Source organism: Xanthomonas albilineans (assembly GCF_002939705.1).
In the GTDB taxonomy this organism is placed as follows: Bacteria; Pseudomonadota; Gammaproteobacteria; order Xanthomonadales; family Xanthomonadaceae; genus Xanthomonas_A; species Xanthomonas_A albilineans.
The window spans coordinates 1-57062 of sequence record NZ_MDCB01000007.1 but is presented as its reverse complement, the minus strand read 5'-3'; the positions used below and the strand labels follow the sequence as shown (position 1 = coordinate 57062).

General features: G+C 63.3%; 45 protein-coding genes, 2 other RNA genes and 1 riboswitch (1 of these 48 running past the window's edge). Of the genes, 21 read left to right on the top strand and 26 right to left on the bottom strand.

The annotated features are described in order from the left end of the window. Positions 1-1559: the 5' portion of an acyl-CoA dehydrogenase gene (locus tag XalbCFBP2523_RS08180; RefSeq protein ID WP_045766057.1), read on the bottom strand. 922 nt of this gene lie to the left of the window's left edge; only the first 1559 of its 2481 coding nucleotides appear in the window; its start codon is at positions 1557-1559; the stop codon falls past the left edge of the window. 399 nt (positions 1560-1958) lie between these two features. Here XalbCFBP2523_RS08180 and XalbCFBP2523_RS08170 point away from each other — a divergent pair, with 399 nt between their 5' ends. Beyond that, on the top strand, positions 1959-2573 hold the full coding sequence (locus XalbCFBP2523_RS08170; protein ID WP_045766056.1) for a TetR/AcrR family transcriptional regulator: 615 nt from the start codon (positions 1959-1961) through the stop codon (positions 2571-2573). A 389-nt stretch (positions 2574-2962) separates the two neighbouring features. On the opposite strand, the gene XalbCFBP2523_RS08165 is transcribed toward XalbCFBP2523_RS08170, so the two are convergent. The 3 genes from XalbCFBP2523_RS08165 to hslO form a co-directional block, all read right to left on the bottom strand. After that, positions 2963-5887 carry a TonB-dependent receptor domain-containing protein gene (locus XalbCFBP2523_RS08165; protein ID WP_045766055.1) on the bottom strand — a complete coding sequence of 975 codons (2925 nt, stop codon included), beginning with the start codon at positions 5885-5887 and terminating at the stop codon, positions 2963-2965. Between the two features lie 229 nt (positions 5888-6116). Continuing rightward, positions 6117-6977: an XOO1806 family protein gene (locus tag XalbCFBP2523_RS08160; RefSeq protein ID WP_045766780.1), complete on the bottom strand. Its 861-nt coding sequence runs from the start codon at positions 6975-6977 to the stop codon at positions 6117-6119. Between the two features lie 114 nt (positions 6978-7091). Continuing rightward, entirely contained in the window at positions 7092-7985 is an 894-nt protein-coding gene (gene hslO, locus XalbCFBP2523_RS08155; RefSeq protein WP_045766779.1) for an Hsp33 family molecular chaperone HslO, read from the bottom strand. An 81-nt stretch (positions 7986-8066) separates the two neighbouring features. On the opposite strand from hslO, the gene mtgA reads away from it, so the two are divergent. After that, positions 8067-8813, top strand: coding sequence for a monofunctional biosynthetic peptidoglycan transglycosylase (gene mtgA / locus XalbCFBP2523_RS08150; RefSeq protein WP_045766778.1), 747 nt, complete (start codon positions 8067-8069; stop codon positions 8811-8813). A gap of 3 nt (positions 8814-8816) precedes the next feature. Here mtgA and XalbCFBP2523_RS08145 read toward each other — a convergent pair. Continuing rightward, positions 8817-8892: non-coding RNA, sX9 sRNA (locus XalbCFBP2523_RS08145), on the bottom strand. Between the two features lie 202 nt (positions 8893-9094). Here XalbCFBP2523_RS08145 and XalbCFBP2523_RS08140 point away from each other — a divergent pair. Both XalbCFBP2523_RS08140 and XalbCFBP2523_RS08135 read left to right on the top strand, forming a co-directional pair. After that, positions 9095-10117 carry a glycosyltransferase family 2 protein gene (locus XalbCFBP2523_RS08140; RefSeq protein ID WP_045766054.1) on the top strand — a complete coding sequence of 341 codons (1023 nt, stop codon included), beginning with the start codon at positions 9095-9097 and terminating at the stop codon, positions 10115-10117. Continuing rightward, on the top strand, positions 10077-10505 hold the full coding sequence (locus XalbCFBP2523_RS08135) for a CBS domain-containing protein (RefSeq protein WP_045766053.1): 429 nt from the start codon (positions 10077-10079) through the stop codon (positions 10503-10505). The genes XalbCFBP2523_RS08140 and XalbCFBP2523_RS08135 overlap by 41 nt, the downstream gene beginning before the upstream one ends. 204 nt (positions 10506-10709) lie before the next feature. On the opposite strand, the gene trhA is transcribed toward XalbCFBP2523_RS08135, so the two are convergent. After that, positions 10710-11381 (bottom strand): PAQR family membrane homeostasis protein TrhA, encoded by a 672-nt coding sequence (gene trhA, locus XalbCFBP2523_RS08130; RefSeq protein WP_045766052.1) that lies wholly within the window; start codon positions 11379-11381, stop codon positions 10710-10712. A 179-nt stretch (positions 11382-11560) separates the two neighbouring features. On the opposite strand from trhA, the gene XalbCFBP2523_RS08125 reads away from it, so the two are divergent. After that, positions 11561-11635, top strand: a non-coding RNA gene (locus XalbCFBP2523_RS08125) — sX9 sRNA. 4 nt (positions 11636-11639) lie between these two features. On the opposite strand, the gene XalbCFBP2523_RS08120 is transcribed toward XalbCFBP2523_RS08125, so the two are convergent. After that, complete coding sequence (locus XalbCFBP2523_RS08120; protein WP_045766051.1) at positions 11640-13244, bottom strand: peptide chain release factor 3; 1605 nt, start codon at positions 13242-13244, stop codon at positions 11640-11642. A 73-nt stretch (positions 13245-13317) separates the two neighbouring features. After that, the gene (locus XalbCFBP2523_RS08115) at positions 13318-14169 is read right to left on the bottom strand and encodes a M23 family metallopeptidase (RefSeq protein ID WP_045766050.1); all 852 of its coding nucleotides are present in this window, start codon (positions 14167-14169) and stop codon (positions 13318-13320) included. Positions 14170-14321: 152 nt separating this feature from the next. After that, a riboswitch (SAM riboswitch) is annotated at positions 14322-14440 on the top strand. 16 nt (positions 14441-14456) lie between these two features. Here XalbCFBP2523_RS08115 and metX point away from each other — a divergent pair. The 3 genes from metX to XalbCFBP2523_RS08100 are packed head-to-tail and all read left to right on the top strand — an operon-like array spanning position 14457 to position 17874. Continuing rightward, complete coding sequence (gene metX / locus XalbCFBP2523_RS08110) at positions 14457-15557, top strand: homoserine O-succinyltransferase MetX (RefSeq protein WP_187388409.1); 1101 nt, start codon at positions 14457-14459, stop codon at positions 15555-15557. Then, complete coding sequence (locus tag XalbCFBP2523_RS08105; RefSeq protein ID WP_012916668.1) at positions 15554-16771, top strand: O-succinylhomoserine (thiol)-lyase; 1218 nt, start codon at positions 15554-15556, stop codon at positions 16769-16771. The genes metX and XalbCFBP2523_RS08105 overlap by 4 nt, the downstream gene beginning before the upstream one ends. Next, the gene (locus tag XalbCFBP2523_RS08100) at positions 16768-17874 is read left to right on the top strand and encodes a homoserine dehydrogenase family protein (RefSeq protein WP_045766049.1); all 1107 of its coding nucleotides are present in this window, start codon (positions 16768-16770) and stop codon (positions 17872-17874) included. Before XalbCFBP2523_RS08105 ends, XalbCFBP2523_RS08100 begins: the two co-directional genes overlap by 4 nt. A gap of 30 nt (positions 17875-17904) precedes the next feature. Here the strand turns inward: XalbCFBP2523_RS08100 and XalbCFBP2523_RS08095 are convergent, their stop codons facing one another. From XalbCFBP2523_RS08095 to XalbCFBP2523_RS08075, 5 genes are all read right to left on the bottom strand, one after another. Continuing rightward, positions 17905-19278 carry a glycoside hydrolase family 18 protein gene (locus XalbCFBP2523_RS08095; protein ID WP_343251074.1) on the bottom strand — a complete coding sequence of 458 codons (1374 nt, stop codon included), beginning with the start codon at positions 19276-19278 and terminating at the stop codon, positions 17905-17907. Between the two features lie 210 nt (positions 19279-19488). After that, the gene (locus tag XalbCFBP2523_RS16565; protein ID WP_158250777.1) at positions 19489-19629 is read right to left on the bottom strand and encodes a hypothetical protein; all 141 of its coding nucleotides are present in this window, start codon (positions 19627-19629) and stop codon (positions 19489-19491) included. A gap of 133 nt (positions 19630-19762) precedes the next feature. Continuing rightward, positions 19763-19987, bottom strand: coding sequence for a transposase (locus XalbCFBP2523_RS08085; RefSeq protein WP_230597176.1), 225 nt, complete (start codon positions 19985-19987; stop codon positions 19763-19765). A 108-nt stretch (positions 19988-20095) separates the two neighbouring features. After that, positions 20096-23305 carry a ligand-binding sensor domain-containing diguanylate cyclase gene (locus XalbCFBP2523_RS08080; RefSeq protein WP_230599106.1) on the bottom strand — a complete coding sequence of 1070 codons (3210 nt, stop codon included), beginning with the start codon at positions 23303-23305 and terminating at the stop codon, positions 20096-20098. Between the two features lie 4 nt (positions 23306-23309). Beyond that, on the bottom strand, positions 23310-24692 hold the full coding sequence (locus XalbCFBP2523_RS08075; protein ID WP_045758284.1) for an L-serine ammonia-lyase: 1383 nt from the start codon (positions 24690-24692) through the stop codon (positions 23310-23312). Positions 24693-24781: 89 nt separating this feature from the next. On the opposite strand from XalbCFBP2523_RS08075, the gene XalbCFBP2523_RS08070 reads away from it, so the two are divergent. Beyond that, positions 24782-25012: a glutaredoxin family protein gene (locus tag XalbCFBP2523_RS08070; protein ID WP_045756937.1), complete on the top strand. Its 231-nt coding sequence runs from the start codon at positions 24782-24784 to the stop codon at positions 25010-25012. Between the two features lie 90 nt (positions 25013-25102). On the opposite strand, the gene XalbCFBP2523_RS08065 is transcribed toward XalbCFBP2523_RS08070, so the two are convergent. From XalbCFBP2523_RS08065 to XalbCFBP2523_RS08055, 3 genes are read right to left on the bottom strand one after another with little or no spacing between them, the layout of a single operon-like run. Further along, positions 25103-25669, bottom strand: coding sequence for a YceI family protein (locus tag XalbCFBP2523_RS08065; RefSeq protein ID WP_045766048.1), 567 nt, complete (start codon positions 25667-25669; stop codon positions 25103-25105). An 11-nt stretch (positions 25670-25680) separates the two neighbouring features. Continuing rightward, positions 25681-26250 carry a cytochrome b gene (locus XalbCFBP2523_RS08060; protein WP_045758282.1) on the bottom strand — a complete coding sequence of 190 codons (570 nt, stop codon included), beginning with the start codon at positions 26248-26250 and terminating at the stop codon, positions 25681-25683. After that, positions 26247-26909 (bottom strand): YceI family protein, encoded by a 663-nt coding sequence (locus tag XalbCFBP2523_RS08055; RefSeq protein ID WP_045766047.1) that lies wholly within the window; start codon positions 26907-26909, stop codon positions 26247-26249. Before XalbCFBP2523_RS08055 ends, XalbCFBP2523_RS08060 begins: the two co-directional genes overlap by 4 nt. A gap of 220 nt (positions 26910-27129) precedes the next feature. Between XalbCFBP2523_RS08055 and XalbCFBP2523_RS08050 the strand changes: the two genes are divergently transcribed. Then, entirely contained in the window at positions 27130-30696 is a 3567-nt protein-coding gene (locus tag XalbCFBP2523_RS08050) for a sensor histidine kinase (RefSeq protein ID WP_045766046.1), read from the top strand. Positions 30697-30794: 98 nt separating this feature from the next. On the opposite strand, the gene mdtD is transcribed toward XalbCFBP2523_RS08050, so the two are convergent. The 4 genes from mdtD to XalbCFBP2523_RS08030 all read right to left on the bottom strand — a co-directional run bounded on the left by mdtD (position 30795) and on the right by XalbCFBP2523_RS08030 (position 35145). Next, positions 30795-32231, bottom strand: coding sequence for a multidrug transporter subunit MdtD (gene mdtD / locus XalbCFBP2523_RS08045; protein ID WP_045766045.1), 1437 nt, complete (start codon positions 32229-32231; stop codon positions 30795-30797). Between the two features lie 301 nt (positions 32232-32532). Next, positions 32533-33726 carry a serine hydrolase domain-containing protein gene (locus tag XalbCFBP2523_RS08040; RefSeq protein ID WP_045766044.1) on the bottom strand — a complete coding sequence of 398 codons (1194 nt, stop codon included), beginning with the start codon at positions 33724-33726 and terminating at the stop codon, positions 32533-32535. 88 nt (positions 33727-33814) lie between these two features. Further along, positions 33815-34879 carry a uroporphyrinogen decarboxylase gene (gene hemE, locus XalbCFBP2523_RS08035; protein ID WP_045766043.1) on the bottom strand — a complete coding sequence of 355 codons (1065 nt, stop codon included), beginning with the start codon at positions 34877-34879 and terminating at the stop codon, positions 33815-33817. Positions 34880-34890: 11 nt separating this feature from the next. Next, positions 34891-35145: a WGR domain-containing protein gene (locus XalbCFBP2523_RS08030; RefSeq protein WP_045766042.1), complete on the bottom strand. Its 255-nt coding sequence runs from the start codon at positions 35143-35145 to the stop codon at positions 34891-34893. 495 nt (positions 35146-35640) lie between these two features. Here XalbCFBP2523_RS08030 and XalbCFBP2523_RS08025 point away from each other — a divergent pair, with 495 nt between their 5' ends. The 3 genes from XalbCFBP2523_RS08025 to XalbCFBP2523_RS08015 are packed head-to-tail and all read left to right on the top strand — an operon-like array spanning position 35641 to position 41473. After that, positions 35641-36825, top strand: a complete 1185-nt coding sequence (locus XalbCFBP2523_RS08025) for an efflux RND transporter periplasmic adaptor subunit (RefSeq protein WP_230597174.1) — start codon at positions 35641-35643, stop codon at positions 36823-36825. Further along, complete coding sequence (locus XalbCFBP2523_RS08020) at positions 36822-40022, top strand: efflux RND transporter permease subunit (protein WP_045766040.1); 3201 nt, start codon at positions 36822-36824, stop codon at positions 40020-40022. Before XalbCFBP2523_RS08025 ends, XalbCFBP2523_RS08020 begins: the two co-directional genes overlap by 4 nt. Continuing rightward, positions 40022-41473, top strand: a complete 1452-nt coding sequence (locus XalbCFBP2523_RS08015; protein WP_104629939.1) for an efflux transporter outer membrane subunit — start codon at positions 40022-40024, stop codon at positions 41471-41473. Before XalbCFBP2523_RS08020 ends, XalbCFBP2523_RS08015 begins: the two co-directional genes overlap by 1 nt. A gap of 97 nt (positions 41474-41570) precedes the next feature. On the opposite strand, the gene aroB is transcribed toward XalbCFBP2523_RS08015, so the two are convergent. Continuing rightward, positions 41571-42680 (bottom strand): 3-dehydroquinate synthase, encoded by a 1110-nt coding sequence (aroB, locus tag XalbCFBP2523_RS08010; protein ID WP_012916649.1) that lies wholly within the window; start codon positions 42678-42680, stop codon positions 41571-41573. Further along, on the bottom strand, positions 42677-43219 hold the full coding sequence (locus tag XalbCFBP2523_RS08005) for a shikimate kinase (RefSeq protein WP_045766039.1): 543 nt from the start codon (positions 43217-43219) through the stop codon (positions 42677-42679). The genes aroB and XalbCFBP2523_RS08005 overlap by 4 nt, the downstream gene beginning before the upstream one ends. A gap of 121 nt (positions 43220-43340) precedes the next feature. Here XalbCFBP2523_RS08005 and pdxH point away from each other — a divergent pair, with 121 nt between their 5' ends. Continuing rightward, entirely contained in the window at positions 43341-43940 is a 600-nt protein-coding gene (gene pdxH / locus XalbCFBP2523_RS08000) for a pyridoxamine 5'-phosphate oxidase (protein WP_045766038.1), read from the top strand. 206 nt (positions 43941-44146) lie between these two features. Here pdxH and proC read toward each other — a convergent pair whose 3' ends face one another. The 3 genes from proC to XalbCFBP2523_RS07985 all read right to left on the bottom strand — a co-directional run bounded on the left by proC (position 44147) and on the right by XalbCFBP2523_RS07985 (position 47134). Then, positions 44147-44989, bottom strand: coding sequence for a pyrroline-5-carboxylate reductase (gene proC, locus XalbCFBP2523_RS07995; RefSeq protein WP_045766037.1), 843 nt, complete (start codon positions 44987-44989; stop codon positions 44147-44149). Positions 44990-45138: 149 nt separating this feature from the next. After that, positions 45139-46179, bottom strand: coding sequence for a hypothetical protein (locus XalbCFBP2523_RS07990; protein ID WP_249027719.1), 1041 nt, complete (start codon positions 46177-46179; stop codon positions 45139-45141). A 265-nt stretch (positions 46180-46444) separates the two neighbouring features. Beyond that, complete coding sequence (locus XalbCFBP2523_RS07985; RefSeq protein WP_012916644.1) at positions 46445-47134, bottom strand: YggS family pyridoxal phosphate-dependent enzyme; 690 nt, start codon at positions 47132-47134, stop codon at positions 46445-46447. Between the two features lie 87 nt (positions 47135-47221). Here XalbCFBP2523_RS07985 and XalbCFBP2523_RS07980 point away from each other — a divergent pair, with 87 nt between their 5' ends. Beyond that, entirely contained in the window at positions 47222-48259 is a 1038-nt protein-coding gene (locus tag XalbCFBP2523_RS07980; protein WP_012916643.1) for a type IV pilus twitching motility protein PilT, read from the top strand. Between the two features lie 124 nt (positions 48260-48383). Next, a complete protein-coding gene (locus tag XalbCFBP2523_RS07975) occupies positions 48384-49514 on the top strand; it encodes a PilT/PilU family type 4a pilus ATPase (protein WP_012916642.1) in 1131 nt (376 codons plus the stop codon). Between the two features lie 37 nt (positions 49515-49551). On the opposite strand, the gene XalbCFBP2523_RS07970 is transcribed toward XalbCFBP2523_RS07975, so the two are convergent. Continuing rightward, a complete protein-coding gene (locus XalbCFBP2523_RS07970) occupies positions 49552-50091 on the bottom strand; it encodes a DNA-3-methyladenine glycosylase I (RefSeq protein WP_045766036.1) in 540 nt (179 codons plus the stop codon). A gap of 315 nt (positions 50092-50406) precedes the next feature. On the opposite strand from XalbCFBP2523_RS07970, the gene XalbCFBP2523_RS07965 reads away from it, so the two are divergent. The 5 genes from XalbCFBP2523_RS07965 to XalbCFBP2523_RS07945 form a co-directional block, all read left to right on the top strand. Further along, positions 50407-50973 carry a YqgE/AlgH family protein gene (locus tag XalbCFBP2523_RS07965; RefSeq protein WP_012916640.1) on the top strand — a complete coding sequence of 189 codons (567 nt, stop codon included), beginning with the start codon at positions 50407-50409 and terminating at the stop codon, positions 50971-50973. Beyond that, positions 50966-51463, top strand: a complete 498-nt coding sequence (gene ruvX / locus XalbCFBP2523_RS07960) for a Holliday junction resolvase RuvX (protein WP_045766035.1) — start codon at positions 50966-50968, stop codon at positions 51461-51463. The genes XalbCFBP2523_RS07965 and ruvX overlap by 8 nt, the downstream gene beginning before the upstream one ends. 18 nt (positions 51464-51481) lie before the next feature. Further along, a complete protein-coding gene (locus tag XalbCFBP2523_RS07955; protein WP_012916638.1) occupies positions 51482-52429 on the top strand; it encodes an aspartate carbamoyltransferase catalytic subunit in 948 nt (315 codons plus the stop codon). A 112-nt stretch (positions 52430-52541) separates the two neighbouring features. Further along, a complete protein-coding gene (locus XalbCFBP2523_RS07950; RefSeq protein WP_045757347.1) occupies positions 52542-54530 on the top strand; it encodes a M1 family metallopeptidase in 1989 nt (662 codons plus the stop codon). An 833-nt stretch (positions 54531-55363) separates the two neighbouring features. Beyond that, positions 55364-57062, top strand: a 1699-nt coding sequence (locus XalbCFBP2523_RS07945; protein WP_104629935.1) for a methyl-accepting chemotaxis protein, incomplete at its 3' end; no start/stop codon positions are given.

Genomic DNA, 57062 nt, shown 5'->3' with positions numbered 1-57062 from the left:
CACAGGATTGCGCCCTGACCGAAGATCAGCAGGCTGCGGGTCATGATGTTGGCGCCCTCCACGGTGATCGCGATCGGCGCGCCCTGCCAGGCGCGCCCGGCGAAGTTGCGCGGGCCGAGGATGATGCCCTTGCCGCCAATCACATCCATCACGTCGCTGATTACCTCGCGGCTCATCGTGGTGCAGTGGTACTTGGCGATCGCCGACGGCACCGACGGTACGTCGCCGCGATCCACCGCCGCCGCGGTGGCCTGTGCCAATGCGCTGATCGCGTAGGCTTTGCCGCCGATCCGCGCCAGCGCCTCTTCCACGCCCTCGAAGCGGCCGACCGACAAGCCGAACTGCTTACGGATGCGCGCGTACGTGCCGGTGACCACCGCGCCGAATTTGACCCCGCCGCTGGCAGTGGAGGGCAGGGTGATCGAGCGGCCCACGGCTAGACACTCGTTGAGCATGTTCCAGCCCTTGCCGACCATGTCCACGCCGCCGATCAGTTGGCTCAGCGGGATGAAGACCTCGCGGCCGTGGATCGGGCCGTTCTGGAACGGTGAGTTCAGTGGGAAATGGCGGCGTCCGATCTCCACTCCCGGGGTCTCGCGCGGCAACAACGCCAAGGTGATGCCGACGTCCTGGGTATCGCCGATCAGGCCATCCGGGTCGTACAGGCGAAACGCCAGGCCGATCAGCGTCGCGACCGGTGCCAGAGTGATGTAGCGCTTGTCGAAGGTCAGCTTGACGCCGAGCACATTGGCGCCGCTCCACTCGCCCTTGCAGACGATGCCGTAGTCGGGAATCGACGTGGCGTCCGAGCCGGCGAATGGGCCGGTGAGGCCAAAACACGGTACTTCCTGGCCTACCGCCAGGCGTGGCAGGTAATAGTCCTTCTGTTCCTTGGAACCGTAATGCACCAGCAATTCGCCTGGGCCCAGCGAATTGGGCACGCCGACGGTCGAACTGACCACGCTTGATGCGGAAGTAATCTTCTGGATCACCTTGTGGTGGGCGAGTGCGGAGAAACCCAGGCCGCCGTAAGCCTTGGGAATGATCATGCCGAAGAACTTGTGTTCTTTGATGAAGTTCCACAACTCCGGTGGCAAATCGGCATGGACGTGGGTGATCTCCCAGTCGTTGATCATCCGGCACAGTTCTTCCACCGGGCCATCTAGGAACGCTTGCTCTTCTGCGCTGAGCTGCGGCTTGGGATAGTTGAGCAGCTTCTGCCAGTCCGGATCGCCGGTGAACAGTTCGCCTTCGAAACCGACCGAGCCGGTTTCCAGGGCGATGCGTTCGGTCTGCGACAGCGGCGGCAACACCTTGCGGAATACATTCAACAAGGGCGTGGTCAGCAGCGGTTTGCGTACGAACGGCAGCAGCAGCGGAACCGCCACCAGCCCCAGCAATACCGCCGCGACGATGGTGGCGACGTGACTGGCGCCGAGTAGCCAACAGGCGACCAGTAAGGTCGCACTCGATGCGGCCCAGAGCGCGAGCCGCATGCGGTGATAGGCGGCAAAGGCGCCTGCCAGCAACAACACGAGAAAGGGAGTGGCGATGCTCATGGATGTGCTCCGGTAATGGACTCGGTAACGGCGGACGGTGCGCCGGCGCTGGCTGGTGACAGGGCGTGGAGAAAGTGCAGCACAGCCGTGATCAAGCTGGTGTTGGTGGCCCGGCCATGGAGGGGCAGGTTGCGGCCGTGCGCAGACAGAGAGCTGCCCGCCTTGCCTGCGACCATGGTGATCGTGGTCAGTCCCCCGGACCTGGCGTCATCAAGCCTGCTGTGAGCGCGGTGCGGGAACGTGGCCGTCGATGAGTCCATACTTAATCGTATGGATTTCCCGTCGGTGATGTCAATACCCTCTGGTATGGGGACGAAAAGCCAGCGCCGCCGGGCATGTGTGCGCTGCTTGTCCAAGCGACATCCTGCAACTAACCCGCCCGTATGGTTAAATCCGCTGATGAATACTGTGCCTGCCCCTTCTTCCGACGATGGCCCTGTACCACCCAGCGGTAGCCGCAATAGCCGGCTCAGCGCTGAAGACTGGGCCCAGGCGGCGCTGGACTTGATCGCCGAGCAGGGCGTGAATGCGGTGGCGGTTGAGCCGCTGGCGCGACGTTTGGGGGTGACCAAGGGCAGCTTCTACTGGCATTTCCCCTCGCGTGATGCGCTGTTGCAAGCGGCGTTGGAGCGCTGGGAGCTGGTCGAGCAGCAACATGTTTTCGGTAGCCTGGAGGAGGTGGCGGATCCGCGCACGCGTTTGCGTGCCCTGTTCCAGCTGGTGGCGCACGAGGTCAAGCCGCACATTATCTACAGCGAGTTGCTTAAAGTGCTCGATCACCCTGCGGTGCGGCCGATCATCGACCGGGTTTCGCAGCGGCGCATGGACTACCTGATCGCCTCGTTCCGCCAAGCTGGACTCAGTCGCACCGATGCCCAGCACCGTGCGCGGCTTGCTTATGCCGCCTATGTCGGCTTTCTACAACTTTCCTTGCAATTGCATCAGCCCAAGCAGGCGCGCGATGAATTCGAGGCCTACGTCGAGCACGTCATCGTGACGCTGATTCCTGGCTGATTCGTGGTGAGCGGCAAGCGAGTGTTCGGGCCTTGCCCGCAACAAGGCTGAGTCTTGTCTGCTGTGGAAAACCGCAAGAACACGCTTTGGATCGATAAGCGTCGAGACCGGCGCGTTCGTGTATGCGCCTAGGGCCATTCTGGCCGTGTGTGTTTGCACAAGGCCAATTCGTTTCATGTTCGCGACGAAGCGCGATCATGGAGTGATGCGTCGCGTATCGATCGCACCCTATCGCTTCTGCTGTGTCCATTCTGAAGAACTGGACACAGGCGGGGGGCGTAGCTGTGCCGCGTCTCTCGTAACGTGCGGGATTTCTGCCGCGCGCAGATACAAAAAACAACGGCCCCTTGCGGAGCCGTTGTGGTGACGCATCGGTGATCGCGAGGCGATCAGAAGCGCTGCTGGTACTTCATGTAGATGAAACGACCGATGTCGTAGCCGCCGTAGTACGAGTAGCCGGAACTCGGCGCCGAGTACGATGGGGCGGCATAGTGATCGAACACGTTGTTGGCACCGACCGCGACGGTGGCATTCCACGGGGTGTTGTAGCTGACCTGCAGGTCGTGGAAGGTGTTGGCACCGATGCGGTTGACCGGGTAGGTCGCGCCCTGGTACTCCGGAGCGGTGAAGTTCGGATTGCTGCAACGATCATCGAAGAAGCAGCGTTCCTTGGCGCCGGAGTAGTAACGCGTGCTCCAGGTGACCGCCCAGTCGTTCATCTGCCAGGTCAGGCTCAAGTTCGAACGCACCCGGAAGTAGCTGCCGCCCGAGTTCTGGTAGCCGTTCTGCTGGCTCGGCGGATTGCCCGAGTTATCCTGCTTCAGCTCGTTCTTGGACACGTAGGTACTCTGCCACATGGTGGTGAAGTTGCCGAACGCGGTGTCGAAATGGTAGCTGAGGTCAAGATCGTAGCCCTCTGTGTCCTGGTAACCGGCGTTGCGCAGCCCGAAGGACAGTGAGGTGATGTTGCCGGCTGCATTGCGCGTGAAGCCCGTGCAACGCGAGGCAATGCCACGCAGGTAGCAGTCTTCCAGCAAGGTGCTCGGGTCATCGCTGACGATGGTGTTATTGATGCGGATCTTCCACCAGTCCAGCGAGGCGTTCAGGCCGCTGACGAACTCCGGGCTCCATACCAGACCCAGGGTCTTGGCGGTCGAAGTCTCCGGTTTCAGTGTCGGCGTGGAGCCGGATAGGAACGGAACGTTGCTCTGCTCGCCGGGGCCCGGCGCCGGGGCCGTACCGGAGGCGTTGAGCTGACGGAAGCCCGCCGGCACCGCCGCCGCGCAGCGCGCATTGCCCGCCGCCGTGCCGAACTTGGTATCGCAGGGGTCGGTGTAGTTCTCGAAGCTCTGCGACAGGCCACCGTACAAGTCGGCGATGGTCGGCGCGCGGAAGCCCTGCGACCAGGTGCCGCGGAACATCAGCGAATCGATAGGCTTCCACTTGAAGCCGAATTTGCTGTTCACGGTATTGCCGAAATTGTTGTAGTCGGAGTAACGGCTAGCCAGCGACAGACTCAGCTCCTTGGCGAACGCTATGTCGGCCAGCAACGGTACCTGGAACTCGGCATAGACTTCGTTCAGGCTGTACTTGCCGCGGGTTGGGCCGCTTGCCAGGTTGGTGGAGATGCCCGCTTGCGCCATCGCATCCGGAGAGAAGTAGCCGCTTTCCTGGCGATGTTCGGCACCCAGCGCCATGGCCAGATCGCCCGCCGGCAGGCTGAAGAGGCTGCCGCTGATGTTGGCGAAGAAGTTCTTCGTCTCGGTCTTCGACACGGCCTGACCGTTTTGGTACAGGAATTTCTGTACGTTCGGGTCGCCAAGGCTGTTAGGCGAGTTGTAGCCGAGCGGAATCAACGGATTCCACGGTGTGCAGTTGCCTGCGGAGCTGCCCAGGGAGATGGGATTGCTCGCGCTTCCGCACTGAGCCACGCCATTGGCATTGATGAAAGACGGACCGGTTGCTTGGCTCACCGCAAGGGTGTTCAAGTTGCCCGTGGTGATTTGCACGCCCTTGTTCTGGTTGTACAGATAGCCTGCGTCCCAATCCCAGAACTTGCTTTCGCCCAGCTCGAAGGTGCCGCTGAAGGCGCCGGTGAAGCGGTAGGTGGAGAGGTTGTTGCGCACTTCGCGCGGCACTTCCCAGCCACGGCGCACGTATTGGATGGCTTGCGGGGCGGCGCCCGGGGGCAGGCCGCCGGTGGCATCGTTGCCGACCGGATTGAACACGCTATTGGCCGACAGACCGCCCTGGGTGAGGGCGAAATCGGTACTCTTGAACGGATAGCCTGCGTTCTGCGCGAACGAATCGCGATCGGTGTAGAGGAGGCTGGTGTCGAAGTGGACGTTCTCGGAGAAGTTGAACGTGCCGTTCATGAACGCCGATTTGCGCTTGATGCCGCTGTAAACGGTCGAGGCCAGCGCCGGATTGGAGACATCGGAGCTGTTCAGTGCCCGGTAGCTGTTGATGTTTGCCGGATCCAGGCCGGGGGTGTCGCGGCGCAGGGTGCGGGTTTCCTTGCCGGCGCTGTCCGTGTAGGTGAAACGGCCATACTGCGTGGTGCCGGACAGGCCTCCCTGGCGCGGGGCGGACTTCTCGCCGGTCGGGAAGCGGTCGCGGCTGAACCAGCGGTTGCGCGCCCATACCGGATCTTCCTGGGTGTATTCGACGCCGGCGGTCAGCGAGCCACGATCGCTGCTGCTGCCCATCATGAAGTCGTAGACTTGGCGCTGGCCGTCGCCCTTGCCGTACTGACCAATGTAGGCACCGGCTTCGGCGCCGTCGAAATGCTTGCGGGTGATGATGTTGATCACGCCGGCGATGGCGTCTGAACCGTAGATCGAGGAGGCGCCGTCCTTCAGCACTTCGATGCGCTCGACGGCCACAGCGGGAATCGAAGACACGTCCTGCAGGCCGCCGTTGGTGGTGCCCAGGCGCTTGCCATCGACCAGCACCAGCGTGCGTGCGGCGCCGAGGTTGCGTAGATCGATGTAGTAACCGCCGACGTTCTCACCGTTGGCGAGGGGTGAGGTGCGGCTGATTGTTGGAGAACCGGCGGTGGGAATGTTCTGCAGGATGTCGGCGACGGACTTGAAACCTTGCTTCTCGATCTGGTCGCGACTGATCAGCATCACCGGTTGCGCGGTCTCGGTGTCGACCTGACGGATGCGCGAGCCGGTGATTTCAATGCGATCCAGGGTGGTGGCGCCGGCACTGCCCGCGTCTTGAGCGATGGCCGCACCTGCCGTGCCGCCAGCTCCCACGACCAGTGCGAGCACGACTGCGTCGCGCAGTTGGTTGGTCTTGCAATTCATTTATCTCTCTCCAAATGAGAATTGGGGCATAGCCCGAGGTATGCCTGTCGGCCGAATCGAAAGGGCGACCCCAAAGAGCCGTCAGGGTGCCGGGATGGTAGCCCGGTTGGAGGAAGAATTAAAGTACCGTTAAAAAATCACTTATTTAAAGTGAATTCGTACTTTGTCCGCTCGCTGTGCAATAGATCAGGTGCGACCGCTTGACCCATGTGTCGCGGATGGTGGTGTGCTACAGATCCTGCTCGTACCGCACGTAGGGGATGGTGCCCTCTTCGGTGCTGATGTTGTTCGGGGCGAAGGGGTTCTTGCCGCGGGTGATGACGTTCTCTGCGCCAACGGTGAGCTGTCCACTCCACGGAGTGCGCCAGGTCAGTCCGACCCCCAGGCCCGACCACTTGCCCGGCTGGCCCGGGGCGTCGACGACGCGACCGATGATGTTGGCGCTGAAGGAGCGGTAGCCACCACCTATGCTCAGGCTCTTGCTGTCCCACTGATCGACCAGGGCGGGCGAAGCGTCGGCGATCGGCACCAGGCGCGCGCGGGCATAGGTACCGCCAATGGAGACGAAGCCTTCGCGGCCGATGTTCTGCTGGGCGAACACGGTCAGATCGTTTTGCTCCATGCGCATCGACGGCGTTTTGTTGGCGCCTGCCAGCCATGCCGGGAGGTTCTCGCGTCCGCTGCCGGCGGACAGCGACAGGCGCCCACCGGGACGATTGAAAGAGGTGGTGGCGGCAACGTGGTGGCCGATTGCGCCATCCTCGTCGCCCAGGCTGGCGAGCATGCAGTGGCTGGCCAGTCCGCTGATGCTGCTGCCGCTGGCGCTATTGCATAGTAGGCCGAGCGAGTCGCCGGAGGACAGCCCAAACGCCGCATCCAGCGAGTTGCCACCGAAGTGCCAGCGCGCGCCGACGGCTTGTTCGCCGGTTGGCTCAAGGTATAACAGCGCCTCGACCTTGCCGCTGCCCTTGTTCCAGATCGGCAGCACGGTGTGATCGTTGGGGTTGCCGGCTTTACTCTGCGCGTGCGCGCCCGTCATCGCCGACAAGGCGATCAGTAGGGCTAGCGGCAGGCGCAAGAATGCTCGCATCAGATCTTTGATACTCATGGAGGGAACGAAAGTTCCCGCCTGGCGGGTGGATAATGGTAGTTGATTTATGTTTATTTAACAAGTTGAGTGTCCGGTTCCCGACGCGCCTTCCAGTTACTGCATGCGCTCCGATGACGGGAGTTCAGCCTGCGTTATGGCAAACAATACGCCGAATTCTGCCAGTGGAAAATCGTAGCGGTGTCCGCAGAATTCGCAGCGGATCTCGACCTGCCCCGTCGCCTCGGCTGCGGCACGCGCCTCTGCTTCGCCCAGTGAGCGGAGCATTGCCGCGACCCGCTCGCGCGAGCAGGAGCAGCCGAAGCGCAGTGGGCGGGTTCCGAGCAATTGCGGTGTCTCTTCGTGGAAGAGTCGATGCAGCAGGATGTCCGCCGGGGTGATGAGCAGTTCTGCTGCGGCGAGGGTCTCGAACAGGGCGCCGACGCGGTTCCAGCCGTCGGCGTCGCCGGCATCGCCGGGCAGTTTCTGTAGCAGCAGACCTGCCGCCTGGGGTCCGTCGGCGGCCAGAATCAGCCGGGTCGGCAATTGCTCCGACTGGCGGAAGTAGTCCTCTAGCGCCTCGTCCAGTTCGGCCGACGACAAGGCTACCAGACTCTGGTAACGCTGCGGTTCGCGCGGGTCCAGGCCGGGGTTCTCGATGGTGATCGCCAGTAGGGCATCGTCCCCGAGCGTGCGTAGGTCGCGCGGGGCATCCAGTCCCTCGTCCAACTGGGCAATGCCGCGTAGGGTGCCGGCGGCGGTGCATTCGGCGAACAGAGTGCGTAGCGCGCCTTGGCTGCGGAGTTGCACCGATAGGCGCCCATCGACCTTGGTGTGGCCGGTGAACAGGGCGGCGGCGACACAGGCTTCGCCGAGCAGTTCGGTCGCAGCAGCCGGATAGTGCGCCGGTGCCTGGATCTCGCGCCAGGTGTCCTGCAAGCGCACATGTACGCCACGCACGCCGGCATGGGGCAGCAGGAAGCGGGTCAGGCGATCGTCGGAAGAATGCATTGCGGCCTCGCTGGGCATGGGAAGATGGTGATCGCTAGAGAATGGATCATCGCGGTGGACCAGATCGAAGAACGCATTGCAATGGGGGCGACACGGCATGAAGCAAGTGCCATGCCGGCGCGCAGATCGCTTGCGCGACGTTCGTTGCGCGGGTTGTTGTTGTTGCCGTTGATTTTCGGATTGGTGAGTGTCTCGCAAGTGCTGGCACTGCGCTTCGTGGATCCGCCGCTCTCGGCGATGATGCTGGAGCGTCAGGTTGGCGCCTGGGGCAGCGGCGAGTGGTCGTTCCGTATCGCCTATCGCTGGCGCGATAGCGCGCAGATCGCGCCCAGCTTGCCGATCTCGCTGGTGGCGGCGGAGGATCAGCGCTTTCCCCGCCACCATGGCTTCGACCTGGAGGCGATCGAGAAGGCGCGCGACCACAATGCGCGCGGCGGGCGCCTGCGCGGCGCCAGCACGATCAGTCAGCAGGTGGCCAAGAATCTGTTCCTTTGGTCTGGCCGCAGTTGGCTGCGCAAAGGGCTGGAGGCCTGGTATACGGTGCTGATCGAAGCGCTGTGGTCGAAGCAGCGGATTTTGGAGGTCTACGCCAATGTCGCCGAGTTCGGCGACGGGGTGTACGGCGCGCAGGCGGCGGCCAGTCGCTTCTGGGGCAAGGACGCGGCGCAACTGACACCGACGCAGAGTGCATTGTTGGCTGCCGTGTTGCCTGCACCGCAGCGCTATGACGCCGCGCGACCTGGGGCGTATGTGCAGCGCCGCGCCGACTGGATTGAACGCCAGGCTCGACAATTGGGTGGCCCAGCTTACCTCCTACAGGCGCCTTAGAGTGGCCAACAAAACGTCGCGAGTTGCTGTCGGGCAGGCGCGGACAGCGCGCAGGAACCGCAGTATGCAGGTTGCATATGAGGATCTCGAGCCACTGTCTGCACCCGCCCGGCGGCGCTGCAGTCGTTTGGGTGGTTGTTAGCGACTCATTGCGCGCGTGATGCGGGTGGCTCGGGGGCGTTTGATGTCGGCGCTGCGGCGCTGATGTTGGATTCTGCGTTCATCGTCCGAAGCGCGCGGGATCGCTGGTGCAGTCATGCCATCCTTCGTACCATTCGCCGATGGAACCCGAACGTCTCACCGTTGTCGTCACTGCGTTCAACGAGGCGCAGACTCTACCGCTGTTGCAGCCGCGCATCCTCGCCGCGCTCGATGGACTGGAGGGATTGCAAGGCCGCGTGCTGTATGTGGACGACGGTAGCCGCGATGCGACCTGGGACACGATCCTGGCGCTGACCGAGTCCGATCCGCGGATCGGGGCGCTGCGCTTGTCGCGCAATTTTGGCAAGGAATTGGCCTTGACCGCTGGGTTGGATTTCGTCGAGCGTGGCGCGGCGGTGTTGCTGGATGCCGATGGACAGGATCCGCCGGAATTGATCGGGCAGTTCGTCGCGCACTGGCGTGCCGGCTACGACGACATCTACGGCACGCGCATCCTGCGCGAGGGCGAAAGCTGGCTCAAACGCGGCACTGCTGCGTTGTTCTATCGGGTGATCGGGCGCCTGTCGAAGACGCCGATCCCCGCCGACACCGGCGATTTCCGCCTGCTGTCGCCGCGTGCGCTGGCTGCGCTGCGGCAGTTGCGCGAGCGCCACCGTTTCATGAAGGGGCTGTTCGGCTGGGTCGGCTTCCGCCGTCTAGCGGTGCCGTACCGGCGCGCGCCGCGTCTGGCCGGGCGCAGCAAATTCAGCTTGTGGCGGCTGTGGAATTTCGCCCTGGACGGCATCACTGGTTTCTCCACTGCGCCATTGCGGGTGGCGACGTATCTGGGTCTGGTGACTGCCGTCGCCGCATTTGCCTATGGAGCGGTCGTGGTGGGCAAGGCCGCGCTATGGGGCGATCGGGTTGCCGGCTGGCCGACGATGATGGCGGTGATTCTGTTCCTGGGCGGTGTGCAACTGATCGCCTTGGGGCTGATCGGCGAGTATCTCGGTCGCTTGTACGAGGAGTCCAAACAACGTCCGCTGTATCTGGTCGATACATGGCGTGCGCCCGGCAAAGGAGTATGCTCTGACCCGCGATCCAGCGAACCGGGAGGCAGCGATGCGTACGGTACGGCATGTGTTGAGCGAGAAGGGCGGTGAGATCCACGCGATTGCACCGGATGCGGCGGTGATCGAGGCGTTGCGCTTGATGGCCGACAAGGGCATCGGTGCGGTGCTGGTGATGCAGGACGGGCATCTGGCCGGGATCCTGTCCGAGCGCGACTACGCGCGCAAGGTGGTGTTGCAGGAGCGCTCTTCGGCGACCACGCCGGTGCGCGACATCATGAGCGACAAGGTCCACACCGTGGATCCGGCGCAGAGCGTGCAGCAGTGTATGGAACTGATGACCGGGCGCCGCATCCGCCACTTGCCGGTGGTGGAGGCAGGCACGGTGATCGGGTTGATCTCGATCGGCGATCTGGTCAAGGCGGTGATTGAAGAACAACGCCAGGAACTGGATCAGTTGCAGCGCTATATCGCCAGTTGAGTTGCCTGTCTGTTGGGAATTCGGGATTCGGAAAGGCAACTGTGCGGTCTCGCGCAGGTGTTTCAGGTTTTTGTCTTTCCGCGTTCCTGAGCTATGTGCAGCGGCTATGCGCAGCATGGATCCCGGTAAAGTGTCGCGCTATCCGTGAAGCGCGGTCGCTTGGGCGGTGCCATGTGCAGAGCGCGAAATGCCGTCGCGGCGACCTCAGAGCACTTGCCCGGTCACCGCGACGAAATGGCAGACGCTGCCTGCGAGGACGAACAGGTGCCAGATCGCGTGGAAGTAACGCACGGTGTCGCGTTGATAGAAATAGGTGCCCAGGGTGTAGAACAGGCCGCCGGCCACTAGCCAGCACACTGTCCGGGTATCGATCGCGCGCAACAGTGGCTCGATCGCGACCACGATCAGCCAGCCCATGGCGATGTACAGGAAGGTCGAGAGCAGACGGAAGCGCCCGGTGAAGAACAGCTTGAAGATCACTCCGGCCACGGCGATGCTCCAGATCGCCGCGAACAAGCCCCAACCCCATGGGCCGCGTAGTCCGATCAGGGTGAACGGGGTGTAGGTGCCGGCAATCAGCAGGTAGATCGCGCAATGGTCGAAGATCTGCAGGCGCGCCTTGGCACCGGGATGCGAGATGGCGTGGTACAGAGTGGATGCCACGTACAGCAACAGCAACGTCACGCTGAACACGATGGCAGTGGCCAGTTGCCAGCCATCGCCGTAGATTGACGCGAGGGTGATCAGTACCGAGCCGCCGGCCAGCGCCGCGATTGCGCCCAATCCGTGAGTCAGCGTGCTGGCGAGTTCGTCGCGCCAGTCTGTTGAGGGGGACGCATCTGCGTGTGTGGAGGCGGGCGAGTGATCTGCGTCCATGGCAACATACGTTAACGCAATTGCGAGTGGCTCGCATCCATCGTGGTGCAACATGGCGCCGCTGGTTGTGCGTGCGCTCAGTTGTCGTCATGTTTCGCCGCGTTTGAGCGGTTTAGAGTAGCTGATGAAACGACTGCTTCACCGCCGGACGGGCGCGGGCAGTGTTCGGAATCCTCATGATGTACCCCTGTAGACTGCGGTTCCTGTGCGCCGTCCGCGCTCATCCGACAGCGACTCGCAACGTGTTGTTAGCCACTCTTAGTCCAGCACCATGCTGTGCGCGTGTTCGCGGGTGGCGGCGAAGCGCACGTCCGGCGCGCGTTCCTGCGCCAGTTGCAGATTGACTCTGCTCGGGGCCAGGTAGACCAATTCGCCAGCGGCGTCGATGCCGAGGTTCATCGCGTTCTTCTCGCGGAATTCCTCCAGTTTCTTGGCATTGTCGCAATGCACCCAGCGCGCGGTGACCACGCCGACCGGCTCGAAGCTGGCGTCCACACCGTATTCGTCCTTGAGCCGGTAGGCGACCACATCGAATTGCAGGGTGCCGACCGCGCCGAGGATCAGGTCGTTGCTCATCAGGGGGCGGAAGAACTGCGTGGCACCTTCCTCGGATAACTGTGCCAACCCTTTCTGCAATTGTTTGAGTTTGAGCGGATCGCGCAGCCGCGCGCGGCGGAACAGTTCCGGCGCGAAATTGGGAATGCCGGTGAACGATAGGGCCTCGCCCTCGGTGAAGGTGTCGCCGATGGAAATGGTGCCATGGTTGTGAATGCCGATGACGTCGCCGGGATAGGCTTCGGCGGCGATCTCGCGGTCGCTGGCCATGAAGGTCAGCGCATTGGCCAGTTTCACTTCCTTGCCGGTGCGCACGTGCAGGGTTTTCATCCCGGCGCCGAAACGGCCAGAACAGATGCGCATGAATGCGACCCGGTCGCGGTGTTGCGGGTCCATGTTGGCCTGGATCTTGAACACGAAGCCGCTCAGCTTGTCTTCGTCGGCCCGCACCTGGCGGCCGGTGGTGGCGCGTGGCTGCGGCGGCGGCGCATGTTCGGCGAAGAAGTCCAGCAACGGCTGCACGCCGAAGTTGTTGACGCCCGAGCCGAAGAACACAGGCGTCTGCTTGCCGGCGCGATAGGCGTCCAGGTCGAATGCATGGCTGGCGCCTTGCACCAGTTCCAGTTCCTCGCGCAGTTCGGCCAGCATCTGTTCGCCGATTGTCTCGGTCAAGCCGGGCGCGTCCAGCGACGGGAAGATGGTCGAGTCCTGGCGGGTGAAGTTGCGACCCTGCTCGTACAGATGCACTTCGCCGCTGATCAGATGCACGACGCCCTTGAGTCGTTGACCCATGCCGATCGGCCAGGTCACCGGCGCGCACTGGATGCCGAGCACGGTCTCTACTTCATCGAGCAGGTCGATCGGGTCTTTGCCCTCACGGTCGAGCTTGTTGATGAAGGTCATGATCGGCGTGTCGCGCAGCCGGCACACTTCCATTAGCTTGATAGTGCGTTCTTCCACGCCCTTGGCCACGTCGATCACCATCAGCGCCGAATCCACCGCGGTGAGCACGCGGTAGGTGTCCTCGCCGAAGTCGGCGTGGCCGGGCGTGTCGAGCAGGTTGATGATCTTGCCTTCGTAGGGGAACTGCATCACCGACGAGGTCACCGAGATGCCGCGTTCCTTTTCCAGCGCCATCCAGTCCGAAGTGGCGTGGCGTGCGGCTTTGCGGCCCTTGACCGAGCCGGCCATCTGGATCGCCCCGCCGAACAGCAAAAGTTTTTCGGTCAGCGTGGTCTTGCCGGCGTCGGGATGGGAAATGATGGCGAAGGTGCGGCGACGCGCGGTTTCGGTGGCGACTTCGGACATGGGTAGCACGCCCGACGGGCGTCATCGGAAACTGGAAAGCCGGCAATTATAGCGGGCTTGTCTGCCGGTCCGTTCAGTTGTCGTGCCGGACTCTGTGCGGATCGGGATGGGCGAAGTGCAGTTCGCCGAGCGGACCCGCCATGCGGAACAGTACCGATTCCAGGCGCAGGCCACGATTGAGCTGCACCGCGAAGTGCAGGTGCGGTGCGGTCGTCAGGCCGGTGTTGCCGGACAGGCCGAGCCGCTCGCCGCGCTGTACGCTCTGTCCAACCCGAACCTGCACGCCGCCGGCGGCCAGGTGGGCGTAGAGCGCCATGCTCCCGTCCGCATGCACGATACGCACCAGGTTGGCTGCGTGCCCCAGGCGTGCGACATCGGTGCCGGACTCGCGAAAGTCGTCGCGGATTTCCATCACCACGCCCTCGCGCGCGGCCAGGATCGGGGTGCCTTCGGGCAGCGCGAAGTCCAGTGCGTAGGCGTTGGCCGGATCGTGGTGGCTGAAGGTGCCGCCAAAGCCCTGATCGATGCGGACTGGCACGTCCTTGAAAGGCAATTGGTAGAGGACAGGCTCGGCGTGAGCGTGCGGCGAACCGGGGGTCGCCTCGATGCGCAGGTCCGCGCTGGAACCGCTGGCGTCGGTATCGCCGTCGAGCGGATACAGGCAGCTCGCCAGGCGGCGTTCGCCCGCCGCCAGTTCGATGTCGCGCGGCATTGCCGGGACGGCCTTGAATCCGGTGACGTCGCCGTATAGCCGGATCTGCACGGGCCCCCCCAGCGGATTGCCCAGCCAGATTTCACGCAGGCCGTTGCGGCGAGGGGTGACCGTCAGCCAGGTTGGGGCCGCGTGCGCGACCGGGTGGGGCGCGTTCCAACGCAGTAGTGTTTGCCCGCACGTGCTGGACGCAAGCGTCAGCAGCCAGACCATTGCAAGCCAGCGGTGTGAGTGGTGTCGGCGCACGTGGAGCGGTGCTTGGTCAGGAATTCGGAGTGATGGTCGATACGGGGAATTGGAGCATTCATTATCGCTTCATCCGAATAAAGCGATTGACATTACCCAAGGGCGCTGGCATTGTAGCCTCACCATCGAGACCGGCGGAGGGACAGGCCCTTTGATGCCGGGGCAGCCAGCGGGCGCGTAAGCGCTCGTGTCGGTGCCAAATCCTGCGGGGATCCACGCGTCCGCCGAAAGATGGTTCGATCCATGCCCTCTGCATGGCGAACGCGAGCTCCGCGAAGCTCGATGGCCGTTCCTCACTGGATACCGCCGTGCAACTCGTGAATACGTCCCATCGCTCTACCCCCGTCGCCGCGCCTCACGACCGCTACCCTGCATCGGCGGCGCCGGTCGATGGTGTGCGCGTCATGCGTGGCGAGATCGCGGTGGCGCTGCCGCTGCGCCATGCGGGTGTGCAATTGTTGCGCTTGCGCTATGAGTTGAGCGGCCCGGCCAGCGCGCCGGTGGTGTTCGTGGCCGGCGGCATTTCCGCGCATCGGCATCTCGCCGCCAATGCCACGTTTCCCGAGAAGGGGTGGGCGGAGGATTTGGTCGCGCCGGGACGCGCGCTGGACCCAAGCCAGTTGCGGTTGCTGGCGTTCGATTTCGTCGGCGCCGACGGTAGCCTGGACGCACCGATCGACAGCGCCGACCAGGCCGACGCGATCGCCGCATTGTTGGATGCCTTGGACATCGTCCAACTGCATGGCTTCGTCGGTTATTCCTACGGTGCCCTGGTCGGCCTGCAATTGGCGGTGCGCCATCCGCAGCGCCTGCGCAAGCTGGTTGCGGTCAGTGGGGCACATCGCGCGCATCCGTATGCCGCTGCATGGCGCGCGTTGCAGCGCCGCGCGGTGGCGCTGGGTCAATTGCAGTGCGCCGAACACCATGGACTGTCGTTGGCGCGGCAGTTCGCGATGCTCAGCTATCGCACGCCCGAAGAATTCGGCGAACGCTTCGATGCGGCGCCGGAAGTGATCAATGGCCGCGTGCGCGTCGCCGCCGAGGATTACCTGGATGCCGCTGGCGCGCAGTACGTGGCGCGCACCCAGGTCAACGCCTATCTGCGCCTGTCCGAATCGATCGACCTGCATCGCATTGATCCGAGCGCCGTTGCCGTGCCCACCGTGGTGGTCGCGGTCGAGGGCGACCGCCTTGTGCCGTTGTCCGATCTGGTGACCCTGGTCGAAGGGTTGGGGCCGCGCGGCAGTCTGCGCGTGCTGCGTTCGCCTTACGGACACGATGCATTTCTGAAAGAAACCGATCGCATCGACGCGATCCTCGCCACCGCCCTTCGCCCCACCGGAGCTGCCGCATGAGTACCGCCCACGACACCGACCTGCCTTGTAGCACCGCCACCGCCGCGGTGCGTGCTGGCATCGACCGCGACACTGCTTATGGTGCCGTGACCCCGCCCATCGTGTTGTCGTCGAATTTCAGCTTCGATGGCTTTGGCAACAAGCGCCAGTACGATTACACGCGCAGCGGCAACCCAACCCGCGACCTGCTCGGCGAAGCGTTGGCGGAGCTGGAAGGCGGTGCCGGCGGCGTGGTCACCGCTACCGGCATGGGCGCGATCAATCTGGTGCTCAACGCGCTGCTGCAGCCGGGCGACACGTTGGTGGTGCCGCACGATGCCTACGGCGGCAGCTGGCGGCTGTTCGATGCGCTGGCGAAGAAGGGCCACTTCGTTCTGATTACCGTCGATTTGACCGATCCGCGCGCCTTGGCCGAGGCGTTGGCGCAATCGCCACGGCTGGTGATGATCGAGACCCCGTCCAATCCGCTGCTGCGCATCACCGATCTGCGTTTCGTCATCGACGCCGCGCACAAGGCTGGTGCGTTGGTGGTGGTCGACAACACCTTCCTGTCCCCGGCGCTGCAGAAGCCGATCGCTTTCGGTGCCGACCTGGTGGTTCATTCCACCACCAAGTACGTCAATGGCCATAGCGATGTGGTCGGTGGTGCGGTGATCGCCGCCGATGCCGAATTGCATAAGCAACTGGCATGGTGGGCGAACGCACTGGGCCTGACCGGTTCGCCGTTCGATGCGTTCTTGACCCTGCGCGGCCTGCGCACGTTGGATGCGCGCTTGCGCGTGCACCAGGAGAATGCGCAGGCGGTGGTGGAACTGCTGCAGACGCACCCGGCGGTGCGGCAGGTGTACTACCCAGGCATTCCCACGCATCCCGGCCATGCCATCGCGGCGCGTCAGCAACAGGGCTTCGGTGCGATGATCAGCTTCGAGTTGGCTGGCGCTGAGCCCGAGGTCCGCGCCTTCGTCGACGGACTGCGTTATTTCACCCTGGCCGAATCGCTGGGCGGGGTGGAAAGCCTAATTGCCCATCCAGCGTCGATGACGCATGCGGCGATGACGCCGGAAGCGCGGACCAACGCCGGTATTTCCGATGGCCTGTTGCGTTTGTCGGTGGGCATCGAGTCCAGCGCCGACCTGCTGGCCGACCTGCAAGCGGGTCTGGAGCGTGCGCAGCATGCCAGCGAGGCGGTGTCGCGCAAACGGATTGACGCGTGAGCAACGCGCTGGCCGATGCGTGTCCGTTGCCGGTGGCGCACGCCGCAGTGGCGCCACCGCGGCTGGGCTTGCTAGGGACTGGCACCGTCGGTCGCGCCTTCGTCGCGCGCTATCAGGTGCTGCAGCCGCGTCGTGCCGATCTGCCTGCGTTGGCCTGGTTGGCCAATTCGCGCACAGTGATCGAATGCGCGCACGCGCACGCGCACGCGCCGGCGCAGGCCCTTGCCCGCGCCAATGCCGCCACACGCGGTGTGGCGGCGGTGGTCTTGCCGGAGGATCTGCGCCACGGCGATATCGTGGTCGATGCCACGGCCAGCGAGGCAGTGGCGCAGCGCCATCCCGAATGGTTGCAGCGCGGCGTGCATGTCGTCACCACCAACAAGCTTGGGCAAGGTGCGGCGCTGGCCCGTGCCGAGCAGATCCATGCCGCAAGGCACGCCACAGGCGCGCACTACGGCGACAGCGCCACGGTCGGCGCTGGGTTGCCGCTGCTCAATAGCCTGCGTGCGCTGGCCGCTGGCGGCGATCACATCCATGCTGTGGAAGGTGTGTTGTCCGGTTCACTGGCGTGGTTACTGAACCACTACGACGGTAGTCGCGCGTTTTCCGAATGTGTGCGCGAGGCGATGGCCGCCGGCTATACCGAACCGGACCCACGCGATGACCTGTCCGGTGAGGACGTGCGGCGCAAACTGCTGATCCTGGCGCGGGTTGCCGGAGTGCCGCTGTGCGTCGATCAGGTGCAGGTTGAATCGCTGCTGCCGGCCGCGTTGGCGGTTGCGCCGCGCGCGAACCTGGATGCCGCACTGGCGGTCCTGGACGCACCGTTGGCGACGCGTCTAGCGCAAGCGCGGTCGCGTCGCGCCTGTCTGCGTTTCGTTGGTCGTTTCGATGCGCATGGTGCGTCGGTGGGGCTGCGTGAACTGCCGTTGTCGCATCCACTGGCCAGCGGCACCGGCACCGACAATCGCGTTGCTATCCACAGCGATCGTTATCGGCAACAGCCTTTGCTGATCCAGGGGCCGGGCGCGGGCGCCGAGGTGACCGCGGCGGCATTGCTCGACGATGTGCTGCGGATTGTGATGTCCGAAAGGTGGCGCTGACCAGTCGCAGCGCCACCGCAGGCTTCAGCCTCAGTGCAATCCTTCGTACAACGCATTGAGGAGGCCGCCTTGTTCGTCGTCTCCGCTCAACTCCCAGAAGAATGCCCCGCCTAGCCCTAACGCTTTGACGTAGCCGCCCTTGATGTTAGCCATTGCCGGGTCGTCGTAGCTCCAGAAGGTGGAATTGACTTTATCGTATTTCCAGTGGGCGAAGGCGTGGTGGTCGTAATAATCGTTGCCGGCGTGTGTTTTCAACACGTTGTATTTTGATACGCCGGCATTGTTGCCCGCCTGATAGAGGCCATTGTTGATATTGGCGACGTCTTTCCAGCCCTGCCCGTAGAAACCGATGCCAAGATTGAGCTTATGCGCAGGAACCCCGCGCTTGAGGAATGCCAATATCGCGTCGGTGCTGTTGTAATAGCGCTTATCGCCGGTTGAGGGGTCGAACGGCGAGTGGAACAGCGCGGAGTGATGGTTGGTGGTCGCGTCTGATGATCCACCGTGGAAGTCGTAGGTCATCACGTCGATGTAGTCCAGGTAGCGTTGATACACGCCCGGATCGGTGACTCGGATCTTGTCGATGCCAGCGCCTGCATCCACGGCCAACAACAGCCCAGGACGTACCGCGTCAAGCTGGCGGCGGAATTCTGCGATCAGCCCGGTGTAGTTCGCCCGATCTTCGGGGGTGCCGCAGGTCAGTCCGCATACGACCGGGAATTCCCAGTCGAGGACAAAGCCGTCGAACACGCCAAGCGCCGCGCCCGGCCCACCTGCGCCATCAACGACGGGCAGGTTGCCGCGGATGTAGGCATCAATGCATGAAGCGACGAAGGCTTGACGGTTTTCCGGACGCGCCGCGCTGGCGAAGCCGCTTGACCAACTCCAGCCGCCAAGTGCCATTACCACTTTGAGATGGGGATACATTGCCTTGAGTTTTCGCAACTGGTTCCAATTGCCGCGCAGCGGCTGTGTATCGGTGTCGGCGACACCATCCACGCTTTGCGCTGCATTGACGTTGCGAGTGTAGTCGGCATAGGCGTCGCCGCCTGCACCTGTGCTCGGATCGCTGGCTTGGTTGACGCCGACTTCGCAAAGATTGTTGCGCACGTTGCCGAATGCGTAGTGCAGATGGGTCAGGCGCTGTGCCGCGCCGCTGGTCGCGATGTCGCGGACCTGATAGTTGCTACCGTAGATGCTCCACTGGGTGAAGTAGCCAACCAGCCGCGGGCTTTGGGCGTTGGCCGCTGCGGCATGCGTACAGGTAGTGAAGAGAACGAGCAGAACGAGGCTGTAATGCAGGTATCTCAGGGGGGCGCGTATGAAAGAGTGCATGAGAGATTTCCTTACTCGATTGATATGGCGAGGTTGGTGCATGCTCTGGATATAATCATGAAGTGTCACTCTGGTTGCTGGAATCGAGAATTTCCATGCGGGGCGCATTTAATTGTGATTCGAATCACGCCCATTTTTTAATTGTCTACATAAATTTCTTTATGTGCGCTGTTAAATTCTTCAGGTACGTGTTAATTCGCCTTTTCCCGTAGGCGTGAGGATCTGCGAGTGGTTGCCTTCAATCACGTTTGTGTAATGAACCACCAGTTTCTACTCAGGTCATGCGATTAATGTAGCGGCATAGACTGCATTCTGGTTCATCTCTTCAGCGACTGATGCGGGCGCTGCTGGTTGTAGAATTGATTGGCCGTAATATGCGGTGCGGCGTGCCACGCCGAACCAGCGGCACAGCTTGGTCATCGGCACACTCCCCCCCTTCTGCCTGTAGCCCTGCTGGACCCAGCGCATCAACTCTCGTCCTTCACTAGCAGGGAAGCCATTTTTTCGCGGCGGATCTCCAGTATGGCCTCGCTGTGGGCCTCCTGCTGGTCCTTCAGTTGCCACTTGTACTGCTCGCCCACGTCCTCGGGTTTGGCGCGTAAGGCATTCTCATGACGCGTTTACCGTCCTCGAACCGACTCTCGATCTCCACTGGCGTCAGATCAAACTGGCGGTTGGCGGCCACCATGCTCGTCTTGCCCTGGATGATCTCAAGGACCAGCGCCGACTTGCGTCGGGCTGTCCACCGCTTGATCTCTTCTTCCATCATTTCGCTCATCGGTGTCTCCTTCGAGAAAGTCACACCTGAGCAGGATTTCAGTTGGCCATTACAGATCTGTGCAGGTGCGATGGCCCGGTGCGCAACGTATCGTGCATCCGTGTAACTTCAAGGGGTGTCGCTGCAGTTGTTGTGGACGAGGGTCAGGCAGGTGTGATGCGACATACGTTCTGATGGCTCCTGCAGCGCCGCCAGGACCTGTTCGGCTTGGGTGCCGGGCAGCGGTCGGTACGCTGCCCAGCCGTTGCGGCCTCTGGCTTTGGCTTGGTATAGCGCGCGATCGGCTAAAACCAGCAGTTGTTCCCAGCCGAGTTGATTGTCCGGATCGTGCACGAACGGGAATTCGGCCATCCCGATCGAACAGGTGACCCGCCCCTGATTGCCGTGGTCGAACACGAACGGATGCGCGGCGATCGCATTGCACAATCGCTCGGCCGCAACGGTCAGGTTCTCGTGTGGGGCCGAGCGCATGACCAGCAGAAATTCCTCGCCGCCCCAGCGCACCACGTGGTCGCTCTTGCGGGTCAGCTTTATCAGTAACTGCGCCATCTGTTGCAGGATGGCGTCGCCAGTGTGGTGCCCGCTGTTGTCATTGATTGCCTTGAAATGGTCGATGTCGATCAACGCGAACAGCATGCCTGGGCATGCCGGGGACGATGCCATGTCTTGATCGTCGTCGGCCATGCGTCGGTACAGGGCGATGTCGCTGGAAATGTGCAGGGACAGGTAGCGGCGGTTGCGCAATTGGGTCAGTTCGTCGGTGAAGCTGGCTTCCTGCAGGCGCTGATTGGCTTCCTGAAGCGCTTTTGTGCGCTCGCGCATCTGTTGTTCCAGTGTCTCGCGCTGACGTCGATTGTGCAGCCGCGCCAACTGTATGGTGAGCAAGACCAGCCCAAGCTCGCCCAGTCCCAGTAACAGCTTGAAATACGGTGTTTCCTGCAAACGTGGCTGAATCCGCAACGGCAATCGCGCCGGTGCCACCGCCCACACGCCGCTATTGTTGCGGGCGGTGACTTCGAAAAGGTAATTGCCGCCGGGTAAATTAGTATAGGTTGCCACGCGCTGGCGGATGTCGTCGGGCGAATGCCAGCGGGTGTCGTAGCCGAGTAGCCGGTAGCGCAATTCGATGCTTTCCGGGACCTGAAACGAGGCGGCGGTGAATTCGAAATCCAGATCGCGCGCTTGTTTCGGCAGGGGTGTGGGCAGTGCCTGCGGGTTCAACCACTGTCCTAGTACGCGCAATCGCTCCACCACCGGCAGTGGCGCTACCGGATTTTTGACGATGCCGGTGGTGTTCATGGCCACCACGCCATCGCGGCTGGGCAGCCACAGCGTGCCGCCTTCGATGAACCCCTTGCCATTACCGATACCATTGCAGCACATCCCGCGCATGCCGCCATGGCGCTGCGCGCGTTCGGTGATCATCCATTCGGCTTGTAATGCTACGGATGGCGTGGCGGCGTGTTGCAGCAGATTGTTCAGGTACAGGCGGTAGATGCCGCGCAGCCCGGCAACCCAGACATTGCCTTGAGGGTCGTCGGTGATGAAGAACGGGGCATTCGCCGGCAGTCCATCGGTTTCGTCGAGCATGCTCCAACGCTTGCCGTCGAATAGCCACAATTCCTCGGACAGTGTGCCGACCAGCCATTGCCCGCCAGGTAACTCGTGGATCGCGGTGATATCGGCGTTGGCGAGCGCGCAGTCGGGCGTTGCGAGTGCGACCAGGCGTTCGCCGCGCAATTCGTACAACCCGGCTTGCGAGCCCACCAGCAAGCGTCCGTCGCGGGTTTCGTGAAGCAGGCGGATGCGGGCGTCGCGCAGGCCGTCGCCGATCCCGTAGCGGCGCAGATGCTTGCCATCACTGCGGAACAAACCATCGTCGCTGGCGAACCATAGACGTTGCGCGTGATCGCGCACGATGCCGCTGATCTGCAGTTCGTGCAGGGGCGCCAGCAGCCGCGGTTGACTGAGTTGTCCGTTGCGGTAAAGGGCGATCCCGCGACGTGTACCGATCCACAGTTGGCCTGGTTCGGTGAGTAAGGTATAGGGCGCGTCGGTCGGCAACTGATCCATGCGCAGAACCTGTTGGTAGTGCCCATCGCGCAATCGTGATAGGCCACTGCCGGTCCCGACCCACATCGATCCATCGGAATCGCGCGCCAGGGTCCACACCAGTGGGTCATTCAAGCCTTGGGGCACGCTGTAGCGCCGGGTCAAACCGTTCCACAGGCGGCTGATGCCGTTCCAGTTGCTGCCCAGCCACAGGTTGCGTTCGCGATCTTCGAAGATTGCGCTGGTGGCGGCGTTCTGACTGGTTTCGTTATTGCGCTCGACGACCTTGCCATTGCGCACGCGTAACAGCGAGCCAGACAGACCAACCCAAAGATTGCCGTCGCTGTCCTCGAACAGGGCATGCACCGCACGTCGGGTCAGACTGGCGTCGTCAGCCAGTCGCTGCCAGCTTCCGGCGTGGAGATACAGCAGGCCGTTGCGGGTACCGACCCACACTCGCCCTTGCGCTTCCAGCAGTTGCTGCACTGGCGCATCGCGCATGTCCTGCGGCAGCGGCAGCGGCAGCGGCGTTGCGCTATCCGCGCCGAGGCGAAGGACCGCGCCGCGCGTGCCGACCCAGAGTTGGTGTCCATGTGGCAGTAGCGCATACGCGCCGCTAGCGATGTGATAACGCAGGCGCAGGCGTTCGCCTTCGACCGCGTAAACGCCGTTCTGCGCGGCGACCAGCACCGTACCGTCGGTATCCACGGTGATCGCTTCGATGTTGAGCAGCGGCGCCTGCGGGTCTTGCGGCAACACATTGGAGAAATGACCATCGCGATACCGTGCCAGCCCGCGGTAGGTGCCGATCCACAGTGTGCCGCTGGCGTCCATGCGTAAGGCCTGGATCAATGTGCCTGGCAGGTGGGCCGGCGCTTTGTCGTTGAACGAGGTCATGCGCACGCCGTCGAAACGCGTCAGCCCGCTCATCGTGCCGATCCACAGATAGCGTTGTCGATCCTGTGCAAATGCCTGGATGCTCACTTGCGGCAGCCCCTGGTCCAAGCCCCAGGTGTCGCGTGCGTAGTGATTGAACTGCTTGTCCGCTTCCAACGCTGTGGCGTCTGGGGCGTAGCCATTGCACGCTCCCAGGAGCATGACCAGCCCTAGCGCGCGGCTGTGCCAGCGAGCATGGTGGAAAGGCCGCAACATTCCACTGCCCCAGTGACGTCGCGTGCTCGTACCGATCTGCCGTACCGCATGACGCGTGATTTGTCCGGCGACAACACGGATGGTGGTATAGGCGATGGCCATCGTCGGCAGCATCGGCTCAGCACTCAATGACGTTGACCGCGAGCCCGCCGCGGCTGGTTTCCTTGTACTTGTCCTGCATGTCGCGGCCGGTGTCGCGCATGGTCCGGATCACTTTATCCAGCGAAACCTTGTGCTTGCCGTCACCGCGCATGGCCATCCGGCTGGCATTGATCGCTTTCACCGCGCCCATCGCGTTGCGTTCGATGCATGGGATCTGCACCAGCCCGCCGATCGGATCGCAGGTCAGGCCGAGGTTGTGTTCCATGCCGATCTCGGCGGCGTTCTCGATTTGACCGGGATTGCCGCCGAGTGCGGCAACCAGGCCGCCCGCGGCCATCGAGCAGGCCACGCCGACTTCGCCCTGACAGCCTACTTCGGCGCCGGAGATTGAGGCGTTTTCCTTGTACAGGATCCCGATCGCTGCCGCGGTGAGCAGGAAATCGAATACGTGTTGTTCGTCGCTGCCTGGGCAGAACCGGTCGAAGTAGTGCAGGACCGCCGGGATGATTCCGGCCGCGCCATTGGTCGGTGCGGTGACGACGCGGCTACCTGCGGCATTTTCCTCGTTCACCGCCAGCGCATAGAGATTGACCCAATCCAGTGTGGTCAAGGGATCGCGCATCGCCGCTTCCGGTTTGGAGGACAGCTCGCGATACAGTATGGGTGCGCGTCGCGTGACCTGCAGGCCACCGGGCAGTGCGCCCTCTTCGCTGATGCCGCGTGCCACGCACGCTTGCATCGCGTTCCAAATTTGGCGCAAACCCGAGCGGATCTGCTCTTCGCTGCGCCAGCATTTTTCGTTTTCGAACATCAGTGCGGCGATACTCAGGCCGCTGCGCGCGGCCTGAGCTAGCAGTTCGTCGCCGCTCTTGAACGGGTAGGGCAGTGGCGTCTGGTCGGCGACGATGCGGTCGTCGGCGGCATCGTCCTGATTGACCACAAAGCCGCCGCCGATGGAGTAATAGTCGCGGGTGGCGATCATCTCGTCGTTGGCGGCATAGGCGGTGAAACGCATGCCGTTGCTGTGATGGGGCAGCTTCTGGCGTTTGTTGACAGCTAGGTCGCGCTTTTCGTCGAAGGCGATGCTGTGCTGGCCGAGCAGTTGGATGCGCTTGCTGCTGCGGATGCGTTCCAGTGTGCTGGGAATGATGTCCGGGTCGATCAGTTCTGGACGCTGGCCTTCCAGGCCGAGCAGCAAGGCCTTGTCGGTGCCGTGGCCGCGTCCGGTCAGCGCGAGTGAGCCGAACACCTCGACGCGCACGCGCACCACGTTCTGCAGCGTCCCCTGATCCAGCAGCCAGCGATGCACGAAGCGCTCGGCGGCGCGCATCGGTCCGACGGTATGGGAAGAACTCGGCCCGATGCCGATCTTGAACAGGTCGAAGATGCTGACAGCCATGTGTGCCGGTGAGGGGGGGGGCCAAAAGGACGGTTATTCTATGCCCCCGTGTGTCGTATTGGTTCGCTAATTCGTATCCAATCCAACGTATGTCTCTGATCCTCTACCAGCGCGACGATTGCCACCTGTGCGACCAAGCGTTGCGGGTTCTGGCACAGGCCCGTACAGCCGAGCCCGACAGTGTGTTCATCGACGGCGATGTGGCGCTGGAGGCCCGCTATGGCATGCGTGTGCCGGTGTTACGTGCCGCCGATGGTCGCGAGTTGGATTGGCCGTTCGATGCGAATGGTGTGCGGTGTTGGCTGAGCGGACTGGACTGAACATCACGGTCGAGCCACCCGTGTAAAAAAGCGGCGGACCCGACGAGGAAATCCGCCGCTCAGCGGCAGTGCGTCACGGCTTGTGGCGAATCACTTCGCCTTGAACACCACTTTGGTGCTAATCGCGGTTTCGTTGGGGATGGTTTTGGTATCGGCCCAGTCGCCGGCCCCCACGCCGAAATCTAGACGCTTGACCGTGGCCTTGCCGGTCAGCACCGGCTGCGCGCCGGCACTCCAAGTGAAGGTAAGGGTTACCGGTTTGGACACGCCGCGCAACTCCAGCATACCATCGGCCGCGTATGTGTTGCTGCCGAGCCCGCGGAATTTGTCTGCTCGGTAGTGCGCGGTGGCGAACCTGGCCACATCGAAGAAGTCTGCGCTCTTCAGCGTGGAATCGCGGTCGACGTTGCCGCTCTTGGTGCCGGCCAACGGGATCGTCACCTCAAGTTTAGCGCTGGCCAGATTGGCAGGGTCGAAGCTGAGCTTGGTGTCGAAGCCAGGAAACTGCCCGGTGAAAACTTCGCCATCGTACTTGCTGGCGAAGACCAGGGTCGAGCCGGGTGCTTGCACGTAATCGGCGGCGAACCCGGGGGCGGCAACGAACATGGCCACCAGGTTGGCGGCGACAGCGGCTGGGGAAGCGAAACGAAACGACATGGGACAACTCCTCAGAATCTGGACGAGGACAGCCAACCGCGCGGGAGCATCCGCGTCAGGGTGGCATCGCGTTGAAACAGGTGGTGGTACAACGCGGCGCTAGCATGCACCAGGACCACCGCGATCAAGGCCCAGAAGCCCCATTCGTGCACGCCGTGCGACATTGCGTTCAACTGTGCGTCCGGCGCGCTGAGCTTGGGCACATCGATCAGCCCAAACCAGCGGAACGGGCGCAGACCGCTACTTGAATCGTACAGCCAACCGGACAGCGGTATCGCGAAGATCATCAGATACAGCAGCGCGTGTGTGGCGCTGGCGATGCGGGCCTGCCAGCCGGGGATTCCCGCTATCGGCGCGGGTGTGCCGGCGTACACGCGCCAGCCCAGCCTGAAGACGACCAGTGCCAGCACGGTCAGGCCCAGCGACTTGTGCGCGGTATACACCCAGAAGTATCTGGGGGTCCTCGGCAACTCGCCCATGGTCAGGCCGACCACCCCCAGCAGCAAGATCAGCACAGCGATCAGCCAGTGCAGAGTCTGGCTGACACTGCCCCAGCGGTCTTTGGTGTTCTTTGCGGTCATGGCGTGCGGTCCTGTTCGGCTGGGCTGGTCGCTTTGTCGGACGACGGTGCCGTGGCTGGTGTCGGCGTAGCGTCGGTGTCGGCGCGGCCTTCGCGGGTCGCTTCGGCCTCGATGTGCAATTCGACCGTCGCACCGATCACCGATGGCCAGGAACTGATGCCGAAGTCGGCACGTTGCAAGGTAGTGGTGGCCGAGAAGCCGACAGTGCGACGGAACGGCGGCAGCGGGTGCCGCTTGATCGCGTTCATGGTCACGTCCAGGGTCACCTCGCGGGTGACGCCGTGGAGGGTCAGCTGTCCGATCACCTTGGCGTGGCGGGCATCCACCGGTTCGATTCGGGTGGAGACGAACAGCGCTTCGGGATAGCGTTTGCCGTCGAGCAGATTGTGCGCGAGTGCGGCGCGGTTCCAGGTGTCATCGCCCAGTTCCAGTCGCTGCAAGGGCACCCGTGCTTGCAGGCGTGCGTTGCGCCAGTCGTCCGGATCGAACACCAGGGTGCCGGTGCTGCCGGACACCGTGCCCAAAGCCTTGGAGAAACCCGCGTGATCGATTGCGAACAGTAACCGCGTATGCACCGGGTCCAGCGCGTATTGCGCCGGGGCGGCCAGAACCGTGCCCGGCAAGGCCAGCAAAACGGCAACGAGGCCGTGTCTGAACATGAAAGCACCTGTGCTGTAAGGGTCGTCCGATTCTAGAGCCTGCGATGTGGTTTGAGGTGAGATGCGTTGCCTTGCGTTGCCGTGCGTGCCGCGCAGACGCGGCCTGTGGCGCATGACGAGGGGTCAGCACGGGCAGCCGATGGTTGCCATGGCGAGTGTTTATCGTCGACGATGATGACTGCGCAGCGGGGACCGACGCCAGCCGGGAGAGTGACACGCGATGTGGTCGAGATGGATCTTGGGATGGCTACTGTTGGCGTGGTCTGCGGTTGCAGGCGCGGCCGTGCCGCTGACGCCGCAACCGCGTCAGTTGACGGTGGCCGATGGCCTGCCGTCCAACACCATCAATGATCTTACCGAAGACAAACTCGGCTATTTGTGGATGGCGAGCAGCGATGGCCTGGCGCGGTTCGATGGGCATGGTTATCGCATCTGGCGGTTCGAGGACGGGCTGCGCGACAACAACATCTTCAGCGTTCATGCCGATGCGCAGAACCGGATCTGGTTCGGTACCGGCACTGCGGGCCTAGGCATGCTCTCGGCGGACCGACGCACGTTCCGCTACTACGACCACAGCGTCTACCCGCAAATCGGCTCCAGCGCGGTGTTGGCCGTCATTTCCACTTCCGACGGCAGTATCTGGTTCGGAACAAGCAATGCCGGCCTGTACAGGTTGCAACCAAATGGCCGCCTGACCCGCTTCATGCCCAAGCCTGGCGACGAGCGCAGTTTGCCATCGATCAATGTGAGCAGATTGGCGATGGCGCCCGATGGCACCCTTTGGATCGGTACCCGCAATGGTGCCGCGCGCTGGAACGGGCACGGTTTCGAACGCCTGTCCCTTTCTGGGGTTGATCACTATGTCCTTGGACTGAAGCCCGAACACGACGGCGTTTTCTGGGTGGGTAATCAAGCTGGAGTGCGCCTGTTTCGTGCCGACGGCACGGCAATTACACCTTACTGGCGTAACCTGCCGAGCCGGAGCGTGATGGCGATGCTGGCCCACGATCGCAGTGGTAATCGCTGGTTCGACACCATGCAGGGCCTGGGTCTGGAGAGCGAGACGGGCCTGATCCGTAACGTGCCTCTATACAGCAACTCCGCGCACGGGTTGGTCAAGCCGAACTTCGTGTTGGGGTTCGAGGATCGCGAGGGCGATCTATGGTTTGCCACTGCCAATGCTGGGCTGTGGTATCTGCCGGCCAAGTGGCGGCAGTTCTCGGTGTTGTCTTACCGGGTGGATGATCCGGAATCGATGTACAACCCCTACGTGGTGGCTACTGCGGCTTCGCGGGATGGCGAGGTCTGGTTGGCAGGTACCCGTGGCGTACTCGACAAGCTCGACCCGGCCACGGGTGCGGTTCGCCACCACATGCTGGCGATGTTCGGAATCGATTGGCCGCAAGCCATCGTCGAAGATACACAGGGACGCGTGTGGGGTGCAGGTCCCAAGGGTTTGCTGCGCTACGATCCTGTCAGTGGCGAAGTCATGCGCTGGGGCATGAACGACGGGGTCGATGCATTGACCCTGAATAACACCAATTTTGCCACGATCAGCGGGGATGCACACCTGTGGTTGTTCAGTGATCTTGGCGGTGCACAGATCCGCGATCTCGATGGTCACGTACTGCGCAACATCGCGCTGGGCACCGACGGTTTGCCTGCGGAATTCGTTGCCAATGCACTCAAGCCTGGGCCGCAGGGCCAGCCCTGGTTGCTGGGCTCGTATGGCGTGCTGGCCTGGAACCCGGTGCGCGCGCGTTTCGAGCCGGTGCCGGGCGCGCCGCGGCGGCTATTGAGTGCTTTCGCGATCAGTGACGGCAATGTGGTCTGGTTGGCCGGTGTTGGTTGCCTGGAGCGTTATCTGTGGGACGGTACCCGACTGAGCCTGCTCGACCGCATTGACGATGGCCATGAGCTCCCAGGGCTTGCACCGAATGGCCTGGTGGTCGATGGCAAAGGTGTAGCCTGGTTGAGCAGCGTGCGTGGGTTGATTCGGGTCGATCCGGCAAGCAAGGCGATTCGCTCCTACGGCGTACACGATGGCTTGCCCAATCAGGAGTTTGCAGGACAGACGCTGACTCAGGCGCGTGGCGGGCAGATTCTCGGCGGCACCACGGATGGCGTGGTGTTATTCGAGCCGTCTCAGGTGATACCGTCGCGGCGGCAGCCACCGCTGGTGATCGAGCGGGTCAGCGTACGGCGTGGCGATGCCTTGATGGAGCTGTCGCACGCCGGTATGGTCGTTCTGCGGGAAGGCGATCGAGATCTGAACGTGGTCGCGCGGCTGCTGTCGTTTTACGACACCGAGTCCAATACCTACCGCTTCCGTCTGAGCGGCTACGACACGGACTGGATCGATGTCGGTGCCAATGGCGAACGGTTGTTCTCGCGCTTGCCATCGGGCTATTACACCTTGGAGGTGCAGGCGCGTACCGCCGATAAGGTGTGGTCGCGAGTGGTCGCCATGCGCTTTCACGTGTTGCCGCCGTGGTGGCGCAGCACGTGGGGGCTGGTCGGGTGGGCATTGCTGGCGTTGTTGATTGTGTGGCGGTTGTCCTATCTTTACCGTCGGCGTTTGCGTCGGCGCAACTCATGGCAACTGGCGCTGCACAAACAGGAGGTGGCTGAGCAGGCCTCGCTGGCCAAGACCCGCTTCCTGGCCACGCTGGGACATGAGGTGCGCACGCCAATGACCGGCGTGCTGGGGATGAGTGAACTGCTGCTGGCCACGCCGCTGGATCCAAAACAACGTGGCTACACCGAATCGATTCGCGGCGCCGGTACGCATTTGCTGCGCCTGGTCAACGATGCGCTGGATCTGGCGCGCATCGAGGCCGGGCGTCTGGAGCTGGATCAGCAGCCATTCGATCTGGGGCAACTGATCGCTGAACTGGCGGCGATGATGGAGCCGATGGCGCAGGGGCACGGCCTGACGTTCGTATTGGACAATGCGATGCCGGAGCAGGTCACCGCCACCGGCGATGCCACGCGGGTGCGGCAGATCCTGTTGAACTTGCTCAACAATGCGATCAAGTTCACCGAGCGCGGCAGCGTGCAGTTGTGGGTGGCGCCGTTGCAGGAGTTTCATGGTGTGCGCTTCGAGGTTGTCGACACCGGCCCTGGCATCAACGCCGAACAACAGGCGCGGTTGTTCCAGCGTTTCGAACAGGCCGATGGTCCGCGCACCGCCGCGCGTTACGGCGGCAGCGGTTTGGGGCTGGCGATCTGTCAGGAATTGGCGGTGGCGATGGGAGGACGCATCGACCTGCAGAGCCGGCTTGGTGCTGGCACTCGCTTTGTCGTCGATCTGCCGCTGCCGTGGGTGCCGTCGTCGCTACCGCGTCCCACCTCTGGCGTGCGTGAGGTCACGTCCGTATTGGCACCGCAACGGGTGCTACTGGTCGAGGACGACCCGACCGTCGCCGAGGTGGTCAGTGGTCTGCTCGCCGCTCGTGGTCATCGGGTGATCCACGCCGCGCATGCCCTGGCGGCGCTGACCGAGGTCGCGGCCAATGTCTTCGACGTCGCCTTGCTCGACCTCGATCTGCCTGGCATGGATGGCCTGGCGTTGGCGCGGCAGCTGCGCGCCTTCGGTCACACGATGCCGCTGATCGCGGTGACTGCCCGCGCTGATGCCGACGCTGAACCCCAGGCGCGTGCGGCCGGTTTCGATGGTTTTCTGCGCAAGCCGGTGACGGGAGACATGCTGGCTGAAGCGCTGGAAACGCCAGCACGTACAATGCGCAATTCGGAACTGGCGAACAGCCATGTCGATGGCGCATAAGCGTCGTGCTCAGCTGGGCGGGTTCCGTGCCTTGCGTTTTTGCAGCGTTGGATCACCTGTCCATGCAAGCCGCAGTTTGCTGCAACTCCGGATCGCGCTTACTCGGCCACCGCCACGTCCTCGACTTGCCTCGGATGCGATGGCGTATCCGGCAACTGCCAGAAAATCAAGGTGGAGGTCAGCGTCATGGCGCCGACGCAAACGAAGGTCGCATGCAGGGCGGTGACGGCACCGTGGCTGTCGCCGAAATAGTCGCCGAAGGCCGTCAGCAGACTGCCAGAGGCCGCAGCGCCGAAGCCAGTGGTCAGCATCATCACCATCGACAAAAGACTGTTGCCGGCGCTGGCTTGTTCGCGTTCCAGATCGCGCAGTGTCACCGTGTTCATCACGGTGAACTGCAACGCATTGACTGCGCCGAACATGGTGAGTTGCAGAAGCTGCCAGCCCAAGGCATTGCCCGGATCCAGTAGCACGAAGCTGGCCATCGCGGTGCCGACCAGCACTGTATTGGTCATCAGCACACGTCGGTAGCCAAAGCGCTCGACCAGCTTCACCGCTGCGCGCTTGGATACCATCCCGGCCAGTGCCACCGGCGTCATCATCAGGCCAGCGTACATCGGACTGATGTCCAGGCCGACCTGCAGCAGCAACGGGATCAGCAATGGCATGCTGCCGCTGCCCATGCGCGAGAACAAATTGCCGAGGATGCCGATGCGGAAGCTGACCACCTTGAACAGATGTAGCGGGAACAACGGGGCTGGCGTGTTGGCTGCATGCAGCCAGTAGCCGATGAGCGCCGCTAGTCCGGCGACTGCCAGCAGCATCACGAATGCGTGGCGCAGGCCCAGCTCGGAGATGCCGTCCAGTGCCAGCGACAATGCGATCATGCCGAAGGCCAGCATGGCGTAGCCGATCAGGTCGAAGTGGGTGCGCTGCTCGCCATAGAGGTCGGGCATGATCTTCAGTGCGGCGGCGAAGCCGGCCACGCCGATCGGCAGATTGATCAGAAACACCCAGTGCCACGAGGCAATCTGCACCAGCCAGCCGCCCAGTGCCGGTCCGACCAGCGGTCCGATCAGCGACGGGATGGCGATGAAGCTCATCGCGCTGAGAAACTTCGCGCGCGATACCGAACGCATCACTGTCAGTCGTCCGACAGGCAGCAACATCGCCCCGCCGACGCCCTGCAGCACCCGTGCGGCGACCAGATAGTGCAGGCGCGGCGCCGCCGCGCACAGCAGCGAGCCCAGGGTGAACAACACGATCGCCACTAGGAAGACCCGGCGGGTGCCATAACGGTCGGCGATCCAGCCGGAGGCGGGGATGAACATTGCCACGGCCAGTGCATAACTGAACACCACCGACTGCATCTGTAGCGGACTCTGCGCCAGGCTGCGTGCCATTGCCGGCAGCGCGGTGTTGACGATGGTCGCATCCAGCATCTGCATGAAGATCGCCAGCGATACCAACCACAGCAGCGGTCGGAAATTCTGCTGAGCGGAGATGGTCAGCGGATCGGGTGATGGCGCAGACATCGACCTGCATGCTGTGGCTGGAAGGACAATGATGGCGCAGTTCGGGTCGCCATGGTGTCGTGTTGGCATAGACGGCAGCCATCTGCGTCCTGCGTTTTCAGTCCACCGCGCGAGGCGCTTGCCCGCATGCGATGCAATGGAGGTGGTCGATGGTGACGTGCGATGCGCAGCGTCGCCGTCGCGCTGAGCTTGGCAATGCAGCGAGGCTTGTCGCCGACGGTATCATGGCCGGGGCTAGTAACGCGGAATTGCATCATTTTCAGGGCGTTGCACCGCCGCGTTAGTCGGCCGGGGGGCCGGGTTATCGCGGTTGGTCGAGCGTGGCATAGACCGCATCGCGAAGCGCGGTGACGAAATGGCCGCACATGCCTTCGTGAATAGTGTTGCTGAAGGCGACCACGCTCAGCCGGCGCGCCCGATCCACGAACCAACTGTGTCCATAGGCACTGCACCAGCGCCAGGTGCCGACCGATTCCGGTGTCGCGGCGAGTTGCCGGTCGCGTAGCACCATATAACCCAGGCCATAGCCGAAACCCGGCGCACTGGACATCTTCCATCCCCCGCTGTGATCGCGCTCCATGTCCGCGATCAGTGCGCTGGGCAATAGCGTGCCACCATCCTGGCGCAGGGTTTCGAGCAACTGCAGGAAGTCCATCGCGCTTCCGGCCATGCCAGCTCCGCCCGAAAGAAACATCCGTGCATCAAAGATCCGGCCCGGGCTGAAGGTCAGCAGGAGTTTGCCCTCGAAGGCCGGCACGACTTCGCCTTCGGTCAGCAGGTGCGGCTGCGGCGTGTCGTTGACATAGACTTTTTCCATGCGCTGTGGATCACCCACGACGAAGCCGGTGTCGTCCATGGCCAGCGGACCAGTGACCAGTTGCCGCACGCTTTCGTCCAGCGGCGCGCCGTACACGCGCTCGATCAACGCACCCAGGACATCGGTTGCCAGCGAATAGCCCCAGGCCGTGCCCGGTTCGTACAGCAGTGGGACGCTGGCGATGCGGCGCAGATTCTCCTCCAGGCTGATGGTCTGCAAGTCCATGCCATCGGATACCCCGGCCCGCGTGTATGGGCCATCGGCATCGGTTTCGAGGAAGCGATAGCCCAGCCCGGCGGTGTGGCTGAGCAATTGCCTGGCGCTGATCCGGGCGAGACGGCCATCGGCCAGATGCGGCTGGAACTCGGTTAGCAAGGGGACGATATCCGCGTCCAGGTCCAGCTTGCCTTGTGCCGCCAGCACCAAGGCAGCGGCCGAGACGATGAGCTTGCTCACCGATCCCAGTCGGCACAGCGTGTTCAGGGTCATCGGTTGCTGGCGTTCGCGGTCCGCCCAGCCGGCGGCCTGCTGGTGGATCAAGGTGCCGTTGTGGACGACCAGCACGCGGACACCGACCAAGCGCCGTTGTTCCAGCGCTTCCTGGACGACGGCGTCGATGCCGGGCGACAGGAGGGTGCCGACCGGGGAAGCATCTCGTGCAAACGGCAGGGCGGTCATCTGCAATCCAATCGCAGGGGACGATGTCTCCGATTCTAGTTACTGTTGTCGGTACGGCAAACGCAGGGCCGCGCGGCGATCCGGCGCATCAGCCGCGCCGACTGTGCCGCTGCACCGCCGCGATCAGCGCGCCGACGTGCTCAGGCTGCATGTCTGGCGATAGCCCATGGCCGAGGTTGAACACATGGCCGTCCGGCGAACCGTTGCCCTCGGCGTAGCTGTGCAGCACGCGCTGCACCTGGCGCTCGATTGCCTCGGGCGCGCCATACAGCACCGCTGGATCCAGGTTGCCTTGCAGGGCGACGCGGCCACCGGTGCGGCGCGCCGCATCGGCCAGATCGATGGTCCAGTCCACGCCCACGCCTTCGGCGCCTGAAGCAGCCAGTTCCTCCAGGTATGGCGCGTTGCCCTTGCCGAACAGGATCAGCGGGGTGCGCTCGGCGCCGTCGCCGCGGGCCAGCTCGCCGGCGATGCGCTGCAGGTAGGGCAGCGAGAATTCGCGGTACATCGCCGGGCTGAGCACGCCGCCCCAGGTGTCGAAGACCTGTAGCGCCTGCGCGCCGGCCGCGCGCTGCGCCGCCAGATAGGCGATCACCGCGTCGGTATTGACCGACAACAGCTTGTGCAAGGCGGTCGGATCGTTCAACGCCATCGCCTTGATCCGTGCGTAGTTGTCGCTGCCGCCGCCTTCGACCATGTAGCAGGCCAGCGTCCACGGACTGCCGGAAAACCCGATCAGCGGCACGCTGCCGTCCAGTTCGCGGCGGATCACCCGTACTGCATCCATGACGTAGCGCAGTTCGGTTTCCATATCCGGCACGCCGAGCTGGGCGATGGCCGCAGCATCGCGCACCGGATGGCGGAATTTGGGGCCTTCGCCTTCGACGAAGTACAACTCCAGGCCCATCGCATCGGGAATGGTGAGGATGTCGGAGAACAGGATCGCCGCGTCCAGGGGGAAACGCGTCAGTGGCTGCAGGGTGACCTCGCAGGCCAGTTCCGGGGTTTTGGCCATCGCCAGGAAGCTACCGGCGCGGGCGCGCGTGGCGCGGTACTCGGGGAGGTAGCGCCCGGCTTGGCGCATCAGCCACACGGGGGTCTGGTCCACGGGCTCGCGGCGCAGCGCGCGCAGCAGGCGGTCGTTCTTGAGCATGGGAGGATTCCTCAGTGCGGCGCGTCGGCGCCACGGGTGGAAATGACCTGGAAGCCGCGCTTGAGTTGCGCATCGCGGGCTTTCTCGAAGGCGGCATGGGCGTCGTGCTGATGCAGGTATTGCGCGCGCTTGAGTTGCGCGCGCCCGCCGATCTGGCCGCTTTCGCGCAATAACTCCCAGCCGCCGAACAGGTCCGGTTGCAGGGTTAGCTGGATGTAGCGCGGCGGCTGGTTGCCGTCGGAGTTTTGTTGCAGGAAGACATGCATGCATGGATTGTAGCCGTTGCCCGTGCGCGTGGCTCATTGGGGTATGTTGAGCGTTCGCTCAACGTCGCTCGTACGTCTTGGCTGGCGCATAACTTGAGACAACACGGCAGAAGGCGATCACGGCGATGCGATGCGGCACGATGGCCGGATGTTGGTGAAAACCCGATTTTAGGCCTTGGCATGCCACCCGATGCTCGCGGCAGACGGGCCAGCAGGCGTTCGCCGAGGTGTCGTGCCCGGTCGTCTTGCCTTCGTCGTCGTTGTGACGTCGCCGGGATTGGCATTGCCGCCCCGTTCGCACACAATGCCGGAACCTATGCTGTCACGCATCGCCATTCACTACCATTGCGGACCCGGCCAGCATGCAAGCCAGAGTAATGCATCTTTATTCCGAGCAAAACGGCGATCTCAGTGCGGGACTTGGTGCCTTGAATCGCGCCGCCAACGACGATGCCGGTGTGGCGATGCACGCCAAGGCTCGGGGAGACAGCGTGCGTGCCTAAAATACGTGCCGATCGCGGTGTGGGGCGGGGCGGGATCGTTGCGGGGCTGATGGCGTTGTGCCTGCTGGTGATTGTCGGCCTTTGGTACTGGGTCGTGCATCGCCGCCAGCCGACGTCGGCTCCTGCGCCATTGCGCGTGGAGACGATGACGGTCGCACCGCATAGGGTGCCTGACATCATCGAAACCTCGGGTACGATCATTTCGCCGCACACCGTCGCCGTCCGGCCGCAGACCGATGGTGTCCTGCAATCGGTGCTGATCCATGATGGCGAGCAAGTCCACAAGGGACAACTGCTCTTTACGATTGACCCCCGGCCGTTGCGCGCGGCACTTGCCCAGGCGCGCGCCACCCTTGCGCGCGATCAAGCGCTCGCCGCCGATGCCGCTGATACGGAAGCGCGTTACAGCAAGCTTTCCAAGACTGGAGCGGTCGATCCGAAGACCTACGTCACCGCAGCCGACACGTTGCGGTCCTTGCGTGCAACCGTCGCTTCCGATCAGGCCCAGGTCGAGCAGACCCAGCTATTGCTGGCCTATACCCAGATTCGCGCTCCCATCGACGGGCGGGCGGGCGCCATCGCGGTCAAGCCGGGCAATCTCGTGTCCAATGGCGCGACGACTGCCTTGGTCACCATCAATGTGAACGCGCCGATCGAGGCGAGCTTCGCGCTTGCGCACGTGCAAGTTGATGCCGTGCGCGCGGCACGCGCAGGGCGCGATGGCATCGGATTGCCTGTCCAGGCGTTGGATTCGGTGAGTGGCAAACTGCTCGACCGTGGTCAGTTGTATTTTCTCGATAATGCATTCGACACCAGTAGCGGGACGCTGGCACTCCGAGCGCGTTTCGCCAATGCCGGCGGGACGCTCTGGCCAGGCCAGTTCGTCACCGTTCGGGTGATCCTTGCGGAAGATCCGCAGGTCCTGTCCGTTCCCGAGGGCGCGTTGCAGCAGGGGCAACACGGTGCGTATATCTACTGCGTGGTCAACGGGCGTGCGGTCTCGCGTCCGCTGAGCGTGGCCCGGTTGATCGATGGACAGGCGGTGATCGCCAAGGGCTTGCGCACGGGCGATACCGTCATCCTGACCGTGCCGAACGAATTGCGCGATGGCACCGCCGTGCAATCGAGCAACCAACGCACCAGGCAGGATGCGGTGGCGACGGGACGGCATGCGTGAATCTATCGGCCGTCTTCATCCGTCGCGCGGTGATGACATCGGTCGTGATGATCGCGCTCGTGCTGGCAGGTGGCATGGCGTTCTTTGCACTGCCGGTGAGCGAACTGCCCGATGTCAGTTTTCCCACGATCACCGTCAACATGTCGCTTCCGGGTGCCAATCCGGAGACGATGGCAGCGGCCGTGGCGACACCGCTGGAACGTCAGTTCAGTGGCCTCCAGGGGCTGGATACGATGAGTTCGACGAGCAGCGTCGGCGCCACGCGGATCGTCCTGCAATTTTCGTTGAGCCGGAATGTCGATGCGGCGGCGCAGGATGTGCAGAATGCGGTCTCGCAGGCGGCCGGGCTGCTGCCGCGTGAAATCAATCCGGCGCAGATCCAGAAGGAGGATCCCAGCGCCGCGCCGATCATGCATCTGATCCTGCGCTCGAAGACAATCGCGCTGCCACTGCTCAACCAATTCGCCAAGGACCGTGTCGCGTTGCGCTTGGCCTCGGTACCGGGCGCCGGTCAAATCGACGTCAACGGCGCGCAGAAGTATGCCGTGCGTCTGTTCGTCAATCCGCACCTGCTCGCCGCGCGGCATCTGGGATTCGACCAGATCGTCTCCGCCGTGCAGGCGGGCAACAGCAACGCGCCGGCAGGGACGCTGATGGGCCGTGCCCGTTCCTACACCGTCAAGGCCGATGGGCAGCTCAAGACGGCGGCCGATTTCGACAAACTGGTATTGACCTACGCGGACGGTGCGCCGGTGCGTTTCCAGGATGTCGGACATGCCGAAGACAGTGTCGAAAACCTGCAGACCGCGGCGTCTCTCAACGGCCAGCGTGCGATCGAAATCAACATCCATCGCCAGCCGGGCGCCAATACGTTGTCGGTGACGAAAGGCATCCAGGCGGCGCTGCCCGGAATCCGCGCGCAACTGCCCGGTGATGCCGAACTCGACGTGCTCTACGACCGTGGCGATTACATCGGTGCGTCGGTGGAGGACGTGGAATGGACGCTGATCGGATCGCTGGTGCTGGTGATCATCGTGATCCTGCTCTTTCTCAGGAGCTGGATCGCGACGCTGATCGTCGCCCTGGCGCTGCCGACATCGTTGATCGGCACCTTTGCGGTGATGCGCCTGTTGCACTATAGCCTCGACAACATTTCGATGCTGGCGCTGACGCTGTCGGTCGGCTTCGTCGTCGACGATGCGATTGTCGTGATCGAGAATATCGTCCGCCATGCCGAACAGGGTGCTAGCCGGATGGAGGCGGCGATGAAGGCCTCGAAGGAAATCGGTTTCACGGTGTTGTCGATGACGCTTTCCCTGTCGGCGGTGTTCTTGCCGATCGTGTTCATGGGCGGCTTGGTCGGACGGCTGTTCTCCGAGTTCGGCATGGTGATCGCGATTGCGGTCATTCTTTCGGGGATCATCTCGCTGACGCTCACGCCGATGTTGGCCAGTCGCTGGCTCGATCCGAAGAAGAGTTCGGGCTGGGTGTTCGAACGCTTCGACCGGCTGGTCGACGCATCCGAGCGGGGTTACGCACGCTCCCTCGAGTGGGCGACGTGCCATATCGGCTTGATGTTCGCGATCGGCATCGCGACGTTGTTGGGGACGGCAGGCGTCTACGCCATCGTCGATAAGGGCTTCATTCCCCAGGTCGATTCGGGAAAGATCGATGGCGAGACCCGCGTGCCGGAAGGAACTGCCTTCGCCGATTTCGTTGCCAAGCAGAACGCGGTGGTCAAGATCATTCAAGCCGACCCGAACGTCGCCAATGTCGAATCGGTGATCGGTTCCAACGGCACGCTCAACAACAGCGGACGCTTACTGATCGGGCTCAAGCCGCTCTCCGAACGCAAGGGCACGGCGGACGATGTGATCCAGGCGGTCCGCACGCAGGTGGCCAAGATCGAGGGTATCACGCTCAATATGCGCAATCCGCCCGCCATCGACATGGGGCCGACGGCGTCGAACGGATCCTTGCAATACGTGTTGCAGTCCACCGACCAGAAGGCGTTGTACGCCCAGTCGGACGTGATCCTGCAACGCATCCAACGTCTTCACGAGGTCCAGGATCCGAAAAGCGACCTGCAGATCAAGAATCCCGAAATCGATGTCATCCTGCATCGCGAGCAGGCCGCGTCGCTGGGCGTCACCGCTGCCGGTGTGCAGGACACGCTGCAGAGCGCCTACGGCGGACGCAAGATCAGTACCATCTATGGTGACACCGACCAGTACGAGGTGCTGCTGCAGGTCGCGCCATCGGCACAGGCCGATCTCAACGCGCTGGATGCCCTGTCGTTCAATGGCAACCAGAACCCGGGCATCACGGCGATCGGCACGCAGACTTCCAACAGCAGTTCGGGCACCAGCGCGGTGTTGACCGCGGCAGGCGGCCCGATGGTGCCGCTTCGCGCGGTGGCGGACGTGCGCATGGGCGTCGGTCCCGTGGCGATCAACCACTACGCCGGTTTGCCGGCGGTGACGCTCTCGATGAATCTGGCGCCCGGTGTCGCGTTGGGCGATGCCGCTGCCGCAATTGGCAGCCTGATGGCGCAGACGCTCGGCAAGGGCGATGCACGCGCCATCAGTGGCCAGTTCGCCGGCTCGGCGCAGGCGTTCGAAAATTCGTTGAAGACCCTGCCGATGCTGCTGCTCATCACCGTGCTGCTCATCTACGGCGTGCTTGCGATTCTTTACGAGGATGCATTGCACCCGATCACGATCCTGACATCGCTGCCGCTCGCCGGATTCGGCGCCATTTTCATGTTGGTACTTTTCAGGCAGGAATTGAATCTTTTCAGCTTCGTCGGTCTCATCCTGCTAGTCGGCCTAGTCAAGAAGAACGGCATTATGATGGTGGATTACGCGCTGGAATTGGAGCGTTCTGGCGAAGAACAATGGAAAAGCCCACGTGCGGCGATGATCGAAGCGGCGAAGGTGCGGTTCCGTCCGATCATGATGACGACCCTCGCGGCAGTCCTTGGGTCGTTGCCGATCGCGCTGGGCTTCGGTGCGGGCGCGGAAGCGCGCCGCCCGCTCGGCATCGCCGTGGTGGGCGGTCTGCTTTTTTCGCAGGCGTTGACGCTCTATCTGACCCCGGCGTTCCATATCGCGATGGCGGAATGGATGCTGCGCCGCCGCGCGCGTCGCGGCGGGACCACGCCGCCGCATTTTCCATCGATGGCAGGGTCGGCCTGATGCGTTGTGTCGCCCTCATTGCGGTGTGCCTGCTGTCGGCCTGTAGCCTGGCGCCTGACTATGTACGTCCTGCACCGCCGATACCGCCATCGTGGCCGGCAGGCGACGCCTACCTGGTGCGGAACGAAGCGGCGCTGCCTTCGCTCACGTATCGGCAGATGTTTCGCGATCCCCGGCTGCAGCGTCTGATTGCGCAAGCATTGGACAATAACCGGGATTTGCGGATTGCGATCGCCAACATCGCCCAGGCGCGTGCGCAATACCGCATCCAGCGCGCCGAATTGTTGCCTAAGCTAAGTGGAACAGCGAGCGGCGTGCGTTCTTATCGAGGCAAAGGTGCTGCAGCGGCGCCGGCCACGGCAAACGCGTCGGGCGCAACGGCGGCGGTCGCGCCATCGCAAGGCGATACCCGCGAATACAGCCTCGGTGTCGGCATCACCGCGTTCGAGATCGATCTGTTCGGACGGGTCCGTTCGTTGACCACTGCCGCGCAACAGCGTTACCTGGAACAAGAGGCTGCCGCGCGCGCCACGCGCCTGACGCTGGTCGGTGACATCGCCACGGCGTGGCTGACCTACGCCAGCGACAGGAGCCTGCTGAAAATTGCGCAGGAAACTGTGCAAAGCGCGAGCATGAGCGTTGCGCTGACCCGGCAGCGGTTCGAGGGCGGAATTGCGCCGCATTCGGATCTTTATCAGGCCAACCAGGTGCTGCATACGGCGCAATCGGACCTGGCCGAGCAGACCACCGCGATGGCCCAGGACGTCAATGCGCTGCGTCTGCTGGTGGGCGGCCCGGTCGATCCCGAACTTTTGCCGGGCTCGATCCAGGAAGCGACGCCGACCATCGGCGAACTTCCGGCTGGACTGGATTCGAGCATTCTGCTGCGCCGGCCTGATGTGGTGGAGGCGGAGTACGCATTGCGCGCGGTCAATGCCCAGATCGGCGCCGCTCGCGCAGCGTTGTTCCCCCGCATCACCCTGACCGGCATGCTGGGGTTGAGCAGTACGGCACTGTCGGACCTGTTCACGCACGCTGCATTCAACAGGACGGTGGGGGCCAGCGCGAGCGCTGCCATTTTCGATGCCGGTGCGGCGCGCGCCAATGTGAAATACACCCAGGCACAGCGCGATGCCGCATTGGCAACATACGAAAAGACCCTTCAAATCGCCTTCAGCGAAGTGTCCGATGCGCTGGCCAGACGCGGCACCATCGATGCGCAGTTGCTTGCGCAACAAAATCTCGTGTCCGATTCCGCCAGCAACTATCAATTCAGCGATCAGCGTTATCGCGGCGGTGTCGAGCCGTTCCTGTCCAATCTCGATGCGCAGCGCAGTTACTATTCGGCACAGCGCGGCCTGGTCGCGACGGAGCTGGTCAAGGCGACCAATTTGGTGACGCTGTATCGAACCCTGGGCGGCGATGCGACGCTGGAGACCGTCCAGAACTGAGTCGCCCAGGCGTTTGTCTGCGGGGCAATGCGCGCCGCTGCATTGCGCCAGACACCGAGGCAGACGCCAATGCGTGAGTGTCGTGGGGTGTTGCCGCTCAGCCAGTGGACAGCACCGCCAGCACCTCGGCTTCGTCCACGTCGGGGACGATTTCGGCGTGGCCGATGCCACGCCACAGCACCAGGCGCAGGCGACCGGCCAGGTTCTTCTTGTCCAGGCGCATGCGTGCCAGCAAGGCCTGCGGTGCCAGTCCGCTTGGCAGTGCAGTGGGCAGGCCGAAATCGACAAGCTGTGCGCGCAGCCGCGCGGCGTCCTGTGCCGAGGCCAGGCCCAGTCGTGCCGATAGCTCGGCGGCCAGCACCATGCCCACCGCGATCGCTTCGCCGTGGTTGAGATTGCTGTTGTCCGGTGCGCCGTAGCCCTGCTCGGTCTCGATGGCGTGGCCGAAGGTGTGGCCGAGGTTGAGCAGGGCGCGCTCGCCTTTTTCCAGCGGATCGCGGGCGACGATGTCGGCCTTGTGTTCGCAACTGCGCGCGATCGCCTGGGCCAGTGCGGCAGGTTCTGCCGCCAGCAGCGCGTGGCGTTCGGCGTGCAGCCATTCGAAGAACAACGGGTCGCCGATGGCGCCGTACTTGATCACCTCGGCCAATCCGGCGCGCAATTCCCGTGGCGGCAGGGTGCGCAGTGTGGTGGTGTCGGCCAGGACGGCGCGCGGCGGATGGAATGCGCCGACGAGGTTCTTGCCTTGCGGGATGTCCACCGCGGTCTTGCCGCCGACTGAGGAATCGACCATCGCCAGCAGCGTGGTCGGCAACTGCACGCAGTCCACTCCACGCATCCAGCACGCGGCGGCGAAGCCGGCCAGGTCGCCGACCACACCACCGCCCAGGGCCAGCACGCAGGCGTCGCGGGTGGCGCCGAGTTCGGCCAGGGCGGCGATCGCCCCACTGAAACTGTCCAGGGTCTTGGATGCCTCGCCGGCGGCGATCACGAACGCACCGATCTGCAGCTCCGGGCGCGCGGCCAGCAATGCCTCACGGACCTGCTGCGCATACAGCGGCGCGACGTGGCTGTCGCTGAGCAGTAGCACATGGTGGCCACGCACGTGTGCGGCTAGGCAGGTGCCGTTGTCGAGCAGTCCCGGCCCGATGCGGATGGTGTAGGCCGGGTCGCCAGCGACCTCGACCGTGCGCGATGCGGCGGTCATGCAGTGTGTTCCGGAAGTTTCCACGACGCGATCAGGCGCACGACTAGTTGTGCGGTGGCCTCGGCGGGAGTGAGGTGGTCGGTGTCCATGATCAGATCGGCGACCTCGCGGTACAGCGGCTCGCGCATCGCTTGCAGGTCGCGCAGCACCTGCTCGCGGTCGCCGTCTTGCAACAGCGGGCGGTTGCGGTCGCGCTGCAGGCGCTGCACCTGCTCGCCGACGCCGACACGCAAGTACACCACGAAGCCGTGTTCGCGCATCTCGCGGCGGCTGTCGGCGTTGAGTACGGAGCCGCCGCCGGTGGAAATAAGGTGGCCGGGCGTGTCCAGCACGCTTTGCAGGAAGGCGCGCTCGTGTTCGCGGAAGCCGGCTTCGCCGTTTTGCTCGAACAGTGCGGGGATGCTGGCGCCGGTGCGTTCGACGATGGCTTGGTCGCTGTCGACGAAGATCAGACCGAAGCGCTCGGCCAGGCGGCGGCCGATGACACTCTTGCCGGCGCCCATCGGGCCGACCAGCACCAAATTGGGGGCGGGATTCATCCGCCGATGCTAGCAGAGACCCGCCTCGCCTCGCGCGTTGCCGCATCGCTGCGGTGCGTGCGCGTGCGTCGGCCAGCGCTTGGGGCGACAATGTCGCTTCGTCCGCCGAGTGCTTGTCGCCATGCCCGATCTCTACCAGGAAGCCTTGTCCACCTTCGCCGACCTATTCGCCGAGGCGCGCATCAGCGACGAGGCCGAATACAACGCCATGGTGGTGTCCTCGGCGACGCTGGAGGCGCGTCCATCCTCGCGGGTGGTGCTGCTGAAGGCCTACGACGCGCGCGGTTTTGTGTTCTATAGCCACCTCGATAGCCAGAAGGGACGCGAGTTGCAGGCCAATCCGCAGGCATCGTTGTTGTTCCTGTGGCGACGCATGCGCGAAGACGGCGTGCAGGTGCGCATCGATGGCGAGGTGCAGCTTGTCGCCGCCGCCGAGGCCGATGCGTATTTTGCTTCGCGCCCGCGCATGAGCCAGATCGGTGCCTGGGCCTCGCCGCAATCGCGCACGCTGCACTCGCGCGAAGAGTTCGAGGAGCGTGTGGCCAAGGCCGAGGCCAGCTTCGAGGGGCGTGAGGTGCCGCGCCCGGAAGGCTGGGGCGGATTTCGCGTGGTGCCGCGCAGTTTCGAGTTCTGGTACGGCGCCAAGTACCGTTTGCATGAGCGCTGGCGCTACGAGGCTGATCTCGCCGGTCACTGGAGTAAACGCATGCTGTTCCCGTGAGCGGACGTTCTTGGTCCATGCTGCGGTTGTGCAGCCGGCTTGCGTGTGTCGTGTTCGCCGAGACCGTGCGCGTGGAGTAGTTCCGCATGTCGCCTGATGGAGCCTGGCATGGGGCCGGATTGGAATCGTCTGTCCGGCCGATGATGTCCCGAAATCCTGAAACCCTGTATGCGCTTGGCGAGCGGCAGCGCCGTGTCGGCTCCGGTTCAGTCGTTGGCGGCCGACAGGGCGCGACCGCGCGCGGCCGCTGCGGCGATCGCGGCGGCGGTTAGCGCCTCGAAGCCACCGGCTTGAAAGGTCTCGATCGCAGCCTGGGTGGTGCCATTGGGCGAGGTCACCCGCTGCCGTAATGCGCTCGGCGCTTCGCCGGATTCGGTGAGCATGCGTGCAGCGCCGAGCAGAGTCTGTTGGACCAGTGTTCGCGCGGTGTCGGAGGGCAAGCCTTGCGCGATGCCGGCGGCCTCCATCGCTTCGGCAAGCAGAAATACGTAGGCCGGGCCGCTGCCGGACACCGCGGTGACCGCGTCGATCAATGCCTCGTCCTTGACCCACACGGTGACTCCGGCCGCAGCCAGGAGCTGCTCGGCGTGTGTGCGCTGGGGAACGCTGGTGCGGGCATTGGCGAACAGACCGCTGACGCCGGCGCCGAGCAGGGCGGGCGTGTTCGGCATCGCCCGGATCAGGGCGTGCCCGCCGCCCAGCCAGCGGTCGAGTTGGTCGGTGGTAATGCCGGCGGCGATCGACACCAACAGAGGCTGCTGCGCCAAAGCCAGCGTGGCCAGTGCGGTGCAGACGCTGCGCAGCACCTGCGGTTTGACCGCGAAGATCCACACGCCTGCGCCGTCGGCGGCGGCGGCGGCGGTGTCGACTGCCTGGACGCCGTAGTCCGCGATCAGCGCTTCGCGCAACGCGGCGACCGGTTCGGCGACACGGATGCGCTGCGGATCGACGCCTTGGCGGATCAGCCCGGCGATCAGGCTGCGCGTCATGTTGCCGCCGCCGACGAAGGCAATGTCGGCCATGCGTGAGGTTTGGGTAGCGGAAGACATCGCACAGTACCGTGGTCGCGAGAAGGAACACCATGGTAGCGGCTGTGCCGTGCGGCGATTGCGTGGTCAGTGCGGCCTTATCTGTCTGCTGTGCTGCTGTGCTGCTGTGTAATGCGCCGGCGACGGTTTGCCGCGCCGGCGCGGAAGGGTCAGTTCGCCTCGGTGAACGTGATCGAGGGCATCTTGCCGCCGGAGGCGTAGCAATCGCCCAGATACAGGTTGTTGGTCTCGGCGGTGGTGCCGCCCGCGGCGCAGGTCGGGGCGGCGGTGTCGCCATTGAGCACGGCCACCTTCACCGTGATCGACGAACCCCGGTTGAAATTCGCTCGCGATGAATTCGAATTGCCGAACACGTTGAATTCCGAATCCGTCCATACCGTGGCGATCTCGAGCGCGTTGTCACTGGCGCTGACGCTGTGGGCAGTGCTGCCGTTGGTGAGGGTCACGGTATCCATGCCGTTGGCGGTCGCCGAGCCGGTCAGCTTGAGGTTGGCCAGTTGGGTGGCTGGTACGTTGGGTAAAATGAGGGCGTCGCTGTTGCGATAGCAACTGACATCGCCGTCGCTGATCCAGCCACTGGGGCAGTCGGAGCCGTAGTTTTGCAGCCAGTACTGCATGAATAGTGCGCTCTGCTCCTGGGAACCGCCGTTGTTGTAGATGAACTGTTGCCACACTGTGCAGTCTGATCGGTCTGCGCATGCGCTGGTGGTGGCATCGAAGTTTGAATTGATCTGCAACGCGTATTCGTTGGGACCGAGGCCCTGGCCGCTGCCGTTGCCGCCGATGCCGCGTTCGGAGGTGACGCCGCTGACCTTGGGGAAGCTGCCGACGGTCTGGCTGATGAGCGTATCGGAGCTGAGCACGTAGTCGTCGCTGTCGCCGACGGCTTGGATGGCGTGCATGCGGGTGTTGCGCGGGTGCGGATTGGAGTACCCGCGAGGAGGTCGGGTTGTGCAGGTATCGGCTTGCCAAGTGGTGCTGGGGTAGTTGGCGTGGAAGCAGCCTTTTGCCGGCGTGGGCTGATGTGCCATGGTGTCGCGCCAGTCCGCGTGCGCCCGGACTTCGTCGGGTGTCATCTGTGCCTCGTCAGCCTCCCTTGTCGATGTCGCTGCGGGTGCGGCGATCGCGGCGGACAGATGCAGCAGGACGATCAAGCAGGAGCCAAACAACAATTTGATGGATGCTTCCATCTTTGGACCTCAGTTGTGGGGCCGAGCGCATTCGGCGAGATGGGTGGCGGAGGACCCGCCGCCAGTGTCGATCGAAACCGAACATCTCTGTCAATACTGTGATTTGTCTAGTGGATCCTGACTTCGCAAGCCATCTCTTGCCGCTGTCTTTGGGTCAGTCTTTGACTTCATCGATAAAGTTCAAATCTCTCAATGAATTTGTAAATGATTCTGTAATGCATTTTGAACATCACTGAATCGGGATTGCAGGGAGACAATTCAGTGGCTATGCACGCGGCGAGGCATCCCCGCGTGCACCGAACAGTGCGGTGCCGATACGGACCAGGGTTGCGCCCGCGGCGATCGCCTGGGCGAAGTCGCCGCTCATGCCCATCGACAGCGTGTCTACCCGCGGGTAGGCGTCACGCAGGTGTTCGAACAGCGTGCGCATACGGATGAAGGCGGCTTCGCGGCGTTCTGCTTCGGGCCATGGCGCGGGAATGGCCATCAGCCCACGCAGGGCCAATGCCGGCTGCGCGGCGATGGCGATGGCCAGGGGCTCTATCTGATCGGGGTGACAGCCGTGTTTACTGGCCTCGTCGTCGATGTTGACCTGGATCAACACATTCAGCGGTCCCCGCGTGCTGGGCCGTCCCTTGGCCAGTGGGGCGATCAATTTGGGCCGGTCCACGCTCTGTACCCAGTCGAACAGGGTGGCCGCCAGTTCGGCTTTGTTCGATTGCAGGTGGCCGATCAGGTGCCACTCCAGGCCCGCCTCCGCCAACGCGGCGACCTTGTCCGCTGCCTCCTGCACGTAGTTCTCGCCGAACGCGCGTTGCCCTTGTGCGGCCAGCGCTGCGACCGCCGCCGCCGTCTGGGTCTTGGACACCGCGAGCAGCTGCGCCGGCGGACGCCCTGCGGCGTCGGCGGCGCGCTCCATATCCAGGCGGATTTGTTGCAGCGTGAGGTGGCTCAAGGCTGGCGATTCCTGTAAAGGGAAGGGCGCTATACTGCCGGTCGGGGAATCATCCTTCCAGTCGCAGCCCAAGGGGGAAAGCAGCGTATGGATATTGCGGAACTATTGGCGTTTTCGGTCAAGAACAAGGCGTCCGACCTGCACCTGTCCGCGGGTTTGCCGCCGATGATCCGGGTCGACGGCGACGTGCGCCGCATCAACATCCCGGCGCTGGACCACAAGCAAGTCCATGCGTTGGTCTACGACATCATGTCCGACCGGCAACGCCGCGATTACGAGGAATTCCTCGAGGTCGACTTTTCGTTCGAGATCCCCAGTCTGGCGCGCTTTCGCGTTAATGCGTTCAACCAGAACCGTGGTGCTGGTGCGGTGTTTCGTACCATTCCTTCGGAAGTGCTGACCCTGGAAGACCTGGGCTGCCCGCCGATCTTTCGCCAATTGATCGACCAGCCGCAGGGGCTGATCCTGGTGACCGGGCCGACCGGTTCGGGCAAGTCGACCACCCTGGCGGGCATGATCGATTACATCAACAAGAACGAATACGGCCACATCCTCACCGTCGAGGACCCGATCGAATTCGTGCACACCTCGCAGAAGTGCCTGATCAATCAGCGCGAGGTGCACCGCGATACTCTTGGGTTCAACGAAGCGCTGCGTTCGGCCTTGCGCGAAGATCCCGATATCATTCTAGTCGGCGAGTTGCGCGACCTGGAGACCATCCGTCTGGCGCTGACCGCCGCCGAAACCGGCCATCTGGTGTTCGGCACGTTGCATACCAGTTCAGCGGCCAAGACCATCGATCGCATCATCGACGTCTTTCCCGCTGGCGAAAAGCCGATGGTGCGTTCGATGCTGTCCGAATCGCTGCGTGCGGTGATTTCCCAGGCGCTGCTGAAGAAGGTCGGCGGCGGCCGCGCCGCCGCCTGGGAAATCATGGTCGGCACCCCGGCGATTCGTAACCTGATCCGCGAGGACAAGGTGGCGCAGATGTACTCGGCGATCCAGACTGGCCAGCAGAGCGGCATGCAGACCTTGGATCAGCATCTGCAAGACCTGGTCAAGCGTAGTCTGATCACCCGCAACCAAGCGCGCGAGTACGCCAAGGACAAGCGGATCTTCGAATGAGATCGAACCACAGAAGCGTTCACCCGGTCTAACGTAATTTGATATTCCATCAGATGGGCCGGACAGGATCGGGATCAGCCGCGTGTGCTGTTCGCGTCCTGAGTCCGAGTCCCGGAGCCACAGCATGAGTACCACCGACTTCACCTCGTTCCTGAAACTGATGGCGCACCAAAAAGCGTCGGATCTGTTCATCACCTCGGGCATGCCGCCGGCGATCAAGGTGCACGGCAAGATCAGCCCGATCACGCAGACGCCGCTGACCCCGCAGCAGAGCCGCGACATGGTGTTGAACGTGATGACGCCGGGGCAGCGCGAGGAGTTCGAGAAGACCCACGAGTGCAATTTCGCCATCGGCGTGTCCGGGGTTGGCCGCTTCCGCGTCAGTTGCTTCTACCAGCGTAACCAGGTCGGCATGGTGCTGCGCCGGATCGAAACGCGCATCCCCAGCGTGGACGAACTGAGCTTGCCGCCGGTGATTAAGACCCTGGCGATGACCAAGCGCGGCATCATCATCTTCGTTGGTGCGACCGGGGCCGGTAAATCGACCTCACTGGCGGCGATGATCGGTTATCGCAACCAGAACTCCACCGGACACATCATCACCATCGAAGATCCGATTGAGTTCGTGCACAAGCACGAGGGCTGCATCATCACCCAGCGCGAGGTCGGGATCGACACCGACAGCTGGGAAAACGCATTGAAAAATACCCTGCGTCAGGCGCCGGACGTGATCATGATCGGCGAGGTGCGCACCCGCGAGGGCATGGACCACGCCATTTCCTTCGCCGAAACCGGCCACCTGGTGCTGTGTACTTTGCATGCCAACAACGCCAACCAGGCGATGGATCGCGTCATCAACTTCTTCCCTGAAGACCGTCGCAGTCAATTGTTGATGGAACTATCGCTGAACCTGCGGGGCGTGGTCGCCCAGCAATTGATCCCGACTCCGGATGGCAAGAGCCGTCGGGTGGCGATGGAAATCATGCTCGGGACTCCGTTGATCCAGGATTACATCCGCGAAGGCGAGATCCACAAGCTCAAGGACGTGATGAAGGAGTCCATCAATCTGGGCATGCGAACCTTCGATCAGAGCTTGTTCGAGTTGTATCAGGCTGGCGAGATCAGCTACGAGGACGCGCTGCGTCACGCCGATTCGCAGAACGAAGTGCGCTTGCGCATCAAGTTGGCCCAGGGCGGCGACGCCAGAACCCTGGCGCAGGGCTTGGACGGGGTCGAGATCGCCGAAGTGCGCTGAGTCTGGTCGCAGCTTGCATCTGCTGCCCGGGGGGGCGTCAGCCATCGCGCATCCATGGCGGATTCAATCGTGCGATGCGCGCGTATGCGGGACAGTCGGCCCGGTGCGCGCCTGGCAGATAGCCCAGGCTCATCAGGAATTCGCCGGTGATTTCGCCGCCAGTGAAGCGGAACGTGCGCTTGAATAGTGCGACCCACTCGGGTTTGCTGCGCGGATGCTGTGCATCCAGCCAGGCGGCGAAGCTGCCATGAGCGGCGCGTAGGCCCTGGATCACTCGTGCGTTGTGGATCGCCGCTTGCACCTTGAGACGGTTGCGGATGATGTCGGGATCGGCGAGCAGGCGCACTACATCGGCCTCGCCGTAGGCCGCGACCGTATCCACGTCGAACCCGGCGTAGGCGGCGCGAAAGCCTTCGCGCTTTTTTAACATCAATTCCCAGCTCAGCCCGGCTTGATTGATCTCCAGGACAAGCCGTTCGAACAGGACGGTGTCGGCACGCTGCGGAACACCGTATTCGTCGTCGTGATAGGGACCATGCAAGGGATGGCCGGGGGCGATGTCGCAATAGCTGCTCATGCGGGAAGTATCCGTTAATCGTCTTGATCGTCGTGCGCGGGGCGCACCTCGGCGCGATGTACTCCCTGCATTCGCAGAGCGGGCCAGCGTTGCCGGGCCAGTTCCAGCTTGCCGACACGCAGGGCCATGTGGAGTGCAACCGCGTGTTCGCCGCGCTGTGGGAGGAACGATACGTTGGCTACGTCGTGTCAGCCAGCGGCGTCATTGGCATTGGCGTGGATCTGGCAATTGACGGCATAACGGCCGTTGGCATTGCAGCACATTGCGATCAGCCGATTATGGCAGCGCGCATGGCAGGGACGATAGAATGGGCGCATGTCCGCTTTGCCCACGCCCCTTGCCAACCAACTGCTGATCGCGCTGCCGGCGCTGTCCGATCCGAACTTCGCGCGCAGCGTGGCGCTGATCTGTCAGCACGACGAGAACGGCGCGATGGGCGTGGTGGTCAACCGCGCTTCCGAATACACACTGGGCGAAGTGCTGGCCCAGATGGGCATCGCGACCATCGATGCGGCGTTGCGCGAGCAGGTGGTACTCAATGGCGGGCCGGTGCATCCGGAACGCGGCTTCGTGATTCACGATGGCGAGCACCCCTGGGATTCGAGCCTGGCATTTGCCGAGGGCCTGTACCTCACCACCTCGCGCGACGTGCTCGAAGCGATGGCGCGTGGCGAGGGGCCGCGTAATGCGGTGGTCGCGCTGGGCTGCGCGGGCTGGGGGGCCGGCCAACTCGAGTACGAACTGGGCGAGAACAGTTGGCTGACCGCGCCGGCCGATGCCGAATTGCTGTTCGCGCTGCCGTTGGAGCGGCGTTGGCAGAGCGCGGCCGGGCGCATCGGCGTGGATCTGTTCCGCCTTACCGACTACAGCGGGCATGCCTGAGGCTGTCACGCCCGCCTCCGGCACCGATGGGGCCGCGACGCTCCGCCACGATGGGACCGTGCTAGGTTTTGATGTCGGCCATCGCCGTATCGGCGTGGCGGTCGGCAGCCGTTTCGGCAGCGGCGCACGCGCACTGGCGGTGATCGACGTGCATGCGCAAGGGCCGGATTGGCCTGCGTTGGACCGCCTGCATGCCCAATGGCGCCCGCACGGGTTGGTGGTCGGCGACCCGCTCACCCTCGACGGTGCCGATCAACCCAACCGCAAGCGCGCCCATGCCTTTGCCCGCGAACTCGGTGCGCGCTATCGCCTGCCGGTGGTGCTGGTCGACGAACGTTCCAGTTCGGTCGAAGCGGCCCAGCGTTTCGCCGTGGACCGCGCCGCCGGTCGCAAGCGTCGCCGCGACGGCGACGCGCTGGACGCGCTGGCGGCCGCCGTGATCGTCGAGCGTTGGTTGGCCGCGCCCGACGACGCGATTTCCCTTCCCTGATGTTTGCCCGGATTCGCCATGACCCATCCGCAACTCGATTTTCATGGACGCCTGCGTCACTTGCTCACGTTGGAAGGACTGCCGCGTGCGACCCTGTTGCAACTGCTGGACCGCGCCGGTCAGATCCGCGACGCAGCGGTGGGACGGGTCGGCAAGCGCAGCGTGCTGGCCGGGAGCGCGGTGTGTACGCTGTTCTTCGAGCCGTCCACGCGCACCCGTAGTTCGTTTCAACTGGCCGCGCAGCGGCTGGGCGCGGACGTGCTGAACTTCGATGCCTCCACCTCGTCAACGCGCAAGGGCGAGACCGCGCGCGACACGTTGAAAAATCTGGAAGCCATGGGCGTGCGCGGCTTCATCGTGCGCCATCCGGAGGACGGCGCAGTCGCGCGGCTTGCCGAAGCGGCGGGCGAGGGGACTGCGCTGATCAACGCCGGCGATGGCCTCAGTGCGCATCCGACCCAGGGCCTGCTCGACATGCTGACCCTGCGCCATGCCAAGGGCGGCGATTTCTCCAAGCTCAAGTTGATCATCGTCGGCGACGTCAAACACTCGCGAGTGGCGCGCTCTGACTTGCATGCCCTACGCACTCTGGGTGCCGGCGAGGTGCGCGTGTGCGGCCCGCGTGCGCTGCTGCCGGACGACGACACCCTGGATGGCTGCGTGGTCGGCGATGACCTCGACGCCATGATCGAGGGCGTGGACGCGGTGATGATGCTGCGTCTACAGCGCGAACGCATGGAGGAAGGCCTGGTGGCCTCGCTGGAGCAGTATCACACTCAGTACGGCCTCAACGCCGAACGTCTGCGTCGCGCGGCCAAGGACGCTGTTGTGCTGCATCCGGGCCCGATCAACCGCGGCGTGGAGATCACCGACGAGGTCGCCGACGGCGCGCAATCGTGCGTGCTGCGCCAGGTCGCCAACGGTGTGGCGGTGCGTATGGCCGTGTTGGAGACATTGTTGGGCTGAGCGGCGTGGGTTGTGCTGGTCGCGGCCGGTCGCTGCGACCAGCCCTTCCGGCATACCCGTCTCGGGCCGATTCGGCTTAGCATGGATGCTGATCCTGCCCACGGACGCCCCCATGAATCACGCTCTGCGCCGCGCGACTTTCGTCGCGGCTTGTGTTTCCTGCCTTGCCTTCGCCCCAGCCCGTGCCGCGGCGCCAGCGCCGGCACCGACCAGCGCCTACGATCCGCTCGCCCTGTTCGCCCCGCTGCAATTGCCGCAGCCGGCCACGGCCTACCGCAGCGGTGGCGGCGTTCCTGGACCACTGTATTGGCAGAACCGTGCCGACTACGCATTGCAAGCGACGCTGGACCCGGCCACGCATACGCTCCGAGGCCAGGAAACCATCACCTACAGCAATCGCAGCCCGGATACGCTGGATGTGCTCTGGCTGCAGCTTGACCAGAACTTCTATCGTGCCGACGCGCGTACCCGCAGCCTGCATGCCGCGCGCGCCGACCGACCGACCACCGATGGCGACCGTATTGCCAGAGTAGAACTGGAACAGGACGGCAAGCGCGTGCCGGCGACCTTCCTGATCGACGACACCCGTATGCGCGTGGACTTGCCGCAACCGCTCGGTAGCGGTAAGGCGCTCAAACTCCACATCGACTATGCCTATACCGTGCCCGGCATCTGGGGTGGTCGTACCGCAGTCACCTCGACGAGCGACGGGGACATGTACGAGATCGCACAGTGGTATCCGCGCATGGCGGTGTACGACGACCTGCGCGGCTGGGACACGCAACCCTACCTGGGTGCGGAGTTTTACTTGGAATACGGCGATTTCGACTACGCGGTGACGGTGCCGTGGAATTATCTGGTTGCCGGCTCCGGCGAGCTGGTGAATCCCACGCAGGTATTGACTGCCACGCAGCGCCGGCGCTTGGCGCAAGCCGCTGCCAGCGATCGTACCGTGACCATCCGCGGCGTCGACGAAGTCGGCGACCCGGCCAGTCGACCCAGCGCCAGCGGTACCCAGACCTGGCGCTTCCATATGGACCACACCCGCGACGTCGCGTTTGCCGCCTCGCCGGCGTTCGTCTGGGACGCCGCGCGCATCAACCTGCCGCAGGGTCGGCATGCGCTGGCGATGTCGTTGTACCCGCGGCAGGGGATGGGTGCCGACAAGTGGGGCCGATCCACCGAATTCGTGAAGGCGTCGATCGAACATTTTTCGCAGTGGTATCCGTATCCGTGGCCGGTTGCGGTCAATCTCGGCGGTCATGGCGCCGACATGGAATATCCCGGCATCGTCTTCGAGGACATGCACGACGGTGGCAAGCAACTGTTCTGGATCACCGCACATGAACTGGGACATGGCTGGTTCCCGATGATCGTCGGCTCCAACGAGCGTCGCCATGCGTTCATGGACGAAGGTTTCAACACTTTCATCGACGTCTATGCTTCCGACGCGTTCAATCATGGCGAATACGCGCCCAAGCGCGACGGCGAATATGCGCCCAATGGCGGTAACCCGGTGGACGAGATCCTGCCGCTGCTGGCCGATGCGCAGGCACCGACGTTATTCGCCCATGCCGATGCCACCAGCGAGGCTTATCGCCATCCATTGATCTATTTCAAGGCCGCCCTGGGGCTGGTGCTGCTGCGCGAACAAATCCTGGGGCCGGCGCGTTTTGATCCGGCATTTCGCAAGTACATTGCCACCTGGGCCTACAAGCACCCGACGCCGTCGGATTTCTTCCGGCTGATGGAAAGCGAATCCGGCGAGGATCTGGCCTGGTGGTGGCGCGGTTGGTATTTCAACAACTGGCAACTGGATATGGGCGTGCAGGCTGCCACCTATGTCGATCACGATCCGGCCAAGGGCTTGCTGGTGACCTTGCGCAGCCGGCAGAAGCTGGTGATGCCGGCGACCTTGCGCATCGATTTCGCCGACGGCAGCCATCTGGATCAGCGCGTGCCGGTCGAAACCTGGCTGCAACAGACCGAGCCGCAGATTCGCGTGCCGAGCACGCAGAAGGTGCTGCATGTGACGCTCGATCCCGACCACGTGTTGCCTGATGCCGACCGTCGCGACAACCGTGTCGACAGCGTGAGCTGAGTCGATGGGAGGGGCTCCTGTGCTGGGTCGGAGTCTGAGGCAGCATTGCGCCACCGCGCAAGCGCGGTAACTCTGCCCTAAAGACGAATAGTGCGCATTTGGACTGGCTAAAAAACGTCGCGAGTCGCTGTTGGGTGGGCGGAGACGGCACATGCGAGGGGCGCACCGTAAAGGTGATGCATGACGATTCCGAGCACTCCCTGCTCCCGCCATGAGAGCGAGGCAGCAGTTTTGTTGGCGGCTCTTACCCGATGGGCATCGTCGGGTACGGCATCGATGTGCTTGTCATCTGAGTTCTGCGCGTTTTTTCGTCGGTGTCGCCGGCATTACGGACGCGGCACAAAGTGCGCGAAGGTGTGTCCTGAGTTGTCGTTGCCCGTCTTCTGAGCATGGTATGTATCTTCTTGTTTCCTCCTGGGAGGCGAACGTTGGGATGGGGACAGTTTTTCCGTAGTCACGATGGCGTGCGCGATTACTGGGTCTGGCCCGTGTTGCTTGCCGATCACCTGGCATCGACTCCAAGTCGATGCCATAGGTATTCACTATGGAAATTTAATTTTCTGATTTAATTGTGAATTCAATCACAAGTCTTTACATGCATCCTCATTTGTGTGAGTGGTGGCAAAACATATGCTCGATTGCGCATAAAGAAGCGACTGGATGTGCCGTTACAGCCAACGATGACAAGCGCAGCATGCCGCCGATGCGGTGGGCATGAGGCGTGTTCGTGTTTTCGCTCTCCACCCTGCCTGGCCGGTAAGTCAGGCAATGTGCTGCGCGATCTTCGAGCGTTGTCAGGACTCCTGCCATTCTTTTTAGTTGGTAACATCCTCATGATCCGGTTCCTGCAACGTTATAACGTCGGTACGCGGCTTTCTTCGGCTTTCGGTGTTCTCATCCTGCTGTCCTGCGCACTCGTCGTGGCAGGCTTGATGACGTTGAGTCAAGCACGTGGAATGATGGATACCATCGTCAATCGCAGAATGCAGATTCTCGATTACATGAGCGAAATGCGTAATGCCAGTGCGCTGATCGCGATCAATCTGCGCAACATCGTGCTGCCCACTACCGATGAAGAGAATCGCCAATTCGCCGATGTCATCGAACAGCAGCGCCGTTACTACACTGAAATCCACGACAAGCTCTACGCGATTCCGGTGACCGAACAGGTCGCGGCGGATATGCGCAAACGGATCGACGACACCTACGCAAGCACCCGTGAGGTCAATCAGCAGGTGATGGACCTGGGTCTGGCCAATAAAAGCGCCGAGGCGCTTAAAGTGCTGATGACGCGTGCGGATCCAGCGACCAAGCAGTGGCAGGAAGCGATCAATGTGTATGCGAATCGGCAACGTCAACGTGGTGCCGCCGCTTACGCGGCCGCGAAAGTGTCGATGGACCTTGGGCGCAACCTGCTCATTGCCGGTGGTGCTCTCGTGGTACTGATCAGCAGTCTGCTGGCCTGGTTGATCACGCGGAGCCTGACTGTGCCGTTGAATCGCGCGACCCGCGCCGCTGAGGCGATTGCATCGGGCAAGCTGGATAACGACGTGCGGACCGATGCCAAGGACGAAACCGGCCGGCTGTTGATCGCGATGGATGGCATGCAGCAGCAATTACGCAGCCTGATCGGTGCGCAGTTGGAAATGGCCAAGCGCCACGATGCTGGCGAGGTCAGTCACCGTATCGATGCGCAGACGTTCCCCGGCGATTACGGGCGGATGGCGGCCGAGACCAATGCGCTGGTGTCCTCGCATCTGGCGGTCAAGACCAAGCTGGCGCAGATCATGGGGCGCTATGCGATCGGCGATCTGAGTCAGGACATGGATCGCCTGCCGGGCGAGGAAGCGGTGTTGAGCAAGACCATGGACGAAGTGAAGACAAACCTGTCGGCGATGAACGGGCAGATCAAGCAACTGGCTTACTCGGCGGCGCATGGCGACTTCGCCGCGCGGGGGGATGCCGAGCGCTTCCAGTACGACTTCCGGGTGATGGTGGAGAGCCTCAATCAACTGATGTCCACCGCCGATGGCAATCTGCAGTCGTTGTCGGCGTTGCTGCAGGCGATTGCGGCGGGCGATCTGACCGCGCGCATGCGTGGCGAGTTCCATGGTGTGTTCGCGCAGATGCGCGACGATGCCAATGCCACGGCCGAGCAACTGGCCAGCATCGTCGGGCGCATCAAGCAGTCGGCCGGTTCGATCAATGCCGCCGCCAGCGAAATCGCCACGGGTAACGATGACTTGTCGCAGCGCACCGAGCAGCAGGCGGCGAGCCTGGAAGAAACGGCGGCCTCGATGGAAGAGCTGACCTCCACGGTGAAACAGAACGCGGAGAATGCACGCCAAGCCAACCAGCTCGCTATCAGCGCCGCGTCGGTGGCCTCGCAGGGCGGTGCGGTGGTCGATCAGGTGGTGCAGACCATGAGCGGCATCGATACGGCCTCGAAGAAGATCGCCGACATCATCAGCGTGATCGATGGCATCGCGTTCCAGACCAATATTCTGGCGCTCAACGCGGCGGTGGAAGCGG

Excerpts from the sequence above, each read along its gene's own strand:
- XalbCFBP2523_RS08060 (WP_045758282.1), bottom strand. The coding sequence starts at position 26,250 with ATGACCGCAAAGAACACCAAAGACCGCTGGGGCAGTGTCAGCCAGACT.
- trhA (WP_045766052.1), bottom strand. The coding sequence starts at position 11,381 with ATGGACGCAGATCACTCGCCCGCCTCCACACACGCAGATGCGTCCCCC.
- XalbCFBP2523_RS08055 (WP_045766047.1), bottom strand. The coding sequence starts at position 26,909 with ATGTTCAGACACGGCCTCGTTGCCGTTTTGCTGGCCTTGCCGGGCACG.
- XalbCFBP2523_RS08170 (WP_045766056.1), top strand. The coding sequence starts at position 1,959 with ATGAATACTGTGCCTGCCCCTTCTTCCGACGATGGCCCTGTACCACCC.
- XalbCFBP2523_RS08040 (WP_045766044.1), bottom strand. The coding sequence starts at position 33,726 with ATGACCGCCCTGCCGTTTGCACGAGATGCTTCCCCGGTCGGCACCCTC.
- XalbCFBP2523_RS07990 (WP_249027719.1), bottom strand. The coding sequence starts at position 46,179 with ATGGAAGCATCCATCAAATTGTTGTTTGGCTCCTGCTTGATCGTCCTG.
- XalbCFBP2523_RS08165 (WP_045766055.1), bottom strand. The coding sequence starts at position 5,887 with ATGAATTGCAAGACCAACCAACTGCGCGACGCAGTCGTGCTCGCACTG.
- mtgA (WP_045766778.1), top strand. The coding sequence starts at position 8,067 with ATGGGGGCGACACGGCATGAAGCAAGTGCCATGCCGGCGCGCAGATCG.
- XalbCFBP2523_RS16565 (WP_158250777.1), bottom strand. The coding sequence starts at position 19,629 with ATGACCAAGCTGTGCCGCTGGTTCGGCGTGGCACGCCGCACCGCATAT.
- XalbCFBP2523_RS07975 (WP_012916642.1), top strand. The coding sequence starts at position 48,384 with ATGAGTACCACCGACTTCACCTCGTTCCTGAAACTGATGGCGCACCAA.
- hslO (WP_045766779.1), bottom strand. The coding sequence starts at position 7,985 with ATGCATTCTTCCGACGATCGCCTGACCCGCTTCCTGCTGCCCCATGCC.
- ruvX (WP_045766035.1), top strand. The coding sequence starts at position 50,966 with ATGCCTGAGGCTGTCACGCCCGCCTCCGGCACCGATGGGGCCGCGACG.
- XalbCFBP2523_RS08105 (WP_012916668.1), top strand. The coding sequence starts at position 15,554 with ATGAGTACCGCCCACGACACCGACCTGCCTTGTAGCACCGCCACCGCC.
- XalbCFBP2523_RS07965 (WP_012916640.1), top strand. The coding sequence starts at position 50,407 with ATGTCCGCTTTGCCCACGCCCCTTGCCAACCAACTGCTGATCGCGCTG.
- pdxH (WP_045766038.1), top strand. The coding sequence starts at position 43,341 with ATGCCCGATCTCTACCAGGAAGCCTTGTCCACCTTCGCCGACCTATTC.
- XalbCFBP2523_RS08140 (WP_045766054.1), top strand. The coding sequence starts at position 9,095 with ATGGAACCCGAACGTCTCACCGTTGTCGTCACTGCGTTCAACGAGGCG.
- metX (WP_187388409.1), top strand. The coding sequence starts at position 14,457 with ATGGCGAACGCGAGCTCCGCGAAGCTCGATGGCCGTTCCTCACTGGAT.
- XalbCFBP2523_RS08115 (WP_045766050.1), bottom strand. The coding sequence starts at position 14,169 with ATGGTCTGGCTGCTGACGCTTGCGTCCAGCACGTGCGGGCAAACACTA.
- XalbCFBP2523_RS08080 (WP_230599106.1), bottom strand. The coding sequence starts at position 23,305 with ATGCTGCCGACGATGGCCATCGCCTATACCACCATCCGTGTTGTCGCC.
- XalbCFBP2523_RS08005 (WP_045766039.1), bottom strand. The coding sequence starts at position 43,219 with ATGAATCCCGCCCCCAATTTGGTGCTGGTCGGCCCGATGGGCGCCGGC.
- XalbCFBP2523_RS08050 (WP_045766046.1), top strand. The coding sequence starts at position 27,130 with ATGTGGTCGAGATGGATCTTGGGATGGCTACTGTTGGCGTGGTCTGCG.
- XalbCFBP2523_RS08065 (WP_045766048.1), bottom strand. The coding sequence starts at position 25,669 with ATGTCGTTTCGTTTCGCTTCCCCAGCCGCTGTCGCCGCCAACCTGGTG.
- XalbCFBP2523_RS07970 (WP_045766036.1), bottom strand. The coding sequence starts at position 50,091 with ATGAGCAGCTATTGCGACATCGCCCCCGGCCATCCCTTGCATGGTCCC.
- XalbCFBP2523_RS07955 (WP_012916638.1), top strand. The coding sequence starts at position 51,482 with ATGACCCATCCGCAACTCGATTTTCATGGACGCCTGCGTCACTTGCTC.
- XalbCFBP2523_RS08160 (WP_045766780.1), bottom strand. The coding sequence starts at position 6,977 with ATGCGAGCATTCTTGCGCCTGCCGCTAGCCCTACTGATCGCCTTGTCG.
- proC (WP_045766037.1), bottom strand. The coding sequence starts at position 44,989 with ATGTCTTCCGCTACCCAAACCTCACGCATGGCCGACATTGCCTTCGTC.
- XalbCFBP2523_RS08085 (WP_230597176.1), bottom strand. The coding sequence starts at position 19,987 with ATGAGCGAAATGATGGAAGAAGAGATCAAGCGGTGGACAGCCCGACGC.
- XalbCFBP2523_RS07980 (WP_012916643.1), top strand. The coding sequence starts at position 47,222 with ATGGATATTGCGGAACTATTGGCGTTTTCGGTCAAGAACAAGGCGTCC.
- XalbCFBP2523_RS08015 (WP_104629939.1), top strand. The coding sequence starts at position 40,022 with ATGCGTTGTGTCGCCCTCATTGCGGTGTGCCTGCTGTCGGCCTGTAGC.
- XalbCFBP2523_RS08135 (WP_045766053.1), top strand. The coding sequence starts at position 10,077 with ATGCGTACGGTACGGCATGTGTTGAGCGAGAAGGGCGGTGAGATCCAC.
- XalbCFBP2523_RS08070 (WP_045756937.1), top strand. The coding sequence starts at position 24,782 with ATGTCTCTGATCCTCTACCAGCGCGACGATTGCCACCTGTGCGACCAA.
- mdtD (WP_045766045.1), bottom strand. The coding sequence starts at position 32,231 with ATGTCTGCGCCATCACCCGATCCGCTGACCATCTCCGCTCAGCAGAAT.
- aroB (WP_012916649.1), bottom strand. The coding sequence starts at position 42,680 with ATGACCGCCGCATCGCGCACGGTCGAGGTCGCTGGCGACCCGGCCTAC.
- XalbCFBP2523_RS08075 (WP_045758284.1), bottom strand. The coding sequence starts at position 24,692 with ATGGCTGTCAGCATCTTCGACCTGTTCAAGATCGGCATCGGGCCGAGT.
- hemE (WP_045766043.1), bottom strand. The coding sequence starts at position 34,879 with ATGCTCAAGAACGACCGCCTGCTGCGCGCGCTGCGCCGCGAGCCCGTG.
- XalbCFBP2523_RS07950 (WP_045757347.1), top strand. The coding sequence starts at position 52,542 with ATGAATCACGCTCTGCGCCGCGCGACTTTCGTCGCGGCTTGTGTTTCC.
- XalbCFBP2523_RS08120 (WP_045766051.1), bottom strand. The coding sequence starts at position 13,244 with ATGTCCGAAGTCGCCACCGAAACCGCGCGTCGCCGCACCTTCGCCATC.
- XalbCFBP2523_RS08030 (WP_045766042.1), bottom strand. The coding sequence starts at position 35,145 with ATGCATGTCTTCCTGCAACAAAACTCCGACGGCAACCAGCCGCCGCGC.